Source organism: Sanguibacter suarezii NBRC 16159 (assembly GCF_001552735.1).
GTDB classification, from domain to species: domain Bacteria; phylum Actinomycetota; class Actinomycetes; order Actinomycetales; family Cellulomonadaceae; genus Sanguibacter; species Sanguibacter suarezii.
Genome location: NZ_BCRT01000006.1, coordinates 57,672 through 102,366 on the forward strand (window position 1 = coordinate 57,672; position 44,695 = coordinate 102,366).

The window sequence follows — 44,695 nt, forward strand, 5'->3', positions numbered from 1 at the left end:
GGTGAACATCCCCTGCCCGGTGACCGCGCCGCGCACCGCCCCCCGCACGCCGCCCTGGGAGGACAGGGACACGATCGACGTCTGCACGTTGCCCTCGTAGGCGAGCAGCCGCTCGGCCTCCACGGTCAGCGCGCCCGTCCCGTCCAGCTCGATGACCTGCACGTACAGGCCGTTGCGACCGAAGTACACGGTCCCTGAGCCCTCGGCGACCATGAGGCCGACGTGCTCGCCCTGCATCATCCGTCCGGCCGCGCCGGCGATCGCCCCGGCGCCGGGCATGCCGCCGCCGCTCATCGAGTACGGCGTGAAGGTCACGTCGCCGGTGTAGTAGAGCATCGAGCCCTGGCGGGCGACGACGCGCTGCCCGGGCTGGATGGTCGTCTTGAGCACCTTGTAGTTCTCGAGCTCCATGGCCATGTCAGCGCTCCTCTGGCTGGATGTAGACGATGCCCTGGCCGTCGAAGCGCAAGGAGAACGCCTCACCGTTCCCGCCGCCGACCGCCGAGCGCCACGTCACGTCGGTGACGAAGGTCTGGTTGAGCTGGCCGTGGAAGGCGACGAAGGCGTCAGGGTCCACGACGAGCGGGTACTGCGGGGCCACCTCGAGGGCGATGATCGGCCCGCCGGCGGAGAGCACCGCGATGGTGCCGGTGCCCGTGACGGTCGTGGTGAACAGGCCCTGTCCGGATGTCGCCCCGCGCAGCCCGGTGAACTTCACGTCGGTGCGCAGCTGCCCCACCAGGGCGAGCAGCTGAGACGCCTCCACGTGCAGGGTGTCGTTGGCCAGCTCGAGGATGGTGATGTCCTGCGCGTCGACGGCGAAGTACACCGTGCCGCTGCCGGTCACGTCCATGAGGGACAGCGACTCCCCGGTCATCTTGCGCTTGAACGCCGCCTTGAAGCCGTCACCGCCGCCCACGCCCGCGTTCTTGAAGGTCACCGCGCCGTCGTAGGCGACCATCGACCCGCTGATCGCGCGGATCGTCTCGTTCGCCAGCTCGGCGACGAGCATCCGGTTCCCCTGCATCCTCAGCTCTGCCACTGCACTCCCCACTCTCTAGCCCCACCACCCTGTCGGCCACCCCACACCCCATCCGCTGAGTGCACGATCATGTACGCGACACGCCGGTGCGACACGCGCTTTTTCGTGCACTCAGCGGAGGGGGTGGGTGGGGTGAGTCGGTTGATGATGGCACGTCAGGGGCGTGTTGCGTCAGGGGAGAGGTCCCCATAGGCTCCTCGCGACATCCCTCTCACCATGGCGCCTCGCCGCACGGGATCCATCGGACATCCATCGGACAAGGAGCATCATGGCCGCCCCCGCAGGCTGGTACGTCGACCCGCAGAACCCTCAGCTCATGCGCTACTTCGACGGTCAGAGCTGGACCGCGCAGACCCAGCCGGTCCCCGCGGCCGCGCCCCAGAGCCCGACGACGCCCGGCCAGCAGGGCCCCAGCGTGTCCTACGAGCACCCGGGACGGCAGTCCGCCGGCCAGCCCGGTCAGGCGGGCCAGCCCGGCCAGGGCGGCTACGGCCAGCCCGGCTACGGCCCGACCGGCCAGCCCGGCCAGCCGGCCCCCTCCGAAGAGCGTCCCACCGGCACCTCCCGCGGGGTGAAGCTGGCCATCGCCGGCGCGGCCGTGGGCGTCCTGGTCCTCACCGGCATCGGCTTCGCGCTGAGCAACGACCCCGACGACGCTGACAAGACCGTCGACGGGCTCACCGCCGCCGAGCTCGGCCTGCCGGCCGGCTTCGACTGCCAGCAGCTCGCGGACGAGGCCATCGACCTGTCCTCAGGGGACCCGGTCGAGACCCAGCTCATCACCGCCACGGACCTGTCGGAGTCCAAGAACAACATCGGTCACGTCGTCGTGCCCGAGGAGGGCAAGAGCTCTCTGATCATGGAGTGCTCGGGCGAGGCGACCTGGGGCGACGGCAACGAGACCAACCTCAAGCTCCGCCTGACGCTGGACTCCCTCGGCGAGATCTACGTCGAGTACAGCGACCGCTGACCCGCGTGGCGCGGACCACGTGCGCCCCTGGAATGTCCAGGCGGCGCACGTGGTTGGTACCGGCGTGAGCGAAACACGCACGACCATCAAGGTCGACATCTGGTCCGACATCGCCTGCCCGTGGTGCTTCATCGGCAAGCGCCGCTTCGAGGACGCGCTGATGCGTCTGCGGAGCTCTGGCTTCGACCACACGGTGGAGGTCGAGTACCACTCCTTCGAGCTGGCACCCGACACCCCGGTCGACTTCGAGGGCTCCGAGGTGGACTTCCTCGCCAAGCACAAGGGCATGCCCGCTGACCAGGTTCAGCGCATGCTCACCCAGGTCACCGAGATCGCCGAGTCGGTCGGCCTGCACTACGACTTCGACACGCTGCAGCACACCAAGACCCTCAAGGCCCACGAGCTGCTGCACTTCGCCAAGACTCAGGGCCGCCAGCTCGCCATGAAGGAGCGCCTGCTCGAGGCGTACTTCGAGCAGGGCAAGCACGTGGGACGCGTCGACGAGCTCGTCGACCTCGCGGCCGAGGTGGGCCTGGACCGGGGCGAGACGCGCCACGCCCTGGAGAGCGGAGAGTTCGCCCCGGACGTCGAGGCCGACTTCGCCCAGGCGGCCGCCTACGGCATCCAGGGGGTCCCGTTCTTCGTGGTCAACTCCCGCTACGGGATCTCCGGCGCGCAGGACCCGGCAGTCTTCGTCGACGTCCTCCAGCAGGCCGCGGCCGACGCCGTGGCCCCGGCTGCGCAGGACCCCTCACCCGAGGCGGCAACCGGTGCCCGCTGACCGGGCGGCTGCTCCCTCGCGCGACGCGGTGACGGACGCGGCACCCGAGGCGCCGGCCTTCGTCATGGTGGGGTCCGACGACGCCGGGCTCTGCGTGGACGGCGTCTGCGCGGTGCCGCCACTAGGCTCAGCGCGTGACCAACGAGACGAGCACGACCGACGGCGCTGAAGCGCCTGACGGTGACGTAGCCGACCATCCTTCCGAGAAGGATCGTCCGGCCCGGCACTGGTGGTCGGGGCTGGTCCACGACCCCGCCCTGCCACCCGTGCCGCGCATCTCGCGGTGGTGGAAGCTCAACGGCGTCGGCGCCTGGTTCGCCGTCGTGTTCTTCACGTGGTCGATGACTCCCTCGCTGCTGCCCCGGCCGTGGTACCTCCAGGCGGTCGCGACGGGCATCTGCATGGCGTTCGGCTACGCCGTCGCCATGACTCTCGCCTTCGTGCTGCGCAAGCTTGGCTTCTCCCCGGACTGGTCGGACCGTACCCGGCGGTGGGGATGGATCGCGTTGGCGGTCGTCGCCGTGCTCGAGGTGCCCACCATCCTCCTGCTGGGCTCGCGGTGGCAGTCCATGACCCGCGACCTCGTGGGCATGCCGGGCGGGGACGGGTGGCGGTGGTCGCTCATCCTGCCGTTGTCTGCCCTCATCGCCCTGGCGCTGATCGGTCTGGGCCGGGTCATCATCAAGCTGGCCCGGATCATCGCTCGCTTCGGCTCGCGGGTGGTCCCGCCGCTGCCGGCCAAGCTGATCGGTGCCGCGCTGGCGATCGTTCTCACCATCTTCGTGCTCGAGGACGCCGTGGTCCCGGCGATCGTCGCGGTCGGCGGCAAGGCGGCGGCGGCCACCGACCAGGAGATGGAACCCGGGGTCGACCGGCCTGACGCCCCGGAGCGCTCAGGCTCTCCGGACTCCCCGGTCGCGTGGGAAGACCTCGGGCGCAACGGCCGGGCCTTCGTGGCCGGTGGGCCGACCGCGGCCGAGCTCGAGGAGTTCAGCGGGGTTCCCGCGACGACGCCGATCCGCGTCTACGCGGGGCTCGGCTCGGGCGGGGACGTCGTCGACATCGCGGCGGTCGTCGCCGCGGAGCTGGAGCGGACCGGCGCCTTCGACCGTGCGGTGCTCGCCGTCTCCACGAGCACCGGCAGCGGCTGGGTCAACGGGTACACCACGCAGGCCCTGGAGTACCTCTACAACGGCGACACGGCCGTCGCCGGCATGCAGTACTCCTACCTGCCCAGTCCCCTGGCCTTCATCGCCGACCGGGACACGCCGCCGGCTGCCGGGCGTGCGCTCTTCGACGCCGTCTACGAGCTGTGGAAGGAGCTGCCCGTCGACGACCGCCCGCTGCTCGTCACCTTCGGGGAGTCCTTGGGCTCCTATGGCGGGCAGGCCGCCTTCAGCGGCGCGGGCGACATGGTGGCCCGCAGCGACGGCGCGCTGTGGACCGGCACCCCGAACTTCTCCGAGCCGTGGGGCCGCATCACCGACGGCCGCGACAAGGGCTCGCCCGAGCGCCTCCCCGTGGTCGACTACGGTGCGCACGTGCGCTTCGCAGACGTCCCGGAGGACCTGGACGGGCTCGGCATCTGGGGGGACAGCAGGGTCGTCTACCTCCAGCACGCGACCGACCCCATCGTGTGGTGGTCGCCGGACCTGCTGCTCCGTCAGCCCGACTGGCTCAAGGAAGACCTCGCCTCGAGCGTCAACCCGGAGATGACGTGGTTCCCCCTCGTGACGTTCTGGCAGGTCACGGTGGACATGGTGTTCTCCATCGAGACCCCGGACGGGTACGGGCACAAGTACCAGCAGGGCACCATCGACGCCTGGGCGGCGATCTTGGAGCCCGAGGGGTGGACCGACGCCGAGACGGCCCGGTTGCACGAGTGGGTGGCCCAGCACCGGACCGGCTGAGCGCAGCCCCTCAGAATTCCGGAATCGCCAGGTTCGGGTCGTAGCAGGGTGCGCGCAGCAGGGTGGCCGTCGCCCACCCGGCCCGCAGCAGGGCGGCGTCGGTGCCCGGGCTCTCCGCGCCCTTGACCGCCTCGTACTGCAGCTTCACCTTGCCCTCGTCGAGCTGGTACATGGTGCCCTGCACCTGACCGAAGGACGCCAGGGTCGCCCTGCGCAGCCCGAGGAGCGTGTTCATGGCGACGTCGGGCACGTTGATGTTGAGCACCCCGGGAATCCAGTCGGCCGTCACTGACGGCAGGGTACCCACCCACTCCACCGCTCGGGCGGTGACCTCCGCGGCGGTCTCCCAGTGCACGGGCTCGGGGGAGTCAAGGGACACCGCGATCCCGCGGATCCCGTGGGTCATCGCCGACAGCGCCGCGCCCACCGTCCCGGAGTGCAAGATCGCGTTCCCGGTGTTGGCGCCCCGGTTGATGCCGGAGAGCACGAGGTCGGGGCGCAGCCCGAACCCGTCGTGGGCGGCGACGAAGGTGATGTACGCGGGGGTGGCCTTGACGGCGTAGGAGGGCACGTCGTCGGGCAGGCCGGGGGCGCTGGTCTCGGTGACCAGCAGCCGCCCTTCGCGCTCGGCGCTGATCAGCGCGGCGCCCGAGCCAGAGGACTCTCGTGCCGGGGCGACGACCGTGACCTCGTAGCCCGCCTTCTGCGCGACCTCGGCGAGCACGGCCAGGCCGGGGGAGGTGATGCCGTCGTCGTTGGTGATCAGTGCTCGCATGGTGCTCCTCGAGGTGGTCGGGTCGGAGGGTCAGTGCACGGCGCGCACCGTGACGTGCTGGGCGAGGCGTTCGATCGCGTCCCGGCGGCCGGTGCCCAGGCCGTGCCGGGTGGCGTTGAGGGCGCCGGCGGCCGAGCCGAGCCGCACGGCGTCGTGCATGGAGGTGCCGCGGGCCAGCGCGACGGCGATGCCCGCGGTCATCGAGTCCCCGGCGCCGCGCGGGTCCACCGCGCGCACCCGCGGCGCGGTGACCAGGAGCTGTTCCCCGGGGACGGCCAGCAGCCCGGCCTCGCCCGCCCGGGAGACGGCGACGGCGCGCGCCCCGCCGGCGAGCAGCGCCTGCGCCCCGGCGCGGAGGGAGTCGAGGTCGTCGGCGGTGGCGTACCCGGCGTCGATGAGCTCGGTGTGGCTGATCTTCATGACCGCCCCGCCGACGTCGGCGACTGCGCGGGCCTGGTCCCCGGAGAGGTCGGCCACGACGAGGCAGCCGGCTGTGCGCAGGTCGGCTGCGAGGCGGTGGAAGAAGGAGGCGGTCACCCCGGTGGCCGCGTCGGCGCCGGTGAGCACGCAGACGTCGGCGTCGAGGGCCTCGGTGAGGATGGTGCCGTAGAGGTCGTCCTGCTCGTGACGGTCGAGCGGCTGGGGTGCCATCACGGCCACCTCTCGGCGCTCTCCGGCCCGCCGGTCGTGGATGTAGGTGCCGTTCCCGCGGCCGGCGGTGGAGCGCAGCGTGACGCGCTCGCGGCGCGCGAGGTGCTCGGCGACCACCCCGGTCTCCCCGCCGAAGGGTCCGCAGACGATGGCCTCGGCGCCGAGGGCGGAGACCATCCGGGCGATCCACAGCCCTTGGCCGCCGGCGTGGACGTGGATCTCCGGGGCGGCCGGCGCGTGGGGGCCCTCAGCGGCGGGTCCGGTGCCGGGAACGGCCGCTGCGGCTTCGATCGTCACGGTCAGCAGCGGGGTCGGTGCGAGCACGCACACCCGCGGCTGCTCTGAGGAGCGCTCCTCCACCTCTCGAGCGTAGGCCGACCTCTCGCCGTCTGCCGGGCGCCGCAGAGTTGGCACCACCCAAGTTTCTTGACACTTCAACTAATGAATGATCAACTAGTTCTATCCCCCCGAAGGAGTTTGTGATGAGCCGCGACATGATCAACCCGGCAGCCGCCACCCGCACGCCGACCACCCCCGGCCACGTCCTGGCGCCCGGCGACCTGCTGGCCGCGGACACCTCGATGGACGCCGTGACCCTCTACGTCCACGACATCGACGCCATGGTGACGTTCTACACCGAGGCCCTCGCCCTGCAGGTCCTCGACCACGCCGGGACCGAGTCGGTGGCCGCCGACCGCCGCGACGGCGTCGTGACCATCGGCCGGGGCACCGTGCCGCTCGTGGTGCTGCGCCACGCACCGGACATGCCGCGCCCCGCCCGTGGCTCAGCCGGGCTGTTCCACACCGCGATCCTCTTCGACACCCAGGCCGCGCTCGCCGCGACCGTGCTGCGCGTGGCCGAGGTGGCCCCCGAGCTCTACACCGGCAGCGCCGACCACCTCGTCTCCGAGGCCTTCTACCTCGACGACCCCGAGGGCAACGGCATCGAGCTCTACGTCGACCGCTCCCGCGAGGAGTGGACCTGGACGCAGGGTCGCGTCGCGATGGACTCCCTCGCCCTCGACCCCAACGCCTTCATCCGCACGCACCTCACCGAAGAGGTCGTGGCCGCACCGCAGGAGCAGAAGGCCGTCGTCGGGCACGTGCACCTGCAGGTCGGGGACATCGCCTCGGCCCGCCGCTTCTACGTCGACACCGTCGGCTTCGAGGTCACCACCGAGATGCCCAGCGCCCTGTTCGTCTCCGCCGGCGGCTACCACCACCACATGGCGATGAACACCTGGGGCTCCATGGGCGCCGGACCGCGCGCGGTCACCCTCGGCCTCGGTGAAGTCTCCATCGTCGTGCCCACCGACGACGACGTTGCGGCCCTCACCGACCGCCTGGCTCGCCACGCGATCCCCACCGCGCACGACGGCGCAGCGCTGACCTTCACCGACCCGTGGAAGAACCGCATCGCCGTCTCGGTGGGCTGATCACCCCCAGGCTCAGGCGCCGTGCAGCTTGCGCGCCCGCAGCCTGCTCGCCATCCGGCGGGTGCTGCGGGAGGCCAAGACCCGGGTCAGGGCCGCCGTCGCCCCGGTCACCGCAGCGAAGGTGACGACGCTGACCATCGTCGCGTCGTCGTCGTCCACCGTGGCCGGGGTGTGGCCGGTGGCCTTGGTCCACAAGGCCGTGACGGCCTTCTGGGCCGCCCAGCCGGCAGCTGCCGACACGGCGAGCGTCGCGATCTTCACGGGTATCGACTGGTCATGCGCCATGGTTCCTCCGAAGGGTTCGATCAGGTGTCTTCCCTGATCACCTCACGCTAGTCGGCACGGCGGGCAACCGCACACCACGCCGCGGCGGTAGACTCGTCGAGAACGACAGGGGAGCGCACAAGCGCTGAGAGTGCGGCCAGGCCGCAGACCCTCGAACCTGATCCGGTTAGCACCGGTGTAGGGAGTCGGGAATCTCGCCACGCCCAGCGTGGAACCCCTTCTGTGGCGAACAGTCCAGGAGGACGCAGCACCATGATCACCACCCACGCACGACGCCGCCTGCCCGCACTCGCTGCCACCGCCGTCGCCGGCGCGCTGGTCCTCAGCCTCAGCGCCTGCTCAGACGACACCGGCACCAGCTCCAGCCCCACCGACGACACGACGCTCGACGTCGTCGTGCACGACTCCTTCTCCATGAGCGACGAGGCCAAGGCGGCCTTCGAGCAGGAGAGCGGGCTGACCCTCAACCTCATCACCACCGGCGACGGCGGAGCGCTGGCCAACAAGCTCGTGCTCACCAAGGACGCGCCGCTCGGCGACGTCGCCTTCGGCATCGACAACTCCTTCGCCTCCCGCGCCGTGGAGGAAGGGGTCTTCACCGCCTACACCTCCCCGGCGCTGCCCGAGGACGCCGGTGACATGCTCATCGACGAGGACGGCTCGCTCACCCCCATCGACTACGGCGACGTCTGCCTGAACATCGACACCGGGTGGTTCGCCGAGAAGGGCGTGCCCGCCCCGACGACGCTGACGGACCTCACCACCCCGGCCTACAAGGACCTCACCGTCGTGACCAACCCGGCGACCTCGACCCCGGGCCTGTCCTTCCTCTTCGCCACGATCGGGGAGTTCGGCCAGGACGGCTACCTCGACTACTGGAGCCAGCTCACCGACAACGGCCTCAAGGTCGTCGAAGGCTGGGAGGACGCCTACTACACCGACTTCACCGGAGCCGGCGGGGACGGCAGCCGCCCGATCGTGCTGTCCTACGCCTCATCCCCGGCCTTCACCGTGACCGAGGACGGGTCCGCCTCGACGACCTCGGCCCTGCTGGGTACGTGCTTCCGCCAGGTCGAGTACGCCGGCGTGCTGGCCAACGGGAGCAACCCGGAGGGCGCGCAGGAGTTCATCGACTTCCTCCTGGGGGAGCAGTTCCAGGCCGAGGTGCCGGAGGCGATGTACATGTACCCGGTGAACCCGGACGTGGAGGTGCCCGCGGAGTGGGCGTCCTTCGCACCGGTGCCGGACGCGCCGATCGCCCTGGACCCGGCGGAGATCTCGGCGAACCGGGACTCGTGGATCAAGGCGTGGACTGCTTCGGTGATTGGTTAGTCCTGTGAGCTTGGGTGGTGGGACTCGGCTGGGGCGGGAGGAGGTGGGGCGCCCGTCCTGCCCGGGCGCTCCTTCGTCGCGCCCTGACGCCCACCACACCGGGACGGGCGCCCCACCTCCTCCCTCTGTAGGTCTCTCACCTCGAGGGAGGGGGGAGCGGGCGGGGGTGGGCTCGGCTGCGCCATCGCGGGGCTGGGTCCGGATGGTCTGCTGGGTGCTTGCGGTGGCTGTGCCGGTCGCGTTCCTGGCGATCTTCTTCGTGTGGCCGGTGGTGACGCTGTTCGGGCGGGGGTTCTGGGCGGACGGGGCGCTGGACCTGTCGGGGTTCGTGGAGGTGTTCTCGCAGCCGCGGACCTGGCGGATCGTGGGGCTGACGCTGGCCCAGGGGGTGCTGGGCACCGTGCTGTCCGTGCTGCTGGGGGTGCCGGGGGCCTATGTGCTCTACCGGTGCTCCTTCCGGGGGCAGAAGATTGTCCGGGCGCTGGTCACGGTGCCGTTCGTGCTGCCGACCGTCGTGGTGGGGGTCGCCTTCCGGGCGCTGCTGAACGAGTCCGGCCCGCTGGGCTGGCTCGGCTGGGACGGGACCTTCACGGCGATCATCGCCGCCCTGGTCTTCTTCAACTACTCCGTCGTGGTCCGCACCGTGGGCGGGCTGTGGGAGCACCTGGACCCGCGGGCCGAGCAGGCCGCCCGGGCGCTGGGTGCCTCCCCGGCCCGGGCGTTCTGGACGGTCACCCTGCCTGCGCTGGCCCCAGCCATCGCCTCGGCCGCCGCCGTCGTCTTCCTCTTCTGCGCCACCGCCTTCGGGGTGGTGCTCGTCCTGGGCGGGCAGCGGTACGCCACCATCGAGACCGAGATCTGGATGCAGACCGTCCAGTTCCTCGACCTGCGCACGGCGGCGGTGCTCTCGGTCGCCCAGCTCGTCGTGGTCACCCTCGCCCTGGCGGTCGCCTCCCGGGCCCGCTCGCGCCGCGAGCACGCGCTCAACCTGTCCGCCGCCACACGCTCCACGCACCCGCTGCGCCGGGGCGACGCCGTCCCCGCGGTGATCACCGCCGTCGTCGTCGGGCTGCTGCTCGTGTGGCCGCTGGCGAACCTCGTGGTGAAGTCGCTGCGCACGTCGTCGGGCTGGGGGCTGGGGAACTACACGGCGCTCGGCACGACCGGCGGGCGCAACGCGCTCACCGTGACCGTGTGGGAGGCGGCGGCCACGTCGCTGCGCACCGCCGCCGTGGCGACCGCGATCGCCCTCGTCGTCGGCGGGCTCGTCGCGCTCGTGGTGAGCCGGCGCCCCCGGGCGCCGCGCGCGCGGCGGGCGATCTCGGTCATGGACTCCGTCTTCATGCTGCCGCTCGGGGTCTCCGCGGTGACCGTGGGGTTCGGCTTCCTCATCACCCTCGACAAGCCGCTCGGGCTGGACATCGACCTGCGTACCTCGGGGATGCTCGTGCCGATCGCCCAGGCCGTGGTCGCCACACCGCTCGTGGTCCGCACGGTGCTGCCGGTGCTGCGCGCGATCGACCCCCGCCAGCGTGAGGCGGCCGCCACCCTCGGCGCGCGGCCCGGCCGGGTGCTCGCCACGGTCGACTGGCCGATCGCCGCCCGCTCCCTCGGCCTGGCCATCGGCTTCGCCTTCGCCGTCTCCCTCGGGGAGTTCGGCGCGACGTCCTTCCTCGCCCGACCGGAGACCGCGACCCTGCCGATCGTCATCTTCCGCCTCATCGGGCGACCCGGCGCCGAGAACTACGGCATGGCGCTCGCCGCCTCCGTCGTCCTCGCCCTCATCACCGCGACCGTCATGCTCCTCGCGGAGCGGCTGCGCGGAGAACGAACAGGAGAGTTCTGATGGTCACTCCCATGGACCAGGTCACCGGCGCTCCCGCCCTGCCCGACGCCGGCGCGCGGGCTGGGACGGGCGCGGCACCCGAGCCGCGCGCGGGGGCTGGGCGCAGCGCGGGTGCGGGTCAGAGCGCTGGTGCGGGGCTGCGGATCGAGGACGTCGTCGTCACCTACCCGGCGGCGGGCCGCCGCCGCGGCGAGGAGACCGTGACGGCCGTCGACCACGTGTCCCTGACCATCGCCCCCGGGGAGGTCGTCGCGCTGCTCGGGCCGTCCGGCTGCGGCAAGTCGAGCCTGCTGCGCGCCGTCGCCGGGCTCGAGCCGGTGGCTGGCGGACGGGTGCTGTGGGACGGCGCCGACGTCGGGTCGGTGCCGGTGCACCTGCGCGGCTTCGGGCTGATGTTCCAGGACGGCCAGCTCTTCGCCCACCGCAGCGTGGGCGGCAACGTCGAGTACGGGCTGCGCATGCACCGGGTGCCCAAGGCGACCCGGCGGGCCCGCGTCGCCGAGCTGCTCGACGTCGTCGGGCTCCCTGGCAGCGAGGACCGGTCGGTGGCGACCATGTCCGGCGGGGAGCGGCAGCGCGTCGCGCTCGCGCGGGCACTGGCACCCCAGCCGCAGCTGCTGCTGCTCGACGAGCCGCTCTCCGCTCTCGACCGCGCGCTGCGCGAACGCCTCGCAGACGACCTGCGGGCCGCGCTCGTGGCCACCGGCACCACGGCGCTGTTCGTCACGCACGACCACGACGAGGCATTCACCGTCGCGGACCGGGTGGCCGTCATGTCCGGCGGCCGGTTGCTGCAGGTGGACGAGCCGTCGCGGCTGTGGGCGGCGCCGGCGAGCCGGGAGGTCGCGGAGTTCCTCGGGTACCAGGCGTTCATCCCCGCGGGCGAGGGGTGGCTGGCGGTCGGGCCGCAGGGGCTGGTGGCGTCGGAGCGTGGGGTGGATGGGGCGGCTGGGGTGGCTGTGCCGGGGACGGCGACGCCGGACGCGTCGTCGACGGTCGGTGCGGAGGCGTCCTCCGAGGTGGGTGTGGGGCCGTTCGTCGGCACGGTGGTGAGCTCGACCTTCCGCCGCGGGTACACGGAGGTGGTCGTCGACGTGGACCTCGGCGCCGGCGTCCAGCGCTGCGCGGCGGTGGCGCACGGACCGGCCGGATGGCCCGTCGGCGCGCCGGTCACGCTGACCGTCGCCGACTCAGCCACCGTCGTCGTCCCGTGAGCCTCAGCGGCACGGAGATCCACGACCTCGCGCGCCGCACGGCCCGGGGGCTCGACGCCGTCTCGGAGGGATACCCCTTCACGGACTCACTGCTGGTGTTCAAGGTGTGCGGCCGGGTCTTCCTCGTCGTCACCGAGGTCCCTGACGACCCGCTCGTGACCGTCAAGATCGACCCGGCCTTCGCCGAGGACCTCGTCCGCCAGCACGAGAGCATCACCCTGGGCCGGTACTTCGACAAGCGCCACTGGGTGACGATCGCACCGGGGCCCGGGATCACCGCTGCGCTGGTCGAGAGCCTCGTCCAGGACTCCTACGACACGGTCGCGGACAGCCTCCCGCGCCGAGACCGGGAGCGCATCGACCGGCTGCGCGGTCGCTGACAGCGGACATGGCACGATGGCGCGATGATCACCGAGCATGCGCTGCTACCTGTCATCCCCGGTCGTGAGGAAGAGTTCGAGGCCGCCTTTGCCCAGGCCCGGGAGATCATCTCGGCCATGCCCGGGTTCGGCGGGCTGACCCTGTCCCGGTCGATCGAGTCGCCGAGCACCTACCTGCTGCTCGTGGAGTGGGACCGGCTCGAGGACCACACCGAGGGCTTCCGCGGATCCGCCGAGTACAGCCGCTGGCGCGACCTCCTGCACCACTTCTACGACCCCTTCCCCGTCGTCGAGCACTACACCCCCACCCTCTGACCCACCCACCCACCCTGCCCACCCCACCCCACCGCCCCCAGGTTCCGCTGAGTGCTGGGTTGTGCACGCCTCGCCTCGGCGTGTCGCGTGAACAACCCAGCACTCAGCGGAAGGAGGGCGGGGGAGGGGGCGGAAGGGGACGGCGGGTGGGGCTGGTGGGGTGGGTTAGGAGGGGTTGGCGGCTTGGATGAGGGCGTCTAGCTGGGACTGGTCGAAGAGCATGCCGTCGAAGGAGGCGATGACCTTCAGCGGCATCCCTCCGGCCAGCACCATCATGCCCTCGTCGAGGGGCATGGCCCCCGCCGCGTCGCCCGCCTGGGCCATCGCCGCCCGCAGGATCTCCCCGGCGACCGGGTGGGCGAGCGCCTCGCTGAGCGTGGAGTCCGCGGTCAGCGGCGGCGTGATGTCTTCACCGACCACCGTGATCGAGGAGGCCTCGCGCAGGTCGCGCGAGGACGCGCCGACCGAGACGACGAACTCCCCGCCCTCGACCACCCAGCGCCGCAGCACCGGGTGCCAGTAGGACAGGTCGCGAGCGTCGAGGTCGAAGGTCAGCGTCCGGGACTCGCCCGGGGCGAGCGTGACCTTGGCGAAGGCCTTGAGCTCGCGCTCGGGACGCAGCACGGCGGCCTGCGGGTCACCGACGTACACCTGGGCCACCTCAGCGCCTGCGACCCCACCGGTGTTGGTGACAACGACGCTGGCCTGCACGGACGCCGTCGGGCCAGCGCCGGTGACGGTGACCGCGAGGTCGCTGTAGCCGAAGGTCGTGTAGCTCAGGCCGTGGCCGAAGGGGTAGGCCACCGCCATCCGCTTGGCGTCGTAGTAGCGGTACCCGACGAGGACGCCCTCGCCGTAGCGCACGTGCCCGAACTCCCCGGGGAAGTTGCCGTAGGAGGCGTTGTCCTCGAGCCGTAGCGGGATGGTCTCGGTGAGCTTGCCAGACGGGGTGCGCACCCCGAACAGCAGGTCGGCGACGGCGCCGCCACCGGCCTGCCCGCCGAGCCAGCCCTCCAGGATCGCGGCGGTCTGGTCCTGCCAGGGCGAGGTGGTCACCGCCGACCCGTTCGCCAGCACGACGACGACGCGCGCGCAGACCGCCGCGACCGCGGCCAGCAGCGCGACCTGGTTGGCCGGCAGGTCCATGGTGTCGCGGTCGATGCCCTCGGACTCGTGGCTCGCGGGCAGGCCCAGGAACAGCACGACGGTCTCGGCGCCGCGGGCGAGGTCGACGGCCTCGGTGAGCAGCGCGGCGTCGGCGCCCGCGTCCGGGGTGGCGGTCGTGGTGAAGCCAGCCGCGAAGGGAACCTCGGTCCCGGTGAGCGCCCGGATCTGGCTGAGAGCGTCGTCGAGCATGGTGGGCCGCACCTGGCTCGACCCGGCGCCCTGGTAGCGCGGCGTGCGCGCGAACTCGCCGATGACGGCGAGGGAGGCGGCGCCGGCGGGGTCCAGCGGGAGGGCCGGGACGCCGTCGACGTTCTCGTTGCGCAGGAGCACCGCGCCGTCGGCGGCGGCCTCGCGGGCGAGGGCGTGGTGGGCGGCCTCGTCGTAGCTGCCGGGGGAGGTCCGGGCGGGCAGGGAGCGGTTGAGCAGGGTGAGGTGACGGCGGACCGCCTGGTCGAGGACCGCCTCGTCGAGGGCGCCGGACCGCACCGCGGCGACGATCTCGGCGTCGGTGCGCCCACCGGAGGCAGGCATCTCCAGGTCCAGGCCAGCGGCCAGGGCGGGCACGCGGTCGGTGACCGCACCCCAGTCGGAGACGACGACGCCGTCGTAGCCCCACTCCTCGCGCAGCACCTCGGTGAGCAGCCAGTGGTTCTGGGAGGCGTAGGTGCCGTTGATCTTGTTGTAGGCGCACATGACGGTCCACGGCGCGGCCCGGGTGATGGCGCGCTCGAAGCCGGTGAGGTAGATCTCGCGCAGGGTGCGCTCGTCGACGTCGGCGGAGACGCGCATGCGGTCGGTCTCCTGGTTGTTCGCCGCGAAGTGCTTGATCGAGGTGCCCACGCCCTGGCTCTGCACCCCCTGGATGAGGGCGGCGCCCAGGTCACCGGAGATGACCGGGTCCTCGGAGAAGTACTCGAAGTTGCGTCCGCACAGCGGCGAGCGCTTGATGTTGACGCCCGGGCCGAGCAGCACGGCGACGTCGTTGGCGCGGGTCTCACGGCCCAGGGCCTGGCCCACGCGTTGGACCAGCTCCACGTCCCAGGTGGAGCCGAGGGTGACCGCGGTGGGGAAGCAGGTGGCGGGGACAGAGTTGTTCAGGCCGAGGTGGTCGGCGGCCTCGTCCTGCTTGCGCAGCCCGTGCGGGCCGTCGGTGAGCATGACGGAGGGGACCTGCGCGCCGGGACGGTCGATGGGCTGGGTGTGCCAGAAGTCCAGACCGGAGGTCAGTGACGCCTTCTCCTCGAGGGTGAGGTCCTGGATGAGGCGCTCGACGTCGAGCGGGCCGGCGGTGCGTGGCGTCGTGGGGTGGGGGGAGTCGATGCTCATGCTGCACGTCCTGGGTCTGCGGCTAGCTGCTGTGCTCGGGGACCCCGACCCTATCCCAAAGACCTACCGAGTGGTCGGTAATTGGTGAGGCCCGGAGCCAAGACGCTGGTCAGACGCGCGTCCGCTCGGCGCGCGCCGCCCGGAAGGCGGCCCACGCACCGGTCGACCACAGCGCCCACACCACGAGCAGCGGCTGGAAGAGGAGCCGGACGGCGCGCGCCTGGTCGGAGTCGAGCCCGAAGGCATCGGTCCGCGTGACCAGCTGGGAGATGTTCCCCGGGAAGATCGCCACGAAGAACGCCGCGACGAGCCAGCCGACCTGCACCCGCCGCCCCGGCAGCACCAGCAGCGCCCCACCGAGGGAGATCTCCATGACGCCCGAGACGACCACGACCGTGTCCGGGGTGACCGGCACCCACCGAGGGACCTGGGCGAGGAACTCCGTGCGGGCGAAGGTCAGGTGGCTGATCCCGGCGAAGACGAGGAAGGCTCCCAGCGCGAGGCGCCCCACGGTCCGGGGCGCAGAGCTGGGCGGGGTGAGGGAGGTGTCAGAGTCCATCCCCTATGGTCACCCCGCCGTCCCCTCCCAGCCCGCTGAGCGGGCTAGACGGTCTGGCTCGAGTACGCCTCGACCTTGGCGTCGATGGCGCTGAGGTGCGCGGTGACCTGAGCGAGCTGGGCGAGCACGGCGAGGCGGTGCGTCTGCAACAGCTCCAGGCGCTCCCGCTCGTTGCCGGCGCCCTCCCGGACCAGCTGGGCGTAGCGGCTGACGTCGCGGATCGGCATGCCGGTGGCACGCAGGCAGGTGATGAGCGTGATCCAGCTGATGTCGTCCTCGCAGTAGCGACGGTGCCCGGTGGGCGAGCGGTCCACCTCGCGCAGCAGCAGCCCGTCACGTTCGTAGTACCGCAGGGTGTGCACGGACAGCCCCGTCCGCGCGGCAGCCTCGGCGATCGTCAGATGCATGGTCACAGTCAACACCGTGACCAGCCCAGATCCGGTGACCGCGAGCGGCAGGCCGCCCGGGTGGCGTAGTGTCCGCCGGAGCGCCACAGGGACTCGCCGCGGCGCGGAGGAGGACCCCCGTGCGTGCCGCGATCATCGGCGTGGGCGACATCGCCCGCAAGGCCTACCTGCCCGTGCTCTGCGCAGACCCGCGCCTCACCCCGGTGCTGGTCAGCCGCACCGCCCAGGTGCGCGACGACGTCGCTCGGGCCTACCGCATCCCCGACACCTTCAGCTCGGTCACCGAGGCGCTCGCCAGCGGCCTCGACGTGGCCTTCGTGCACGCCGCGACGGTGGCGCACGCCGAGATCCTCGACGAGCTCATCGCCGCCGGGGTGCACGTCTACGTCGACAAGCCCATCGACGACACCGCCGCCGGGGCCACCCGCCTCGCCGAGGCGGCCCGCCGCGCGGGGGTGAGCCTCGCCGTCGGCTTCAACCGCCGCTTCGCACCCGAGTACGCGGCGCTCGCGGCCTGGGCTGACCGGGACACGGTGATCCTCGGCAAGCACCGGTTCGCCGCACCGTCCCCGCGGGTCTCCGAGGTCACGGCCGGGCGCCTCGACGACGACCGCTCCCTGATCTTCGACGACTTCATCCACGTGCTGGACACCCTGCGCTTCCTCGGCGCAGAAGGAGCCGACGGCGTGGACGTCTCGGCCCGCCGCGACGACGGCGAGCTGCGCCGCATCCAGGTGGTGCTGCGCGACGGTCAGCGCCGGGCGACCGGCCTGATGGACCGCGACAGCGGCGTCACGACCGAGGAGCTCGACGTGTTCGCCCCCGGACGCCGCGCCCGCGTGCGAGACCTGGCGGAGGTGACCACCTACGCCGGCGGCACCACGACCGTGCGCCACCGCCAGGAGTGGACCTCGGTCGCCTACCAGCGCGGCTTCCGCAGCGCGGTGGGTGCCTTCATCGGCGCCGTGAGCGCCGGTCAGGTGCTCGACGCCGCGGACGCCGTGCGCACCCACGAGCTGTGCGAGGCGGTCGTGGAACAGCTGAGCCAGATCTGACGGGTGCCGCCGACGGGTGCCGCTGACGGGTGCCGCCGCAGACACGCAGACCGCACAGCGGCGTCTGCCGTTGAGCGGGACCCGACGGTCGGCGACGATGGTCAGATGATCCGTGTGCAGGCCGTCGTCACCGGCGCCGTCCAGGGGGTCGGCTTCCGCTGGGCCACCCGGCGCGAGGCCGCGCGGCTGGCCGTGGCAGGGTTCGTGCGCAACCGGCCCGACGGCAGCGTCGAGGTCGAGGTCGAGGGCGACCCGGACGCCGTCGGGCAGCTGGTGCGGTGGCTGGAGAAGGGGCCGCCCGCCGCGCAGGTGCGCCGGGTGCAGGTCGACGGCCGCCCGCCGCAGGGCACCACCGGCTTCGAGGTGGTCGAGGACGCCTGACCGCTGGTGCGCCGCCCGACCGTCACCGCCAGTCCTCCAGCCGGTCGAGCAGGGTGCGTCGGGCGCGGTGCACCCGGACCTTCGCGGCGACCTCCGTGATCCCCAGGATCGCGCCGACCTGGGCGTGGGTGTGACCGCTGAAGGTGTGCAGGACGAGGGCTGCCCGCTGGTCGAAGGGCAGGGCCATCACCGCCCGCACCACCGCGTCGTGATGATGATGGGCGACCACCACGGTGTCGGTCGTGGGGCTGTGCGCCGCGGGCTCGTCGAGCAGCGGCTGGGTGGGGTGCCGGGCCCGGCCGAGGTTGTGGCAGCGGTTGATGACGATCCGGACGAGCCAGGTGCTGAAGGTCGCGTCGCCATGGAAGCCGGGGAGGGCCTGCCAGGCGGCCAGCAGCGCGTCCTGGACGACGTCTTGAGCGTCCTGCGGGCTGCCGGTCATGCGCAGCGCCACCCGGAAGGCGAGCTCCTCGTGGCGGCGGACGAGGACCTCGAAGGCGCCCTCGTCACCGGACCGTGCCCGCTCCATGAGCTCGCGCTGCCGCCTGGAGTCCTCGGGCGGGACCGCGCCGAGGGCTGTCATGGGGACGGACACGTTCGCTGCATGAGCTGTAACCATTTGCGCTCGGCGGTGTCTAACTAGGTGTTGGTCACCATCATCGACGGTTACCGGTTCCCCAGCGCGGGGTGGGTGACACGCTCGACCACAGTCCAAGGGAGACGACCCACCGTGAGCACACCCACCGCACCCTCCAGCCCGACCCCCGGCGCCGCACCCGGCACCACGTCCACGCCCTCCGGCGGTGCCCTCGCCACCCAGACGGAGCTGCACCGCACGACGCAGGGCCGCACCACCATCGCCGACGGGGTGGTGCAGAAGATCGCCGGCCTGGCCGCCCGCGAGGTAGCGGGCGTGCACGCGCTCGGCGGCGGCACCGCCCGCGCGCTCGGCTCCCTGCGCGAGCGCATCCCCGGCGCCTCCCAGTCCGCCAGCCAGGGCGTGTCCGTTGAGGTCGGAGAGACGCAGGCGGCGGTCGACCTGGACATCGTCACCGAGTACGGCGTGTCCATCGCCGACGTCGCCCGGGCCGTGCGCCGCAACGTCATCTCCGCCGTCGAGGGCATGACCGAGCTGCAGGTCACCGAGGTCAACGTCTCGGTCAACGACATCCACCTGCCCAGCGACGACGACAACGAGCCGGAGTCACGAGTCCAGTGACCCAGTCCGCGGATCAGGGAGCGTGGGTCGATCTCACCGCGCCCGAACCCGCTGACGTCATCGCCACCGCCGTCTCCCGGTGCCCGGACGTGGTCGCCTTGTCCTCCGGCGGCCTGCGCCCGGTGGCCACCTACCTCACCGGGCGCCAGGTGCCCGGGGTCCACGTCGACGACGACCGGGTCCGGGTAGCCCTGGTGGGCGCGATGGGCGTGCCGATCCCGACGATCGCCGCGCAGGTCCGCGCGGCCGTCGCCCCCTTCGCCGGGGGCCGGGCGATCGACGTGGACGTCGTCGACATCCAGCCGGCGGCCACGCCGCCTGCCCGCGAGGCTGGCCAGGCCGGCCAGGCCGGCCGAACCAACGAGCTTCGCCCTGCCCCCCAGGCTCGCGGAGGCTGACCCCGCCTGCCCGCCACGTCCTTCTCCGTCCGTCGGTTGCTCTGGAGGTTGCCATGTCACCGTCCGTCGTCGGCCTGTTCGCAGGTCTGCTGCTCGGCCTGGGCTGGGTCGTCGGGGGCTTCTACGCCTTCGTCGGCGTCGCAGTGCTGGGTGCCATCGGTCTGTTCATCGGCAAGGTCGTCGCGGGTGAGATCGACCTGACGCCCTACCTGGGCGGCGGACGCCGCACCCCGAAATGACCGCCATGAGCGACACCGACCCGGGTGAGCGTGGGCGTCTGCACATCGCCGAGCGGGTCGTGGAGCGGGTGGCCGGGTACGCGGTCACCTTGGTCCCGGACGCCACCGCCGCGCCGCGCCGGGTGCTGGGCCGGTCCATGGGCCAGCGCGACGAGGAGGACGAGGCCAAGGTCAGCGCGGAGGTGCACGGCGGTACGGCCAGCGTGCACGCCACGATCGCGGTGCGCTGGCCGGCGTCGGTGAGAGCAGTGGCTCAGGAGGTCCGCACCCGCATCCGCGACGACCTCACCCACATCACCCAGGTGACGGTCGACCACGTCGACATCGACGTGGTGAGCCTGCCCGCGGAGACCACACGCACCCGAAGGGTCCGGTGACCCCCATGGCGCTCACCCGTCGCATCCTGTCGGTTCTGCTGGCTCTGGTCCTGCTGCTGGGCGGGCTCCTGGCGGCCGTGGAGATCGTGCTGGCCCTGCTGGGCCGCGAGCCCTGGCTCCTGCCGCACGAGGACTGGGCCAACCAGCTCGGGGACCGGAGCTGGGACGAGTCCACCGTCCGCACCGTGCTGGGCGTGGTCGCCGTCGTCGGCCTGCTGCTGCTGCTGGTCGGGCTGAGCCGGGGGCGTCCTGCCGCGCTCACCCTGCCCGCCCGCGCCGACGGACCGGGTGCGGTCACCGTGACCGCCTCCCGCCGGGGCATCGAGCGGAGCCTGGAGCAGGCGGTGCGCGAGTCCGACGGGATCACCGGAGCCAAGGTCACGGTGTCCCGGCGCACCGCGACCGTCTACGCGACCAGCAGCACCCGCGTCCCCGGTGACCTGCGCGCCGGCGTCGAGCAGTCCCTCGCCGACCGGCTGGCTGAGCTCGGCCTGACGGACACGCTGCGCACCAGGGTGCGCGTCACGTCGCGGGAGGCGAGATGAGGTCCCACGCGAGCAGGGTCAACCGCACCGCGCTCACCGTCCTCGGGCTGCTGCTGCTGGCGGCTGGAGTGCTGGGGGTCGTGCTGAGCTCCGGAGGGTTCGGAGAGCGGCGAGCGGCCTCCGCGGTGGTGCCCCAGGACCTGCGCGAGCTGGCCGCGGACAGCTGGTGGTTCTGGCCGGCGCTCGCGGTGGTCGCGCTGATCATCGCCTACCTGGGATGGCGGTGGCTCACGGCTCAGGTGCGCACCGACCGGCTGCGTCAGCTCGACCTCACCGGCAACCCGCGCGAGGGCACCACGACCATCGACACCTCCGCGATCACCCGGGCCCTGGCCGACGAGGTCGACGACCTGCCCGGGGTGTCCGGGGCCGCCGCACACCTGCGCGGCCACGGTGCGCCCCGGATGGACCTCGTCGTCGACCTCACCCGCCGTGCCGACGTCGCGCTGGTTCGCAAGCGGCTGGAGACCGAGGTGGTCCCGCGGCTGCGGCAGGCCTTGGACGACCCGGACCTGCCGGTGGCCATCCAGCTCCGGCCGGGCAAGAACACCAGTCGCGACCTGAGGTGATCGCGGCCGGGTGCCGGCGGCGGGAGAGCGTCTCTCCCGCCGCTGAGCAGTCAGTATCCTCAGGCCATGCCACGTCTGACTGACCCCGTCGTGCCTGCGGGAACGATGACCGCGATGCCGCAGCCGACCCTGGAGCGGGACGGCCTCGTGCTGCGCCCCTTCGAGGCAGGAGACGCCCCTGCCGTCGTCGCCGCGTACGCCGATCCCGGCATCCGGCGCTGGCACGTGCGCACGATGGTCGACGCCGGGGAGGTGGCGAGCTGGATCTCCGACCGCGCCGACCGCTGGCAGGGCGAGCGCGGCGGCGACTGGGCGGTGCTGCGCGACGGCGAGCTGGCCGGACGAGCCGGCCTCAACGCCGTCGACCTCGAGGAGGGCTCGGCCGAGCTGGCGTACTGGGTGGTCCCGGGGGCACGGGGCGCCGGCGTCGCCGTCCGCGCCGCGCGGCTGCTCACCGACTGGGCGTTGAGCGACCTCGGGCTGCACCGGGTGGGCCTGGAGCACTCGACCCAGAACGAGGCGTCCTGCCGGGTGGCCCTGCGGGCCGGGCTGGCCGCCGAGGGCGTGCGGCGCAGCTCGGTGCTGCACGCCGACGGGTGGCACGACATGCACGTCCACGCCCGCATCGCGGACTGATCGCGGGCGCGGACGGATCCCCGGCGGCTCAGCTCGGCTGGGCGGCCAGCTCCGGCTCGGCGGCGTCGCCCATGCGGCGGGCGATGACCGCGCACACGATGAGCTGGATCTGGTGGAAGATCATCAGCGGCAGCACCATGACGCCGATGCTCGCGGCCGGCAGCAGCACGGTCGCCATCGGGATGCCGCTCGCCAGGGACTTCTTGGACCCGCACATGAGCAGCACCACCCGGTCCGCGCGGGAGAAGCCGAGGCGGTGGCCCAGCGACGTGGTGATCCCCAGCACCGCTGCGAGCACCACCACGCAGACCACGCCGACGGCGATGATCGAGCCGACCGAGACCGTGGACCAGATGCCGTCCACGACACCCTGGCTGAAGGCGGAGTACACGACAAGGATGACCGAGCCGCGGTCGGTGAACGTCGTCAGCCGCTTGTGCCGCAGCACCCAGGGCGCCAGCCAGCGCCGCACGAGCTGCCCGGCGATGAAGGGCGCGAGCAGCTGCAGCCCGATCTTCCCGATCGAGTCGGTCGAGAAGCCGACCGTCCCGCCCAGCAGCAGCGCCACCAGCAGCGGGGTGATGACGATCCCGGCGAGGTTGGAGAAGGACGCCGCCACGACCGACCCGGCGACGTTCCCGCGGGCGATCGAGGTGAAGGCGATCGAGGACTGCACCGTCGAGGGCAGCAGGCACATGAACAGCAGGCCGTCGGCGAGGTCGCTCGGGATGATCGTGCCCGGCAGCAGCTGGGTGAGCAGGCCGAGCAGGGGGAACACGACGAAGGTCACCGCCAGGACGCTGCCGTGCAGGCGCCAGTCACGCAGCGCGTTGACGGCCTCCTGGGTGGGCAGGCGCACGCCGTAGAGGAAGAACAACCACCCCACCGCGATGACGACGGCGTAGTCGAGCACGTCCGCGGTGGTGCCGCGGGCGGGCAGCAGCGTAGCGAGCAGGACGGCCCCGAGCAGCGCCACGATGAACAGGTCGACGCGGGCGATGACCCGCCGCACAGCGTTCATCGGTCCTCGTCGTGCAGACCGGTGGGCGGTCCCGCGGGACGGTCTGGCGGCAGGGCCGTGAGCAGGTCAGAGGTCGTGGTGGTGAATCCGAAGCATTGGCGCACGGTGTAGATGGTCGCATCGAAACAGAACTGGGGTGAGGTGGTGGCGACCGCGTCCTCGAGCAGCACCACGTCGTAGCCGATGTTCGCGGCGTCCATGAGGGTGGACAGCACGCACTGGTCGGCGTTGACCCCGGCGAACAGCACGGTGTCGATCCGCAGGTTGCGCAGGATCGAGTCCAACGGGGTGTCCACGAACCCGCTCATCCGGTACTTGTCCACGTGGATGTCGCCCGGCTCGGCCACGAGCTCGTCCACCGTGCCCGCCGACCATGAGCCGGCCTCGAGCACCGGCGTGCCCGCCGGGTTGCTCGGCGACCCGATGCCGACGCCGGCCCCGGCCGGGTCGTAGACGTGCAGCACCCCGGGCGGCAGGTTCGCGCGGTCGGGCCGGTTGCCCCAGTTGAGCCAGAGGACCGGCACCCCCTGTGCGCGCAGCGCGGGCAGCGCCGCGGCGAGCACCGGGATCGGCCCGCGGGCCGCCGTGACGTCCACGCCGATCCCGGCGAGCCAGCCCTCGGGGTGGCAGAAGTCGTTCTGCATGTCCACCACGACGACGGCCGTGCGGGTCAGGTCGAGGGTGAGGCGCTGCGGGGCGGCGGCCACGGTCACCGGCCGCGGCGGGATCGCCGGACGGCGCAGGTCGGCTGCGTCCGGTGACAGCGTCCAGGCGTTGCGGGCACCGGCCGCCGTCCGCGCCGTGCTGGTGGGGTGCGAGGTGGTCACAGTGATCCTCCGGTGGCGAGCTCGACGAGGGAACGGTCCTGTCCCGGTCCGGCGACCAGGCACAGCCCGACCGGTGACGTGCCCACCCGCGGGGTCGGCACGGACAGGGCGGGCAACCCGGCGAGGCTCGCCAGGCAGGTCAGCCGCAGGGTCGCGGCACGGGTGAAGTCGATCTCGACGGCGCTCGCGCCCACCCGCGGGGCGGTGCTCGAGGTGCTCGGCAGGGCCAGCGCCGTCCCCGGTGGCAGCAGCGCCGTCAGGGCGGCGCGGGCCTGGTCGAGGACCGCGGTCGCGGTCTCCAGCTCCTGGGCGGTGATCTGCGCGCCCGCGAGGAAACGGTCCTCGACCGCGGGCTCGAAGGCACCCGGCGCGGCCGCCACGAAGGCCCCGTGCTCCGCCCAGCCCTGGGCTGCCTGGACGGTGCGGAAGGCGGCGAACCAGGACTCGAGCTGCCCGGGACCGATCTCGGTCGCCGTCTCCACGACGGCGTCGGAGGTCAGGGCGAGAGCGAGCAGCGCCGCGCTGACGGCCTCCTGCACCGCGGGCCCGGCGAGGTCCATGAGCGCAGGCACCACGACGACCCGGGTGATCGGGTCCGTGGGCTGGTGCTGGGGCGGGAGCAGGGCGTCCGCCGCGGCGGCGAGGTGGGCGGCGGTGCGGGTGAGCACCCCGACGGCGTCGAAGGCCGGGGCGAGGCCGACGAGCCCGTCGCGTGGGACGACGTCGTGCGTGGTGCGCAGGCCGTAGAGGCCGCAGTAGGAGGCCGGGACGCGCACGGACCCGGCGGTGTCGGTGCCGAGCGCGACGTCGGCCAGGCCGGCGGCCACGGCCGCAGCGGGCCCGGAGGTCGAGCCGCCGGTGATCGCACCGGGGGCGGCGGCGTTGGGTGGGGTGCCGTAGTGGATGTTCGTGCCGGCCAGGGAGAAGGCGAGCTCGTCGGTGTGGGCGATGCCCGCGATCCGTGCGCCGGCGTCGAGCAGGGCGGTGACCGCCCACGCGGAGTCCGTCTCGACCGGGGCGGCGGCCAGCCAGGCCGGGTTCCCGGCGCCGATGCGGTGGCCGGCCACCGCGAAGAGGTCCTTGACCGCGACGGTCAGGCCGGTGAGCGGGAGGCCAGCAGACGGCGCGGGCTCAGGGAAGGGCGCGAGCTCGTTGACGTCGGTGGCAGCGACCCGCCAGATGGTGCTGAGGTCTGCGCCGTCGGGCAGGTGCGGCGCCGGGGGCGCTGGAGCGAGGGAGACGTGCGCGGTCGTCACCTGCCACCGTCCGGCGTCGAGCGACCAGACCTGGGTCTGCACGCCGGTGCCGCCGTCCGCGCGGACCGACTCGGCGACCACGAGCGCGGTCGTGGGGGAGAGGTCCCGCACGTGCACCCGGGTGAGGCGGCGGGGTGGGACAGGCGGGCGCCCGGCGCGGAAGGCGGCGATCTGCTCGTGCCCGACGAGCGTCGTACCGCCGTCGCTGCGGATGGTGGCCGGTGAGCTGGCGAAGAGCGCGTCGAGGACCGCGACGTCGTTGGCCATGAGGGCCTGCTCGTAGCGCCAGAAGGCCTGCAGGAGCTTCGTGCGGGGGTCGATCATCGGGTCCTCCAGGGCGGGCCGGTGCGGCACGGGGTCTCGATCAATGTATACGAAGCATGTTTCGAGCAGTTTTCATGCGTCAAGGAGCAGCAAGTGCCAGCAACGGCACCGCGCGCCGACGTATACCAAGGCGACTACAGTGGCTCCATGAGCACACCCCCGGTCAATCTTGTCGCCCAGGTGACCCAGCTGCTGCGCCAGGACATCGTCGACGGGCGCCTGGAGCCCGGGGAACGGCTGACCGAGGCCCGGCTGAGCGAGCGGTACGGCGTCTCCCGGGTGCCGGTCCGTGAGGCGTTGCGGATGCTCGAGGGCGAAGGCTTCATCGCCACCGACCGCCCGCGGATGCGGACGGTCGCGGTGATCAGCGACCAGGACGCCGACGACCTGTTCACCGTACGGGTGACCGTCGAGGGACTGACCGCGGCGCGCGCCGCCCAGGAGATCACCCCGGAGGGTCTGCGGACGCTGCGCTCGATCCTGGCCGCCGGGCAGGAGGCGCTGGCGACCGGGCGCACGGAGCTGCTGCCCCAGCTCAATACGGACCTGCACCGGGCGATCGCCGCGGCCAGCGGGAGCGCCATGCTCGTCTCCCTGTTCAACCAGATCTCGGGGAAGATCGCCTGGATCTACCGCGGGACGGTGGAGACGCGGGCGCCCTCCTCGTGGGCGGAGCACGCGGAGATCGTCGGGGCGATCATGGACCGCGACCCCGACCGCGCTCGCGACCTCGTGGTCGCCCACATCGAGCGGTCTCGGAGCACGACGCTGCGCGACGCCGGTGCCGGCACCGGTCCCCGCGCCGGTGACTGAGGCTTCCGCGGCGATGTCCTGCGTCACGTCACGTGGACCTCGTGTGCGCGGGTCCCGGCGTGACAGCGCGCCCCTGACCTGCGATGTCTCTCCGCAGAAAGGGCAGAAAACACCGAACCTCCACACCCTGGCGACGTCTCGTCCGTGGGATCGGTGCGCACGATCCCCCGGCAGGTGAAACGATTGTGCGCTGGTACTGCGACCAGTTCGGCGACTGTAGGGGATGCACGTGAACGGCAACGCAACATCGGCCCACCAGAACGTGGCACTGCTGTCCCTCGCCACGACGCTGGCGGACCGGATCACCACGTCGGCAGAGATCGAGTCACGCCTGGGCGCGACGCTCAAGCGGCTCCGCCTGCCGACGGGCCTGCTGCAGCGAGTCGCCGGCATCACCGAACGACGCAACTGGGCCGAGGGACAGAGCTTCGAGACCGCCGCCATCGCAGCCGGCGAGAAGGCGCTCGCCGAGGCCGGCATCGACGCGAGCGAGGTGGGGCTGCTCATCAACACCTCGGTCACCCGCAAGCACCTGGAGCCCTCGGTCGCGGTCCGGATGCACCACGGCCTCGGACTGCCGTCCTCGGCGATCAACTTCGACCTCGCCAACGCCTGCCTCGGCTTCGTCAACGGGATGAGCCTCGCCGCCCAGCTCATCGACTCCGGCGCGGTCCGCTACGCGATGATCATCAACGGCGAGGACGCCGACGAGATCCAGGACAACACCATCGAGCGGCTCAACCGCCCCGGGATCGGCCGCAAGGAGTTCATGAGCGAGTTCGCGAGCCTGACCCTGGGCTCCGGCGCCGCCGCGGCGCTCCTCGGCCCGGCCGACCTCCACGCCTCCGGCCACCGCATCCTCGGCGGGGTCACCCGCGCGGCCACCCAGTTCAACGACCTGTGCGTGGGATCGGTCAACGGGATGTACACCGACGCCAAGGCGCTGCTCAAGGGCGGCATGGAGCTCGTGGTCGCCGCGTGGCAGGAAGCCAAGAAGGACTGGGACTGGTCCTCGATGGACCGCTACATCCTGCACCAGGTGTCCTCGATCCACACCGACGCCATCGTCAAGGCCGCCGGGCTGGACCGCACCAAGGTGCCGGTCACCTACCCGCAGTACGGCAACGTCGGCCCGGCCTCCATCCCGATCACCCTGTCCCGCGAGGCCGCCACGCTGTCCCCCGGGGACCGGGTGCTGCTCATGGGAGTGGGGTCCGGGCTCAACACCGCGATGATGGAAATTGCGTGGTGACGGGACAGTGACCTACGACCTCCCCGCCTCGGCGTCGATCACGGCGCCGGCGGCGCTGCCTCCGCGCGGCCTCGACGGCCTCGACCCCGCCTTCTCCCACCTGGTGACCGTCCCGGCCGCCGGCGACGAGCCGGACCGCACCTGGCACCTGCTCGACAACGCCTCCCAGCTCGACGCCCTGGGCGTCACCCCGGTCGGCACCATCCTGTGCGTGCACGGCAACCCCACCTGGTCCTACCTGTGGCGCCGCCTCGTCACCGACGCCACCGCCCACGCCGCGACCGCGGGCGCGCAGGCCTGGCGGGTGATCGCCGTGGACCAGCTCGACATGGGGTTCTCCGAGCGCACCGGCGCCCAGCGCACCCTGCCGCAGCGGGTCCGTGACCTGGGCGCGCTCACCGCGCACCTCGGCCTCACCGGACCGGTCGTCACCCTCGGGCACGACTGGGGCGGGGTGGTCTCCGCTGGCTGGGCCATCGACCACCCGGACCAGCTCCGGGCGCTCATGCTGCTCAACACGGCGGTGCACCAGCCCGCAGCCGACCCGATCCCCGCTCCGCTGCGCCTCGCGCTGCGCCCGGCGATCCTCGGCGCGGCGACCGTGCAGACCCCCGGGTTCCTGGAGACGACGCTCGCCCTGGCGCACCCGGCGCTGCGCCGCGAGGTCAAGGCAGGCTTCCGTGCGCCCTACACCGACGCCGCCCGCCGCGGCGGGATCGGCGGCTTCGTCGCGGACATCCCCGTCGACGCGGACCACGCCTCCACCCCCGAGCTCGACCGCATCGCCGACGGCCTGCGGTCCCTGGACGTCCCCGCGCTCCTGCTGTGGGGTCCCCGTGACCCGGTCTTCAGCGACCGGTACCTCGACGACCTCGTCGACAGGCTGCCGCACGCGGACGTGCACCGTTTCGAGGGCGCCGGGCACCTCGTCGCCGAGGACGTCGACTACGCGGGCACCGTCCTGACCTGGCTCGAGGGCGCATTGCCGGCAATCGCCGACGCCCCCGCCGCCGACGCCGCAGCTACTGATGCCCCCACCGCCGACGCCCCCGCCCTCACGCAGTGGTCACCCGAGCTGCGCCCGCTGTGGCACCAGCTCGAGGCCCTCGCTGACTCGCCCGACACCGCCCTCGTCGAGATGGCTCCGGCCTCCGGCCCGGCCCCGCGGACCGTCAGCTGGCGCCTGCTCTCCCGGCGGGTCACCGAGATCGCCGCGGGCCTGTCCGCGGCCGGCGTCCGCCACGGGGACCGGGTCTCCCTGCTCGTCCAGCCCGGCGCGGACCTCACCGCCGTGCTCTACGCCTGCCTGCGCATCGGGGCCGTCGTCGTCGTGGCCGACGCCGGGCTCGGCGTCCGCGGGCTCACCCGCGCCGTGCGCGGGGCATGGCCCGCCCACGTCATCGGCGCGCTGCCGGGCCTGAGCGCGGCTCGTGCCCTCGGCTGGCCCGGTCAGAAGATCTCCGTCGTCGACCTCGCCCCGCCCGCCCGGCGCGCGCTCGGCGTCCAGCACACGCTGCGCGAGATCGTCGAGCGCGGCGCAGAGCTCCTGGGCTCAGACCTGCTCGGCTCAGACCTGCGCAACGCCGGTCCCGCGCTGCCGCCCCCGCCTGCCCCGCAGGACCAGGCCGCGATCCTCTTCACCTCCGGCTCGACCGGACCTGCCAAGGGTGTCGTCTACACCCACGCCCAGCTCAGCGCGGTCCGCGACGTGCTCGCCGCCCAGTACGACGTGGGCGTCGGCACCGGCCTGGTGGCCGGGTTCGCGCCCTTCGCGCTGCTCGGCCCGGCGCTGGGGACCCGCTCGGTCACCCCGGACATGGACGTCACCGCCCCCCGCACGCTCACCGCGCGCGGGGTCGCCGCAGCGGTGGCGGCTGCCGACGCCACCGTCGTCTTCCTCTCACCCGCCGCGATCACCAACGTCGTGGCCACCGCGGGCGAGCTCACGGACGAGGACCGCACCGCCCTGGCGGGGGTACAGACCTTCCTGTCCGCCGGAGCGCCGATCTCCGAGGCGCTGCTCGACGCCGTCGCCGAGATCATGCCCGGCGCGACCGGGCACACGCCCTACGGCATGACCGAGGGCCTGCTGCTCACCGACATCACCGCCGAGGGCATCGCCGACGCACGTGCTCTCTCCGAGGCGGCCGGCCGCAGCCTCGGGGTGTGCGTGGGCTCACCGACCGGGCCGGCGCGGGTGCTCATCAGCGCCCTCGACGCCGACGGCCGGGCGACCGGCGTGCCCAGCGACACCCCCGGGGTGACCGGAGAGATCGTGGCCTCCGCGCCGCACCTCAAGGACCACTACGACCGGTTGTGGCTGACCAACGAGGCGAGCGTGCGCGGCACCGACGCCGGACGCTGGCACCGCACCGGCGACGTCGGGCACCTGGACGACGCCGGTCGGCTCTGGATCGAAGGACGCCTCGCGCACGTCATGGTCACCGCGACCGGTGTGGTGACCCCGGTCGGGATCGAGCAGGACATCGAGTCGCTGCCGCAGGTCGCGCGCGCGGCCGTGGTCGGCGTCGGGCCGGTGGGGACCCAGCAGCTCGTCGCGGTCGTCGAGACCACGCCGCCGGTGCGGCGCGTGCAGCGCGCCTCGAGCGAGCTGGCCGCCGCGGTGCGCGCGGTGAGCCACGAGCCGGTGGCCGCGGTGCTCGTGGTCCCCGTCCTGCCCACCGACGTGCGCCACAACTCCAAGATCGATCGCGCGTACCTGTCCGGATGGGCCGGTGCTGCGCTCTCCGGCGGCCGGCTGCGCCCGCCGACCTCCGCCACCCGGCGCCTGCCCTGATGCGAGGAGAAGCATGAAGGTCCTCATCACCGGCGCGAGCGGCTTCCTCGGTCGCACGGTCGTCGCCCACGCGCTGGCCGCCGGCCACGAGGTCCGCACCTTCCAGCGGCGCCCCAGCGGGGTCGACGGCGCGAGCGACGAGCTCGGCTCGGTCACCGACGCCGGCGACGTGGAGCGTGCCATGGACGGCATGGAGGCGGTCATCCACCTCGCAGCCAAGGTCTCCCTCGCGGGCGACCTGGCGGAGTTCGCCGCCGTGAACATCACCGGCACCCAGACCATGCTCGACGCCGCACGCCGCCACGGCGTGCAGCGCTTCGTCCAGGTGTCCTCGCCCTCGGTGGCCCACGCGGGGCACTCGATCGTCGGCGACGACGCCCTGCCGGCGGACCCCGAGCACGCCCGAGGCGACTACGCCCGTACCAAGGCTGCCGGTGAGCTCGTGGCCCTGGCGGCCGACTCCCCGGAGCTGCACGTGGTCGCCGTGCGCCCGCACCTGGTGTGGGGCCCGGGGGACACCCAGCTCGTGGAGCGGGTGGTCGAGCGGGCCCGCGCGGGCCGGCTGCCGCTGCTGGGTGACGGCACCGCGCTCATCGACTCGACCTACGTCGACAACGCCGCCTCGGCGATCGTGGCAGCGCTGCACCGGGCCGACGTCGCGCACGGGCAGGCCTATGTGGTGACCAACGGGGAGCCGCGGATGGTGGCCGAGCTGCTCGAGGGGATCTGCCTCGCCGCAGGGGTGCGACCGCCCCGCTGGAAGGTGCCCGCCTCCCTGGCCCGCGCGGCCGGCGGTGCGATCGAGCGCGTCTGGGCGGTGCGCCCCGGGGTCGACGAACCCCCGATGACGCGGTTCCTCGCCGAACAGCTCTCCACAGCGCACTGGTTCGACCAGCGGCGCACCCGCCGTGACCTCGACTGGACACCCGAGGTGTCGGTCGAGGACGGCTTGGCGCGGCTGGCGGTCAGCTACCGCTGACGAGCAGCCTGACGGTCAGGCCGACGGTCAGGCCAGGGTGAGGAAGAGCTTCTCGAGCTTCTCGATGTCAGCCGGGCCGTTCTCCTCGTCGCTCAGGCAGCCCTTGAGGCCGGAGGCGATGATGGCGAAGCCCGCCCGGTCCAGTGCCTTGGACACGGCGGAGAGCTGGACGACGAGCTCGGCGCAGTCGCCGCCCTCGTCGATCATCCGCACGACCGCGGCGAGCTGGCCCTGAGCCCGCTTGAGGCGGTTCGAGACCTTTTTCATCTCGACGGAGTCGAGCTGCATGATGTGTCCTCTCGCGGTCCGCTGCTGCGGCCGACGTCAGGTGGAGCAGGTGGCGTGGAGCTGAGGGTCAGGGACAGGTGCATCGCTCGGCGACGGGGAACTCGGCGAGGACCTCGTCGGCGTGCATGCCGCAGCCGGTCCAGGTGATCTTGCGGCAGGTGGTGCAACGAACGGGACTGCACATGGTGGTGCTCCTCAGCGGTGTTCAGGGGGTTTGCAACAGGACGGCGCGGTTGATATCTAACGCTTGAAGAGGCGCGAGAAGAAGGATCCTCGGGACGGCTCGGCGTCGTGCCCGGCGCAGCGATCGGCCTTGGGGACTCCCCGCAGGACCTGGTCGACGTGCTGCCCGCAGCCGGCCCAGGTCGTCTTCCCACACTTCTTGCAGCTCACAGCTCTACACACGGTCTACTCCTTGGTGGTTGAGGTTTCACTATACCCCGGGGGGTATAGTCGTCGTAAACCTGACCGTACGCATCGTGGAGGAACGCATGAAGATCATCATCGTCGGAGGGGTTGCCGCAGGGATGTCTGCCGCCACCCGTCTGCGCCGCCTGTCCGAGGAAGCCGAGATCATCGTCCTGGAGGCCGGAGAGCACGTCTCCTTCGCCAACTGCGGCCTGCCGTACTACGCGGGCGGCGTCATCGAGGACCGTGGCGCGCTCCTCCTGCAAACCCCCGAGTCCCTCGCCGCCCGCTTCCGTCTCGACGTCCGCACCCGCAACCGGGTCGTCGACGTCGACGCCGATGCGCACACGGTCACGATCAGCGACCTCGCCTCGGGCGAGCAGTACGTGGAGTCCTACGACAGCCTCGTGCTCAGCCCCGGCGCCCGCCCCGTCGTGCCGCCCGCACCAGGCATGGACCGCGCCCTCGTGCTGCGCGACGTCGCCGACGTCGACCGGCTCGTCGCCGCGGTCGACGGCGCCGGGGAGGGCGGGACCCCCGCTCGCACGGCCGTGGTGATCGGTGGCGGCTTCGTCGGCGTCGAGGTGGCCGAGAACCTCGTCCACCGAGGTATCGCCGTCACCCTCGTCGAGATGGCGGACCAGGTCTTGGCCCCCCTCGACCCGGAGATGGCCATCCGGGTCCAGCAGGAGCTCGCCGCCCACGGCGTCGACGTCCGCACCTCCGCTCAGGTCACCGCCGTGACCGCGGGCGCCGCCGAGCTCTCCGATGCTCAGGGCAACCGCATCGGCGAGGTGCCGGCCGACCTCGTCGTGGCCGCGATCGGCGTGCGCCCCGACACCGAGCTCGCCGTCCTCGCCGGAGCGGCCGTCGGCCCGCGCGGCGGCATCCTCGTCGACGACGAGCTGCGCACCTCCGTGGCGGACATCTACGCCGTCGGCGACGCTGCGACCAAGCGCGACGCCCTCGCCGGCGACGACGCGGGCGAGGCCACGACCCTCATCCCGCTCGCCAACCTGGCCAACCGCCACGGCCGGCACGTCGCCGACGTGATCCTGGGACGGCGCACCAGCATGCGCCCCTCCGTGGGCACCGCGGTCGTCGGCGTCTTCGACCTGACCGCCGCGAGCGTGGGGCGCAACGAGAAGCGGCTGCAGGCCGAGGGGCGCCCCTACCGCGCGATCCACATCCACCCCGCTCAGCACGCCGGGTACTACCCGGGGGCTTCGCAGATGGCGCTCAAGCTGCTCGTCGACCCGGAGACCGACCTCATCCTCGGCGCGCAGGGCCTGGGACGTGACGGCGTCGACAAGCGCATCGACGTGATCTCCACCGCCATCATGGGTGGCCTGACCGCCTCCGAGCTCGCCGACCTCGAGCTTGCCTACGCCCCGGCCTACGGCTCGGCCAAGGACCCGATCAACATGCTCGGGTATGTCGCTGACAATCTGCGCTCCGGGGAGACCCGCAGCGTGCAGTGGCACGAGCTCGACGACCTCGTCGCCCAGGGCGCCACCGTCGTCGACGTGCGGACCGCGGGCGAGCACGCCCGCGGGACCGTGGAGCCGGCGTCCGCAGACGGCGTCGCACTGCCCGCGCTCAACGTCCCGCTCGACGAGCTGCGCGAACGCGCCCGCGCCGAGATCCCCGCGGACCGCCCCGTCGTCGTGCACTGCCAGGTGGGCCAGCGCGGCCACACGGCCGCGCGGCTGCTCACCCAGCTCGGCTACGACGTGCGCAACCTCGACGGCGGGTACCTCACCTGGCGCGACGGGAAGCTCGCGCGCCAGGCGGCTGCGACGGCCCTCGCCCCCGTCGGCGCCTGACGGCACCTCACGCCCAGCCCGGCAGCCCGGCAGCCCGCACGAGGGCGCTGGGCATGCGGGTGCATGCGGGTCAGAAGCGGACGCGCGCCAGCACCCGAGGCTCCGACCAGTGCCCGTGCTCGGACCAGGAGCCCGTGAGGACCTCGGTCCGGCGCCCGGGGGCCGCCGGGTCGAGGTCGGGGGAGTCGGTGTCCGGCTTCCGCACGGTCTCGATGTGCACCTCCCCCTCGGGGAGCGCTGACTCCGTGCCGCTGCCCAGGACCCGTGCGGTGGGCTCGCGCAGCACGGTCTCGCCGTCGGCCTCGACGTACTGGTCCGCCTCCCGGCCACCGGTGAGGATGGTCGTGGCGAGCGCTGTGCGGTAGACCGGGTCGCCGAAGGCGTCATAGACCCAGCGGCGCCCCAGCACCGAGTGCTCCATCGTCGTGATGAGCCACGCCTCCCCGCCCTCCAGCGGTGCGGGACGGTAGGTCAGGGGGACCTGCAGGAGCGGCCCGCCGGCGCGCACGAGCAGCGTCTCCATGCCCACCTCACCGTCGGGGTCGTCGAAGCGGAAGGAGGCGACGAGCGTCGTGCCCGTGCCGGGCCGGCCCTCGAACCACGGCTGGGACGGAGCCCAGTCATCGAGGAGCTCGAGCTTGGTGGGGCGGATCGTCGCGCGGTAGATGTGGGCCATGGTCTGACTCTAGCCAGGGGTCAGGGCAGAATCTCGGTGTGCGTCCAGGTGCCGTCCGCACCCTTGTCGTACCGGGTCTTCAGCGCCGCGACCTCGGGGCCCACCCCCTGCCACAGGTCCACCCGGGTGGGGGTGAAGGCGATCGTCGTCCACGACGCCGGCATCGGCAGGTCCTCGGGGGGACTGGCCGCGTGGTGGGCCACCCGGTCGGCGACGTGTTCCGCGCTCGTGGGGACCTCGGCGGAGACGACGTCCGGGTCGATGGCACCGCCGCCCGCCTCGGCGAGCACGTCGTCGTAGGCCCAGGCGACGAGCTGGAGCTGGCGCGGCCGGGTGGGGAAGGCCGCGCGAGACGTCGCCTCGTCGAGCTCGGTCGCGTGGCCGTGCAGCACCACCTGACGGCCGATCTCAGGCCAGAAGAAGACCGCGGAGGCGCGCGGGTCGGCGCGCAGGTCGCGGGTCTTGGTGGTGGGGACGGAGGAGTGGAAGCGCACGTGCTCGGAGTCGATGAGCGTGCTCAGCACGGTGCGGGCGTGCGGTGCGCCGTCGGGCCCGACGGTGGCGAAGGTGAGGGTGTGCGGGCTCCGCGAGCCAGCCGCGGCGGCCTCCTGGACCCACTGCGCCACCGTCGCGAGCGGGTCCTCGGAGGCGGTGACCTCCCGGGGCGCGGTGCCGGCGGTGATGCTGGCGTGAGGACCTGAGGTGAGGGGTTCGGCCATGGTCGGGCTCCTTCGGTGCTGTCGAGCGTGCGGTGGGCCGGACGCGTCGGGTCAGTGGGTGGGCGCCGCACCGTCCCCGAAGTCCTCGGGGCCGGAGTGCACCACGAGGATCACGCAGTCCTCGGGACCGACCCGGCGGTGGCGGTGCTGGGTCGAGCCGGGGTAGCCGATGCTCTGGCGTGCGGTGAGGGAGTGCAGCTCGGTGACGGGTTCAGCGCCACCGGCGGGACCTGCCGGGACGCTCAGCTCGACCTCGAGGTGGCCGGAGACCACGTAGACGAACTCGTGCCGGCCATGAGCAAAGTAGCTCTCGAAGATGTCAGGGACGTTAAGGAACTCGGTGACGTCAGCGCCGTCGCGGACGTGGCTGAGCAGGCGCGCCGACCCGGACTGGACGGTCAGCGGGAGGCTGTCCCCGGCGTCGACCAGCCCGGTGCCTGCGGGGTCCGTCGGAGCCGCCTCGGCGAGCAGCGTCTGCTGCGTCGTGCCCAGCGCCTGGGCGATGAGGTAGAGGGAGCGCATGGAGGGTCGGGCGAGCCCGCGCTCGAGCTGGCTGAGGAAGGAGTGGGAGAGCTCGCTCGCCGCGGCCACCTCCACGAGGGTCTTGCCGAGGGTGTGCCGCCGGGCGCGGATGACCGTCCCCAGGCGCAGGTCGACGGTCGTCTCGGGCGATCTGGTGGGCGTTTCGCCAGGGTCTTTGGTCCCTGAGGTCATTGGTCACACATCCGGTTCCTCGTGGTTACGTCCGCGAAACAGACGGTGCTTACCGTTCTGAATGTTAGTCACATCAACATTCATTCGCTGCTGGACACACCACGGAGGTGGACATGGCTCGCACCGCGCAGATCACGGCTCAGACCGCCGCCTCGGTCGCCGCCTCGGTCGCCGCTCGTCCGGCCGTCTGCGCCGCCGCCGAGGACTGGTTCCACGTCGCCGACCTCGACGACGGCATCACGCTCATCTCCGAGCCCGGCCACGTCAACTCCTTCCTCGTCCAGGGCGCCGAGCGCGCGCTGCTCTTCGACTCCGGCCTGGGCATCGCGCCCATCTCCGAGGTCGTCCGCTCGCTCACCGACACCCCGCTCGTCGTGGTCAGCTCCCACGACCACGTCGACCACCGCGGCGGCAACGCCGACCTGGCGGCCCACGCCGACGAGCTCGGTCTCCTCGCCATCGCCGCGCACCCCAGCGCGGTGGGTCCGGCCGCCACGAGCCACCGCGAGGTGGATCCGCAGTTCCTGCGCGACTACGCCGCCGCCATGACCGCCGTCTACGAGGACTACCTCCGCTACGAGGCCCTCGACGAGCAGAGCTTCTTCGTCCTGCGCGGCATCGGCCGCCCGCGCCCCATGCCGGACACCTCCGCGTGGCGCGTCCCCGAGGTGCGTCCCACCCAGGCCCTGCACGACGGCGAACGCATCGACCTCGGCGGGCGCTCGCTGCTCGTCCTGCACACCCCGGGGCACACCGCGGACTCCCTGGTCCTGGTGGACGAGAGCACCGGCGCGCTGCTCGCCGGGGACACGGTCATCGCCGCGGCGTTCTGGCTCCACAACGACGGGGCGGACCTTCCCGCCTTCGCCGCCTCGACCGCGCACCTCGCCGGACTGCCGCTGACCCGGGTGCTCACCGCCCACAACCTGCTCGCCGTCCAGCCGCCGGAGTACGTCGCCGCGGTGGCCCGCGCCGCCGCCAGCGTGCAGACCGGGGGGACCCGCCCGGTGGCCGGGCGGGACCTGCTGGGCAACCCCGTCGACCGCCACAGCCACGACGGCGTCGCGCTGCTGCTGCCACCCACCCACGGTGCGCACCGTCCTCTGAGCGCCGCGGACCTCACTGCCCACCTCACCGCCGACCTCAGCAAGGAGCTCGCATGAGCCAGCCCACGCACGTCCCGGTGACCCGGACCGTCCCGCTCGGCTCTCCCCACGGCGCCGGGCACACCGCCGGCGTCGAGGTCAGCGCCGTGCGGTCGGTGCGCCTGGTCGACGGGACGCTCGCCGACCTCCTCGTCGCCGACGGGCACATCACCGCCGTGCTGTCAGCCGCCGTGCGACCGACCGGCACCGCGCGGCCAGCCGGCACCGTGCGACCAACCGGCGCGGCCGGCGTTGGCGTCGAGCTCGACGCGACCGGGTGGCGGGCGCTCCCCGCGGCCTCCGAGCCGCACGCCCACCTCGACAAGGCGCTCAGCGGGGAGCGGGTCGACTACTTCTCCGGCACCACCGGCAACGACCTCTCCGCGGCGATCGAGCAGTGGCGCGGGCTGCTCTCCACGATCGACGAGGCCGACGTCCGCGACCGAGCGACCCGCGCCGTCGAGCGCTACGTCGCCCGCGGGATCACGAGCATCCGCACCCACGTCGACTTCCCGCTCACCGGCGACCCCCTGCGCGGGCTCAAGGCCCTCACCGCCGTGCGCGACGCCCTCGCCGGAGTCATGACCATCCAGGTCGTGGGCCTCGCCGGGCAGCACACCGATGACGCGGTGCTCGCCGACGCGGTCAGCCTCGGCCTGGACGTCATCGGCGGCTGCCCGCACATCTCCGAGGACCCCCACCGCGAGACCACCCGCATGCTCGACCTCGCCGAGCGCACGGGCCTGCCCGTCGACCTGCACACCGACGAGCAGACCAGCGCCCACGAGCTCGACATCGTCGACCTCGCCCACCAGGTCATCGCCCGCGACCTCGGCCAGCTGGTCACCGCCAGCCACTGCGTGCGGCTCGGCTCGCTGCCCCCCGAGCAGCTGCGCCCGGTCCTCGACCTCGTGGCCCGCTCCGGGATGGGCATCGTGACGCTGCCGATCACCAACCTCTACCTGCAGGGCTGGGACGCCACGCACCTGGCCCCCCGCGGCCTCACCGCCGTCCGGGCGATCCTCGACGCGGGCATCCCGCTGGCCGCCGGCGCGGACAACCTCCGCGACCCCTTCAACCCCGTCGGCCGGGCAGACCCCTTCGAGACGACGTCGCTGCTCATCACCGCCGGCCACCTCACCCCCGTCGAGGCCCTCGCCGCCGTGACCACCGGCGCCCGCACCGTCCTCGGCCTGCCCGCCGTGCTCGACGCCGGACCCGGCCGCGCCGCGGCCCCGGGCACCCTGGACCCCGGCACCCCGGTGGCTGCCGACCTCGTCCTCGTCCCGGACGTCGACCTCGGCGACGTGCTCGCCGGGGCGGTCGACGCCCGGGTCGTGCTGCACGCAGGTCGCGTTCTCGCCGACTCCCGGGTCTCGCGGACCCTGGCCCTGCCCACCTCCCCCCACCTGACCTCGACAGCCTCGGCCGCCACCCGCACGGCCCCGAACCGCTCCACCCAGGACCCCGCTGGAACTCCCGACCGACCCGTCCTCGAGCACGTGAGGTGATCACCGTGACCGCACCCACCGACGTTGTCCACGAACGCATCCAGCACATCTCCCAGACCCGCACCCTTGTCCTGGACGACGTGTCCAAGACCTTCCCGACCGGCACCGTCGCCCTGACCGGCGTCAACCTCACGGTCGCCGCAGGCGACTTCGTCTCCGTCGTCGGCCCCTCCGGCTGCGGCAAGTCCACCCTGCTCCGCCTGGCCTCCGGGCTCGACGACGCCACGACCGGCACTGTCGAGGTCAACACCGACTCCACCAGCTACGTCTTCCAGGACCCGACGCTGCTGCAGTGGCGCACCGCCCAGAAGAACGTCGAGCTCATCGGGGAGCTGCGCAGCAGGTCCAAGATCGAGCGCCGCAAGGCCGCCCAGGAGGCCCTCGAGCTCGTCGGGCTCGGTGGCTTCGAGAAGCAGTACCCGCGCCAGCTCTCCGGGGGCATGCGGATGCGCGTCTCCCTCGCCCGGGCGCTCGTGGCCGAGCCGGACCTCTTCCTCTTCGACGAGCCCTTCGGCGCCCTCGACGAGATCACCCGCCTGAACATGCAGACCGAGCTGCAGCGGCTCTTCGCGCTCAAGCAGTTCGCCGGCCTGTTCATCACCCACTCGGTCTCCGAGGCCGTGTACCTGAGCACCCGCGTGATCGTCATGAGCGGCAGGCCCGGGACGGTCGTCGCCGACCTCCCGGTGCCGTTCTCCTACCCCCGCCCGCCCGAGCTGCGCTTCGACCCCGCCTTCGCCGAGCTCTCCGGCACGGTGTCCGCAGCGCTGGAAGGAGACCACCGATGACCGCCGAGACCCGCCCCGTGAGCGCACCCACCCAGGTCGTGCCCGACGCCGTCCACCCCACCGTCAGCCCCACCGTCCCCGTGGCGGTCGCCTCCGCGCAGACCCCCGACCCGGCCACCGTCGAAGCGGAGGCTGCCAGCCCCGCCGGTCCCACCCGCCCCACCCGCCCTACGGCGTCGGGCATGCCCTGGCGGGTGACCAAGACCATCGGCGCGAGCGCGGGGCCGGTGCTCGGCGCCTTCGCCGGCGCGATCGCCCTCTGGTACGCGATCACCTACCTCGTGCTCCCCGAGGGCCGCCGGTTCCTGCTCCCGCCGCCGCACCAGGTGCTCACCGAGTCCGTCCTGGACTGGTCCAAGGTCCAGCCGATGCTCGAGGCGCTCACCCTCACCGCGCAGGTCGCGATGACCGGGCTGGCCATCGCGGTGGTGCTCGGCGTCGGGCAGGCGATCCTCATGAGCCAGGCGCGCTGGCTGGAGAAGTCGCTCTACCCCTACGCGGTGGTGCTGCAGACCATCCCGATCCTCGCCCTCGTCCCGCTCATCGGGCTGTGGTTCGGCTTCGGCTTCACCTCCCGGGTCATCGTCTGCGTGATCATCGCGCTGTTCCCGATGATCTCGAACACGCTCTTCGGCATCCAGTCCGCCGAGCCAGCCGCCCACGACCTGTTCACCCTGAACAAGGCCACCCGGGCGCAGCGGCTGTGGAAGCTGCAGATGCCCGCAGCCGTCCCGTCGATGTTCGCGGGCCTGAAGATCTCCGCCGGTCTGGCCGTGATCGGCGCCATCGTCGGTGACATGTTCTTCCGCCAGGGCGCACCAGGGATCGGCAGCCTGCTCGACGTCTACCGGGCCCGCGTGGAGTCGGAGAACCTGCTCACCGCGATCGGCCTGGCCTCGCTCTTCGGCGTCGTCGTCTTCGCGGTCTTCTCCGCGGTCGACAAGGCCGTCATGACCCGGTGGTACGGGAAGCGCTGACCCTGGCCCCTCCCGCCGCCTGACCCATCTGACTCATCGTCCAACGACCCGCGACCGCGGGCCGTCCCACCTCGCACACCCTTTTTCACCGCTCGCCCGTGGCAGACCCCAACCCCCTCTCAACCCTTTCACCAAGGAGTTGCACCATGATCCGCTCCAGAGCAGCCGTCATCGCAGGGTCCACCGTCTCCCTCTTCTCCATGCTGGCGCTGGGCGCCTGCTCGAGCGGGGACGACACCGCAGACGCCTCGACCCTCGAGGTGCCCGCCGCCGAGAAGGGCTCCGCCCTCGACCTCGCGGACGTCTGCCCCGCGACCGTCGTCTTCCAGCAGGACTGGGAGCCGGAGGCCGAGCACTCCGGCATGTACTCCCTCGTCGGTGCGGACTACACGATCGACGCCGACAAGAAGCGCGTCTCCGGCTCGCTCGTGGCCCAGGGCGTGGACACCGGCGTCGACATCGAGGTCCGCCCCGGCGGGTCCGCGATCAGCTACCAGTCGGTGACCTCGCAGATGTTCGTCGACGAGGACATCATGTTCGGCGCCGTGAACACCGACGGCGCGATCGCGTCGTCGGCCAAGCAGCCGGTCACCGCGGTGGTCGCCCAGCTCAACGTGTCCCCGCAGATCATCATGTGGGACCCCGAGACCTACCCGGGCGCCACCACCGTCGCGGACATCGCGGCCGACGGCGCCTCGATCGTCGTCTCCGGTGGCGGCAGCAACCTGGGCGCGCTGCTCTCGGGCAACGGCACCGTCCCGGCCGACCAGATCGACCCGTCCTACAACGGCGACCCCTCGCGCTTCGTGGGCGACCCGACGATCGCCCAGCAGGGCTTCGCCACGGCTGAGCCGTTCATCTACGAGAACGAGATCTCCTCCTGGGGCAAGCCTGTGGCCTACCAGCTCGTCTCCGAGGTCGGCTACACCATCTACCCCGAGCCGCTCGCGGTGCGCACCGCGGACCTCGAGGAGTACCGGCCCTGCCTGGAGAAGATCGTGCCGATCCTGCAGCAGACGCAGATCGACTACCTCGAGGACCCGGCGTCCACCAACGCGCTGATCGTCGAGAAGTACAACACCGGCTGGGTGTACTCCGCCGGCGTCGCGGAGTTCTCCCACCAGGCGATGAAGGACCTCAAGATCGTCCAGACGGACACCTCCGGGATCTTCGGCGGGATGGACGCGGACCGCATCCAGACCGTCATGGACACCTTCACCCCGATCCTCGAGGCGAGCGGCACCGAGGTGGCGGACGACCTCACCCCCGAGGACCTGTTCACCAACGAGTTCCTGGACACGTCGATCACCCTCGACTGACCGACCTGCGCACCGCTGACAGACAAGGACCCTCATGATCCTCAATCCCGAGGGTGCTGCCGCCTTCGCCGACCTCGTCACCCGCGAGCTCGGCGACGGCGTCGCCAGCACCGACCCGGCCCTCATCCAGAAGTGCTCCTCGGACTGGTCGCGCATGTCGCCGATCCTCCAGGAGAAGCTCCCCCCGGGCCGCTACAACGCCGACCTCGTCGTGCGGCCCACGACTCCCGAGCAGGTGCCGGCCTTCCTCAAGCTCGCCTACGAGCACGACGTGCCTGTGGTGCCGCGCGGGGCGGGGACCGGCAACTACGGCCAGGCCACCCCCTTCACCGGGGGAGCGGTCCTCGACCTGCGCGGGCTGGACGCGATCACCGAGATCGGCGACGACTTCGTCATCGCCCAGGCGGGAGCCAAGCTCACCGCGATCGACTCAGCGGTGCGCGCCCAGGGCCAGGACCTGTGGATGTTCCCCTCCACCAAGGGCTCCACCATCGGCGGGTTCGTCGCCGGGGGCAGCGCCGGGACCGGCACGGTCGAGCGCGGCACCACCGCCGACGGCTTCGTGGCGGCCATGACCATCGCGCCGTGCGACGGCTCGGGCCGGTCTTTCCGGGTCGAGGGCGCCGACACCATCCCCTACATCCACACCTACGGGGTGACCGGGATCGCGACCGAGCTCACCGTCCGCACCGACCCGGCCCGGCACTGGGTGGCCGTCTACGCCGCCTTCGCCGACTACGGCCAGGCCATCGCGGTCCACCGCACCCTGCCTGACCTCCCGGTGCTGCCGCGGCTGGCCTCCCTCGACGAGCCGGGCCTGGTCGCGACCCTGCCCGCACCGATCGAGCTCGATCCCACCCGCACCAGCCTGCGGATGATCCTCGAGGCGTCCACGGTCGAGGAGGTCTCGCGACGCGTCGTGGCCGGCGGTGGCGAGGTGGTCGCGGTCATCGACGACTACGCCGCGACCGACACGCTCTCCTCCATGTCCTACAACCACCCGGTGTACTTCCTCCAGCAGTCCGGGTACCCCTGCTTCCACCTGGAGGTGGGCGGCAGGGCGCTGTGGGACAGCCCGGAGCTCATCCGCACCGTGTACCCCAACGCGATGGTGCACGTGGAGCTGCGGACCATGGGTCCGCTCGGCATGTACGTCGCGGACTACGAGTCCGAGGACCAGGTTCTCGGCGGCTTCGCGGCCCTCGAGGAGCTCGGTGTGGGGATCCACAGCCCGCACCAGTGGCTGGTGGACCGGCACGTCGCCGAGGCTCTCGCCACCGCCCCGATCACCGACCCCAAGGGTCTGCTCAACCAGCTCAAGCTCGACCGAGACGGCGTGATCCCCGCGCGGATCGACACCAGGAATGAGGCTCTCGTTGCCCGCACCCCAGTTCGTTGACCTGACCTTCCAGCAGATCGCAGCCCTGCCCGAGGACACGGTGGCGATCCTGCCGCTCGGTGCCATCGAGCAGCACGGTGCGCACCTGCCGGTCTCCACCGACTACCTCGTGGCCACGAGCGTGGCCGAGGCGGCTGTCGCCTCGGTCGCCGAGGCGGGGACGGCGAACGTCGTGCTGCTGCCGGGCCTGGCGTACACGAAGTCCGACGAGCACCACTGGGCCCCGGGCACCATCTGGCTCACCTGGGAGACGCTCATGAACACCCTCATCGACATCGGGCGGTCCCTCGCGACCTCGCCGGTGAAGAAGCTCATGTTCGTCAACGGCCACGGCGGGAACTCCGCCCTGGGCCAGGTCGCCTGCCGCGAGCTGCACCGGCGGTTCGGGCTGCAGACCTTCTTCGCCCACTCCTCGGTCCCCAAGGACCAGGGCGGGGTGGCGGCGGTCGACGTCGAGAACGGCTTCGGCGTGCACGGCGGGCACTCCGAGACGTCGATGGTCATGCACCTGCGTCCCGAGCTGGTGCACATGGACCTGGCCACCCGGCAGGTGCCCGAGACGATGGGGGAGTACAAGCACATCGGCTTCGGCAAGTCGGTGAGCTTCGGCTGGACCTCGGACGACTTCGGTCCCGGCGGTGTGATCGGGGACCCCACAGGCGCCTCGGCCGACCACGGCAAGCAGCTCTTCGAGGCGGCGGTCGCCAAGATCGCCGAGTCCATCGTCGAAGCCAGCACCTTCACCATCGGCTGACTCCCCCGCCCGCTGCCCCCGCCCCGCCCGCCCCGCCCACCCCCGCCCACCCCACCGCCCATTTCCGCTGACTGCTGGGTTGTACACGCGAAATGGCCTCTTGGGCGTGTACAACCCAGCACTCAGCGGGTGGGAGGGGGTGGAGGGGCGGGTGGGTGGGGGTGTTTGGGGTGGGTGGGGTCTGGGAGGATGGGGGCGGCGTCGGGCAGTTCCGACGCCGGGCGCTCGCGCCCGATCCCGCACACCTCTCGGAGGCGCTCGTGTCCCGCCCACCCCTGCTCGTCGCCTTCGACCTGGACGACACGCTGGCGCCGTCCAAGTCCCCGCTCGACCCGCGGATGGCGACGTTGCTGCTCCAGCTCGTCGACGTCGTCGAGGTCTGCGTGATCTCCGGCGGGCAGTTCGGCCAGTTCCAGATGCAGCTCATCGAGAAGCTCGACGGCGCGACGCCGGAGCAGCTCGCTCGCCTGCACCTCATGCCCACCTGCGGCACGCAGTACTACCGCTACGCCGGCGGGGACTGGGAGCAGGTCTACGCCGAGAACCTCACCGAGGACGAGAAGGCGCGAGCACTGGCCGCCGTCGAAGGCTCCGCCCGTGAGCTCGGGTTGTGGGAGGACGAGACCTGGGGCCCGATCCTCGAGGACCGCGGATCGCAGATCACCTTCTCGGCGCTGGGCCAGGCCGCGCCCGTCGCCGCGAAGACCGCGTGGGACCCGACGGGGGAGAAGAAGACCGCGCTGCGCGAGGCCGTCGCCGCCCAGCTGCCTGACCTCGAGGTCCGCTCCGGCGGGTCCACGTCGGTGGACATCACCCGCAAGGGCATCGACAAGGCCTACGGCATGACCAAGCTCGCCGAGATCACCGGCGTGGACCTGGCGGACATGCTCTTCGTCGGAGACCGCCTGGACGAGGCCGGCAACGACTACCCGGTCCTGGCGATGGGCGTGGAGTGCCGCGCCGTCGAAGGCTGGGAAGACACCGCCGCCCTCCTCGACGACCTCATCCCCACCCTCCCCCTCCCCGCCCAGCACTGACGCCCGGGCCCGGCCCGGCCCGGCCTGACCCGCCCCGGCCCGGCGGGCCC

At 72.4% G+C, this 44,695-nt stretch carries 49 protein-coding genes and 1 riboswitch (1 of these 50 running past the window's edge); of the genes, 31 read left to right on the forward strand and 18 right to left on the reverse strand.

Features of this window, described 5'->3' with window-relative positions:
• Both SS2_RS02830 and SS2_RS02835 read right to left on the reverse strand, forming a co-directional pair.
• Window positions 1-417 carry the 5' portion of an AIM24 family protein gene (locus SS2_RS02830; protein ID WP_066460869.1) on the reverse strand. The gene continues 255 nt to the left of window position 1, outside the view, so only the first 417 of its 672 coding nucleotides appear in the window; its start codon is at window positions 415-417; its stop codon lies beyond the left edge, outside the window.
• 1 nt (window position 418) lies between these two features.
• A complete protein-coding gene (locus SS2_RS02835) occupies window positions 419-1,042 on the reverse strand; it encodes an AIM24 family protein (protein WP_245643311.1) in 624 nt (207 codons plus the stop codon).
• Window positions 1,043-1,310: 268 nt separating this feature from the next.
• Between SS2_RS02835 and SS2_RS02840 the strand changes: the two genes are divergently transcribed.
• From SS2_RS02840 to SS2_RS02850, 3 genes are all read left to right on the forward strand, one after another.
• A complete protein-coding gene (locus tag SS2_RS02840; protein ID WP_066460871.1) occupies window positions 1,311-2,012 on the forward strand; it encodes a DUF2510 domain-containing protein in 702 nt (233 codons plus the stop codon).
• A gap of 64 nt (window positions 2,013-2,076) precedes the next feature.
• Window positions 2,077-2,793, forward strand: a complete 717-nt coding sequence (locus SS2_RS02845) for a DsbA family oxidoreductase (RefSeq protein ID WP_066460872.1) — start codon at window positions 2,077-2,079, stop codon at window positions 2,791-2,793.
• A 134-nt stretch (window positions 2,794-2,927) separates the two neighbouring features.
• On the forward strand, window positions 2,928-4,703 hold the full coding sequence (locus tag SS2_RS02850; RefSeq protein WP_217995560.1) for an alpha/beta hydrolase: 1,776 nt from the start codon (window positions 2,928-2,930) through the stop codon (window positions 4,701-4,703).
• A 10-nt stretch (window positions 4,704-4,713) separates the two neighbouring features.
• On the opposite strand, the gene surE is transcribed toward SS2_RS02850, so the two are convergent.
• Entirely contained in the window at window positions 4,714-5,478 is a 765-nt protein-coding gene (gene surE / locus SS2_RS02855) for a 5'/3'-nucleotidase SurE (protein ID WP_066460873.1), read from the reverse strand.
• A 30-nt stretch (window positions 5,479-5,508) separates the two neighbouring features.
• Window positions 5,509-6,489, reverse strand: a complete 981-nt coding sequence (locus SS2_RS02860) for a 1-phosphofructokinase family hexose kinase (RefSeq protein ID WP_066460874.1) — start codon at window positions 6,487-6,489, stop codon at window positions 5,509-5,511.
• A gap of 221 nt (window positions 6,490-6,710) precedes the next feature.
• Between SS2_RS02860 and SS2_RS02865 the strand changes: the two genes are divergently transcribed.
• A complete protein-coding gene (locus tag SS2_RS02865) occupies window positions 6,711-7,565 on the forward strand; it encodes a VOC family protein (protein WP_066460943.1) in 855 nt (284 codons plus the stop codon).
• A 12-nt stretch (window positions 7,566-7,577) separates the two neighbouring features.
• On the opposite strand, the gene SS2_RS02870 is transcribed toward SS2_RS02865, so the two are convergent.
• Window positions 7,578-7,850 carry a DUF4235 domain-containing protein gene (locus tag SS2_RS02870; protein ID WP_066460875.1) on the reverse strand — a complete coding sequence of 91 codons (273 nt, stop codon included), beginning with the start codon at window positions 7,848-7,850 and terminating at the stop codon, window positions 7,578-7,580.
• 97 nt (window positions 7,851-7,947) lie between these two features.
• Window positions 7,948-8,051: riboswitch (TPP riboswitch) on the forward strand.
• A 51-nt stretch (window positions 8,052-8,102) separates the two neighbouring features.
• Here SS2_RS02870 and SS2_RS02875 point away from each other — a divergent pair.
• The 5 genes from SS2_RS02875 to SS2_RS02895 all read left to right on the forward strand — a co-directional run bounded on the left by SS2_RS02875 (window position 8,103) and on the right by SS2_RS02895 (window position 12,937).
• Window positions 8,103-9,182, forward strand: a complete 1,080-nt coding sequence (locus tag SS2_RS02875) for a thiamine ABC transporter substrate-binding protein (RefSeq protein WP_066460876.1) — start codon at window positions 8,103-8,105, stop codon at window positions 9,180-9,182.
• Window positions 9,183-9,384: 202 nt separating this feature from the next.
• On the forward strand, window positions 9,385-11,028 hold the full coding sequence (locus SS2_RS02880) for an ABC transporter permease (RefSeq protein WP_066460877.1): 1,644 nt from the start codon (window positions 9,385-9,387) through the stop codon (window positions 11,026-11,028).
• Complete coding sequence (locus tag SS2_RS02885) at window positions 11,028-12,242, forward strand: ABC transporter ATP-binding protein (RefSeq protein ID WP_245643313.1); 1,215 nt, start codon at window positions 11,028-11,030, stop codon at window positions 12,240-12,242. Before SS2_RS02880 ends, SS2_RS02885 begins: the two co-directional genes overlap by 1 nt.
• Window positions 12,239-12,622, forward strand: a complete 384-nt coding sequence (locus tag SS2_RS02890; protein WP_066460878.1) for an MmcQ/YjbR family DNA-binding protein — start codon at window positions 12,239-12,241, stop codon at window positions 12,620-12,622. Before SS2_RS02885 ends, SS2_RS02890 begins: the two co-directional genes overlap by 4 nt.
• Before the next feature lie 24 nt (window positions 12,623-12,646).
• Window positions 12,647-12,937, forward strand: coding sequence for an antibiotic biosynthesis monooxygenase family protein (locus SS2_RS02895; protein ID WP_066460879.1), 291 nt, complete (start codon window positions 12,647-12,649; stop codon window positions 12,935-12,937).
• 165 nt (window positions 12,938-13,102) lie between these two features.
• On the opposite strand, the gene SS2_RS02900 is transcribed toward SS2_RS02895, so the two are convergent.
• From SS2_RS02900 to SS2_RS02910, 3 genes are all read right to left on the reverse strand, one after another.
• The gene (locus tag SS2_RS02900; protein ID WP_083941605.1) at window positions 13,103-15,430 is read right to left on the reverse strand and encodes a glycoside hydrolase family 3 C-terminal domain-containing protein; all 2,328 of its coding nucleotides are present in this window, start codon (window positions 15,428-15,430) and stop codon (window positions 13,103-13,105) included.
• Window positions 15,431-15,539: 109 nt separating this feature from the next.
• Window positions 15,540-15,989: a DoxX family protein gene (locus SS2_RS02905; protein ID WP_066460880.1), complete on the reverse strand. Its 450-nt coding sequence runs from the start codon at window positions 15,987-15,989 to the stop codon at window positions 15,540-15,542.
• Window positions 15,990-16,033: 44 nt separating this feature from the next.
• Window positions 16,034-16,396 (reverse strand): MerR family transcriptional regulator, encoded by a 363-nt coding sequence (locus tag SS2_RS02910; protein ID WP_066460881.1) that lies wholly within the window; start codon window positions 16,394-16,396, stop codon window positions 16,034-16,036.
• Between the two features lie 119 nt (window positions 16,397-16,515).
• Between SS2_RS02910 and SS2_RS02915 the strand changes: the two genes are divergently transcribed.
• Window positions 16,516-17,451: a Gfo/Idh/MocA family protein gene (locus tag SS2_RS02915; protein ID WP_066460882.1), complete on the forward strand. Its 936-nt coding sequence runs from the start codon at window positions 16,516-16,518 to the stop codon at window positions 17,449-17,451.
• A 105-nt stretch (window positions 17,452-17,556) separates the two neighbouring features.
• On the forward strand, window positions 17,557-17,832 hold the full coding sequence (locus SS2_RS02920; RefSeq protein ID WP_066460883.1) for an acylphosphatase: 276 nt from the start codon (window positions 17,557-17,559) through the stop codon (window positions 17,830-17,832).
• A 22-nt stretch (window positions 17,833-17,854) separates the two neighbouring features.
• Here the strand turns inward: SS2_RS02920 and SS2_RS02925 are convergent, their stop codons facing one another.
• Window positions 17,855-18,427 carry an RNA polymerase sigma factor gene (locus SS2_RS02925; protein ID WP_169796250.1) on the reverse strand — a complete coding sequence of 191 codons (573 nt, stop codon included), beginning with the start codon at window positions 18,425-18,427 and terminating at the stop codon, window positions 17,855-17,857.
• A 135-nt stretch (window positions 18,428-18,562) separates the two neighbouring features.
• Between SS2_RS02925 and SS2_RS02930 the strand changes: the two genes are divergently transcribed.
• The 7 genes from SS2_RS02930 to SS2_RS02960 all read left to right on the forward strand — a co-directional run bounded on the left by SS2_RS02930 (window position 18,563) and on the right by SS2_RS02960 (window position 21,815).
• On the forward strand, window positions 18,563-19,051 hold the full coding sequence (locus SS2_RS02930) for an Asp23/Gls24 family envelope stress response protein (RefSeq protein WP_066460889.1): 489 nt from the start codon (window positions 18,563-18,565) through the stop codon (window positions 19,049-19,051).
• Window positions 19,048-19,449, forward strand: coding sequence for an Asp23/Gls24 family envelope stress response protein (locus tag SS2_RS02935; RefSeq protein ID WP_174523183.1), 402 nt, complete (start codon window positions 19,048-19,050; stop codon window positions 19,447-19,449). Before SS2_RS02930 ends, SS2_RS02935 begins: the two co-directional genes overlap by 4 nt.
• A gap of 53 nt (window positions 19,450-19,502) precedes the next feature.
• Window positions 19,503-19,688: a hypothetical protein gene (locus tag SS2_RS02940; RefSeq protein WP_066460890.1), complete on the forward strand. Its 186-nt coding sequence runs from the start codon at window positions 19,503-19,505 to the stop codon at window positions 19,686-19,688.
• 5 nt (window positions 19,689-19,693) lie between these two features.
• Entirely contained in the window at window positions 19,694-20,065 is a 372-nt protein-coding gene (locus SS2_RS02945; protein ID WP_217995561.1) for an Asp23/Gls24 family envelope stress response protein, read from the forward strand.
• Window positions 20,066-20,070: 5 nt separating this feature from the next.
• Window positions 20,071-20,610 (forward strand): DUF6286 domain-containing protein, encoded by a 540-nt coding sequence (locus SS2_RS02950; protein WP_066460892.1) that lies wholly within the window; start codon window positions 20,071-20,073, stop codon window positions 20,608-20,610.
• Window positions 20,607-21,179, forward strand: a complete 573-nt coding sequence (locus SS2_RS02955) for an Asp23/Gls24 family envelope stress response protein (protein ID WP_066460896.1) — start codon at window positions 20,607-20,609, stop codon at window positions 21,177-21,179. Before SS2_RS02950 ends, SS2_RS02955 begins: the two co-directional genes overlap by 4 nt.
• Window positions 21,180-21,245: 66 nt before the next feature.
• Window positions 21,246-21,815 carry a GNAT family N-acetyltransferase gene (locus SS2_RS02960; RefSeq protein ID WP_066460898.1) on the forward strand — a complete coding sequence of 190 codons (570 nt, stop codon included), beginning with the start codon at window positions 21,246-21,248 and terminating at the stop codon, window positions 21,813-21,815.
• A gap of 28 nt (window positions 21,816-21,843) precedes the next feature.
• Here the strand turns inward: SS2_RS02960 and SS2_RS02965 are convergent, their stop codons facing one another.
• From SS2_RS02965 to SS2_RS02975, 3 genes are read right to left on the reverse strand one after another with little or no spacing between them, the layout of a single operon-like run.
• Window positions 21,844-22,836 (reverse strand): bile acid:sodium symporter family protein, encoded by a 993-nt coding sequence (locus SS2_RS02965; RefSeq protein WP_066460900.1) that lies wholly within the window; start codon window positions 22,834-22,836, stop codon window positions 21,844-21,846.
• Complete coding sequence (locus SS2_RS02970) at window positions 22,833-23,663, reverse strand: cysteine hydrolase family protein (protein WP_066460901.1); 831 nt, start codon at window positions 23,661-23,663, stop codon at window positions 22,833-22,835. Before SS2_RS02970 ends, SS2_RS02965 begins: the two co-directional genes overlap by 4 nt.
• Window positions 23,660-25,273: an AtzH-like domain-containing protein gene (locus SS2_RS02975; protein WP_245643315.1), complete on the reverse strand. Its 1,614-nt coding sequence runs from the start codon at window positions 25,271-25,273 to the stop codon at window positions 23,660-23,662. Before SS2_RS02975 ends, SS2_RS02970 begins: the two co-directional genes overlap by 4 nt.
• Before the next feature lie 117 nt (window positions 25,274-25,390).
• On the opposite strand from SS2_RS02975, the gene SS2_RS02980 reads away from it, so the two are divergent.
• The 4 genes from SS2_RS02980 (at window position 25,391) to SS2_RS02995 (ending at window position 31,084) form a co-directional block, all read left to right on the forward strand.
• The gene (locus SS2_RS02980) at window positions 25,391-26,056 is read left to right on the forward strand and encodes a GntR family transcriptional regulator (RefSeq protein WP_083941611.1); all 666 of its coding nucleotides are present in this window, start codon (window positions 25,391-25,393) and stop codon (window positions 26,054-26,056) included.
• 223 nt (window positions 26,057-26,279) lie between these two features.
• On the forward strand, window positions 26,280-27,308 hold the full coding sequence (locus SS2_RS02985; protein ID WP_066460903.1) for a 3-oxoacyl-ACP synthase III: 1,029 nt from the start codon (window positions 26,280-26,282) through the stop codon (window positions 27,306-27,308).
• Between the two features lie 7 nt (window positions 27,309-27,315).
• The gene (locus SS2_RS02990) at window positions 27,316-30,105 is read left to right on the forward strand and encodes an alpha/beta fold hydrolase (protein WP_083941613.1); all 2,790 of its coding nucleotides are present in this window, start codon (window positions 27,316-27,318) and stop codon (window positions 30,103-30,105) included.
• A 13-nt stretch (window positions 30,106-30,118) separates the two neighbouring features.
• On the forward strand, window positions 30,119-31,084 hold the full coding sequence (locus tag SS2_RS02995) for an NAD-dependent epimerase/dehydratase family protein (RefSeq protein ID WP_066460905.1): 966 nt from the start codon (window positions 30,119-30,121) through the stop codon (window positions 31,082-31,084).
• A 27-nt stretch (window positions 31,085-31,111) separates the two neighbouring features.
• On the opposite strand, the gene SS2_RS03000 is transcribed toward SS2_RS02995, so the two are convergent.
• The 3 genes from SS2_RS03000 to SS2_RS18335 form a co-directional block, all read right to left on the reverse strand.
• Complete coding sequence (locus SS2_RS03000; protein ID WP_066460907.1) at window positions 31,112-31,372, reverse strand: metal-sensitive transcriptional regulator; 261 nt, start codon at window positions 31,370-31,372, stop codon at window positions 31,112-31,114.
• 67 nt (window positions 31,373-31,439) lie between these two features.
• Window positions 31,440-31,556 (reverse strand): DUF8730 family Cys-rich protein, encoded by a 117-nt coding sequence (locus SS2_RS18330; protein ID WP_500799064.1) that lies wholly within the window; start codon window positions 31,554-31,556, stop codon window positions 31,440-31,442.
• A 56-nt stretch (window positions 31,557-31,612) separates the two neighbouring features.
• On the reverse strand, window positions 31,613-31,777 hold the full coding sequence (locus tag SS2_RS18335; protein WP_157607165.1) for a DUF8730 family Cys-rich protein: 165 nt from the start codon (window positions 31,775-31,777) through the stop codon (window positions 31,613-31,615).
• An 86-nt stretch (window positions 31,778-31,863) separates the two neighbouring features.
• Between SS2_RS18335 and SS2_RS03005 the strand changes: the two genes are divergently transcribed.
• Window positions 31,864-33,606 carry an FAD-dependent oxidoreductase gene (locus SS2_RS03005; RefSeq protein ID WP_066460908.1) on the forward strand — a complete coding sequence of 581 codons (1,743 nt, stop codon included), beginning with the start codon at window positions 31,864-31,866 and terminating at the stop codon, window positions 33,604-33,606.
• 70 nt (window positions 33,607-33,676) lie between these two features.
• Here the strand turns inward: SS2_RS03005 and SS2_RS03010 are convergent, their stop codons facing one another.
• The 3 genes from SS2_RS03010 to SS2_RS03020 are packed head-to-tail and all read right to left on the reverse strand — an operon-like array spanning window position 33,677 to window position 35,715.
• The gene (locus SS2_RS03010; protein ID WP_066460911.1) at window positions 33,677-34,282 is read right to left on the reverse strand and encodes a CG0192-related protein; all 606 of its coding nucleotides are present in this window, start codon (window positions 34,280-34,282) and stop codon (window positions 33,677-33,679) included.
• A 20-nt stretch (window positions 34,283-34,302) separates the two neighbouring features.
• Window positions 34,303-35,001 (reverse strand): pyridoxine/pyridoxamine 5'-phosphate oxidase, encoded by a 699-nt coding sequence (locus SS2_RS03015; protein ID WP_066460913.1) that lies wholly within the window; start codon window positions 34,999-35,001, stop codon window positions 34,303-34,305.
• A 51-nt stretch (window positions 35,002-35,052) separates the two neighbouring features.
• A complete protein-coding gene (locus SS2_RS03020) occupies window positions 35,053-35,715 on the reverse strand; it encodes a helix-turn-helix domain-containing protein (RefSeq protein ID WP_066460917.1) in 663 nt (220 codons plus the stop codon).
• A gap of 113 nt (window positions 35,716-35,828) precedes the next feature.
• On the opposite strand from SS2_RS03020, the gene SS2_RS03025 reads away from it, so the two are divergent.
• The 8 genes from SS2_RS03025 (at window position 35,829) to SS2_RS03060 (ending at window position 44,645) form a co-directional block, all read left to right on the forward strand.
• Complete coding sequence (locus tag SS2_RS03025) at window positions 35,829-36,878, forward strand: MBL fold metallo-hydrolase (protein WP_083941615.1); 1,050 nt, start codon at window positions 35,829-35,831, stop codon at window positions 36,876-36,878.
• A complete protein-coding gene (locus SS2_RS03030; protein ID WP_157607166.1) occupies window positions 36,875-38,371 on the forward strand; it encodes an amidohydrolase family protein in 1,497 nt (498 codons plus the stop codon). The genes SS2_RS03025 and SS2_RS03030 overlap by 4 nt, the downstream gene beginning before the upstream one ends.
• Window positions 38,372-38,376: 5 nt before the next feature.
• Window positions 38,377-39,159 carry an ABC transporter ATP-binding protein gene (locus SS2_RS03035; protein WP_083941636.1) on the forward strand — a complete coding sequence of 261 codons (783 nt, stop codon included), beginning with the start codon at window positions 38,377-38,379 and terminating at the stop codon, window positions 39,157-39,159.
• Window positions 39,156-40,136 (forward strand): ABC transporter permease, encoded by a 981-nt coding sequence (locus SS2_RS03040; RefSeq protein WP_083941617.1) that lies wholly within the window; start codon window positions 39,156-39,158, stop codon window positions 40,134-40,136. The genes SS2_RS03035 and SS2_RS03040 overlap by 4 nt, the downstream gene beginning before the upstream one ends.
• 146 nt (window positions 40,137-40,282) lie before the next feature.
• Window positions 40,283-41,455: a substrate-binding domain-containing protein gene (locus SS2_RS03045; protein WP_066460919.1), complete on the forward strand. Its 1,173-nt coding sequence runs from the start codon at window positions 40,283-40,285 to the stop codon at window positions 41,453-41,455.
• Window positions 41,456-41,489: 34 nt separating this feature from the next.
• Window positions 41,490-42,854 carry an FAD-binding oxidoreductase gene (locus tag SS2_RS03050; RefSeq protein ID WP_066460921.1) on the forward strand — a complete coding sequence of 455 codons (1,365 nt, stop codon included), beginning with the start codon at window positions 41,490-41,492 and terminating at the stop codon, window positions 42,852-42,854.
• Entirely contained in the window at window positions 42,832-43,608 is a 777-nt protein-coding gene (locus SS2_RS03055) for a creatininase family protein (RefSeq protein WP_245643316.1), read from the forward strand. The genes SS2_RS03050 and SS2_RS03055 overlap by 23 nt, the downstream gene beginning before the upstream one ends.
• Before the next feature lie 260 nt (window positions 43,609-43,868).
• Window positions 43,869-44,645 (forward strand): HAD-IIB family hydrolase, encoded by a 777-nt coding sequence (locus tag SS2_RS03060; RefSeq protein WP_066460965.1) that lies wholly within the window; start codon window positions 43,869-43,871, stop codon window positions 44,643-44,645.
• Window positions 44,646-44,695 lie beyond the last annotated feature (50 nt).

What these genes read in the sequence shown, in the direction of transcription:
- SS2_RS02840 (WP_066460871.1), top strand. Translation starts at nt 1,311, where the DNA reads ATGGCCGCCCCCGCAGGCTGGTACGTCGACCCGCAGAACCCTCAGCTC.
- surE (WP_066460873.1), bottom strand. Translation starts at nt 5,478, where the DNA reads ATGCGAGCACTGATCACCAACGACGACGGCATCACCTCCCCCGGCCTG.
- SS2_RS02865 (WP_066460943.1), top strand. Translation starts at nt 6,711, where the DNA reads ATGGACGCCGTGACCCTCTACGTCCACGACATCGACGCCATGGTGACG.
- SS2_RS02870 (WP_066460875.1), bottom strand. Translation starts at nt 7,850, where the DNA reads ATGGCGCATGACCAGTCGATACCCGTGAAGATCGCGACGCTCGCCGTG.
- SS2_RS02875 (WP_066460876.1), top strand. Translation starts at nt 8,103, where the DNA reads ATGATCACCACCCACGCACGACGCCGCCTGCCCGCACTCGCTGCCACC.
- SS2_RS02880 (WP_066460877.1), top strand. Translation starts at nt 9,385, where the DNA reads ATGGTCTGCTGGGTGCTTGCGGTGGCTGTGCCGGTCGCGTTCCTGGCG.
- SS2_RS02885 (WP_245643313.1), top strand. Translation starts at nt 11,028, where the DNA reads ATGGTCACTCCCATGGACCAGGTCACCGGCGCTCCCGCCCTGCCCGAC.
- SS2_RS02895 (WP_066460879.1), top strand. Translation starts at nt 12,647, where the DNA reads ATGATCACCGAGCATGCGCTGCTACCTGTCATCCCCGGTCGTGAGGAA.
- SS2_RS02900 (WP_083941605.1), bottom strand. Translation starts at nt 15,430, where the DNA reads ATGAGCATCGACTCCCCCCACCCCACGACGCCACGCACCGCCGGCCCG.
- SS2_RS02905 (WP_066460880.1), bottom strand. Translation starts at nt 15,989, where the DNA reads ATGGACTCTGACACCTCCCTCACCCCGCCCAGCTCTGCGCCCCGGACC.
- SS2_RS02910 (WP_066460881.1), bottom strand. Translation starts at nt 16,396, where the DNA reads ATGCATCTGACGATCGCCGAGGCTGCCGCGCGGACGGGGCTGTCCGTG.
- SS2_RS02920 (WP_066460883.1), top strand. Translation starts at nt 17,557, where the DNA reads ATGATCCGTGTGCAGGCCGTCGTCACCGGCGCCGTCCAGGGGGTCGGC.
- SS2_RS02940 (WP_066460890.1), top strand. Translation starts at nt 19,503, where the DNA reads ATGTCACCGTCCGTCGTCGGCCTGTTCGCAGGTCTGCTGCTCGGCCTG.
- SS2_RS02945 (WP_217995561.1), top strand. Translation starts at nt 19,694, where the DNA reads ATGAGCGACACCGACCCGGGTGAGCGTGGGCGTCTGCACATCGCCGAG.
- SS2_RS02950 (WP_066460892.1), top strand. Translation starts at nt 20,071, where the DNA reads ATGGCGCTCACCCGTCGCATCCTGTCGGTTCTGCTGGCTCTGGTCCTG.
- SS2_RS02955 (WP_066460896.1), top strand. Translation starts at nt 20,607, where the DNA reads ATGAGGTCCCACGCGAGCAGGGTCAACCGCACCGCGCTCACCGTCCTC.
- SS2_RS02960 (WP_066460898.1), top strand. Translation starts at nt 21,246, where the DNA reads ATGCCACGTCTGACTGACCCCGTCGTGCCTGCGGGAACGATGACCGCG.
- SS2_RS02965 (WP_066460900.1), bottom strand. Translation starts at nt 22,836, where the DNA reads ATGAACGCTGTGCGGCGGGTCATCGCCCGCGTCGACCTGTTCATCGTG.
- SS2_RS02980 (WP_083941611.1), top strand. Translation starts at nt 25,391, where the DNA reads ATGAGCACACCCCCGGTCAATCTTGTCGCCCAGGTGACCCAGCTGCTG.
- SS2_RS02985 (WP_066460903.1), top strand. Translation starts at nt 26,280, where the DNA reads ATGCACGTGAACGGCAACGCAACATCGGCCCACCAGAACGTGGCACTG.
- SS2_RS02995 (WP_066460905.1), top strand. Translation starts at nt 30,119, where the DNA reads ATGAAGGTCCTCATCACCGGCGCGAGCGGCTTCCTCGGTCGCACGGTC.
- SS2_RS03000 (WP_066460907.1), bottom strand. Translation starts at nt 31,372, where the DNA reads ATGCAGCTCGACTCCGTCGAGATGAAAAAGGTCTCGAACCGCCTCAAG.
- SS2_RS18330 (WP_500799064.1), bottom strand. Translation starts at nt 31,556, where the DNA reads ATGTGCAGTCCCGTTCGTTGCACCACCTGCCGCAAGATCACCTGGACC.
- SS2_RS03005 (WP_066460908.1), top strand. Translation starts at nt 31,864, where the DNA reads ATGAAGATCATCATCGTCGGAGGGGTTGCCGCAGGGATGTCTGCCGCC.
- SS2_RS03010 (WP_066460911.1), bottom strand. Translation starts at nt 34,282, where the DNA reads ATGGCCCACATCTACCGCGCGACGATCCGCCCCACCAAGCTCGAGCTC.
- SS2_RS03015 (WP_066460913.1), bottom strand. Translation starts at nt 35,001, where the DNA reads ATGGCCGAACCCCTCACCTCAGGTCCTCACGCCAGCATCACCGCCGGC.
- SS2_RS03020 (WP_066460917.1), bottom strand. Translation starts at nt 35,715, where the DNA reads ATGACCTCAGGGACCAAAGACCCTGGCGAAACGCCCACCAGATCGCCC.
- SS2_RS03025 (WP_083941615.1), top strand. Translation starts at nt 35,829, where the DNA reads ATGGCTCGCACCGCGCAGATCACGGCTCAGACCGCCGCCTCGGTCGCC.
- SS2_RS03030 (WP_157607166.1), top strand. Translation starts at nt 36,875, where the DNA reads ATGAGCCAGCCCACGCACGTCCCGGTGACCCGGACCGTCCCGCTCGGC.
- SS2_RS03040 (WP_083941617.1), top strand. Translation starts at nt 39,156, where the DNA reads ATGACCGCCGAGACCCGCCCCGTGAGCGCACCCACCCAGGTCGTGCCC.
- SS2_RS03045 (WP_066460919.1), top strand. Translation starts at nt 40,283, where the DNA reads ATGATCCGCTCCAGAGCAGCCGTCATCGCAGGGTCCACCGTCTCCCTC.
- SS2_RS03050 (WP_066460921.1), top strand. Translation starts at nt 41,490, where the DNA reads ATGATCCTCAATCCCGAGGGTGCTGCCGCCTTCGCCGACCTCGTCACC.